At 50.3% G+C, this 57,671-nt stretch carries 55 protein-coding genes and 1 tRNA gene (2 of these 56 cut by a window edge); 37 read left to right on the top strand and 19 right to left on the bottom strand.

Annotated features, from left to right (window positions below; all coding sequences use genetic code 11):
* The 17 genes from P2G88_RS12835 to tldD all read left to right on the top strand — a co-directional run.
* A protein-coding gene (locus tag P2G88_RS12835) for a type II secretion system F family protein (RefSeq protein WP_275796584.1) crosses the window boundary here: on the top strand, positions 1–974 show its 3' portion. Its footprint begins 250 nt before the window's first position; the window shows 974 of its 1,224 coding nt (coding positions 251–1,224); the start codon falls outside the window, past its left edge; it ends in the stop codon at positions 972–974.
* Complete coding sequence (locus P2G88_RS12830) at positions 974–1,480, top strand: hypothetical protein (protein ID WP_275796582.1); 507 nt, start codon at positions 974–976, stop codon at positions 1,478–1,480. The genes P2G88_RS12835 and P2G88_RS12830 overlap by 1 nt, the downstream gene beginning before the upstream one ends.
* Before the next feature lie 9 nt (positions 1,481–1,489).
* The gene (locus P2G88_RS12825; RefSeq protein WP_275796580.1) at positions 1,490–2,074 is read left to right on the top strand and encodes a prepilin-type N-terminal cleavage/methylation domain-containing protein; all 585 of its coding nucleotides are present in this window, start codon (positions 1,490–1,492) and stop codon (positions 2,072–2,074) included.
* 71 nt (positions 2,075–2,145) lie between these two features.
* Entirely contained in the window at positions 2,146–2,667 is a 522-nt protein-coding gene (locus P2G88_RS12820; RefSeq protein ID WP_275796578.1) for a type II secretion system protein, read from the top strand.
* 56 nt (positions 2,668–2,723) lie between these two features.
* Positions 2,724–3,203 (top strand): prepilin-type N-terminal cleavage/methylation domain-containing protein, encoded by a 480-nt coding sequence (locus P2G88_RS12815; RefSeq protein ID WP_275796576.1) that lies wholly within the window; start codon positions 2,724–2,726, stop codon positions 3,201–3,203.
* Positions 3,193–3,783, top strand: a complete 591-nt coding sequence (locus tag P2G88_RS12810) for a prepilin-type N-terminal cleavage/methylation domain-containing protein (RefSeq protein WP_275796574.1) — start codon at positions 3,193–3,195, stop codon at positions 3,781–3,783. Before P2G88_RS12815 ends, P2G88_RS12810 begins: the two co-directional genes overlap by 11 nt.
* Positions 3,783–4,625, top strand: coding sequence for a type II secretion system protein (locus P2G88_RS12805; protein ID WP_275796572.1), 843 nt, complete (start codon positions 3,783–3,785; stop codon positions 4,623–4,625). Before P2G88_RS12810 ends, P2G88_RS12805 begins: the two co-directional genes overlap by 1 nt.
* Positions 4,615–5,025 (top strand): type II secretory pathway protein, encoded by a 411-nt coding sequence (locus tag P2G88_RS12800; protein WP_275796570.1) that lies wholly within the window; start codon positions 4,615–4,617, stop codon positions 5,023–5,025. The genes P2G88_RS12805 and P2G88_RS12800 overlap by 11 nt, the downstream gene beginning before the upstream one ends.
* Positions 5,025–7,643 carry a DUF6701 domain-containing protein gene (locus P2G88_RS12795; protein WP_275796568.1) on the top strand — a complete coding sequence of 873 codons (2,619 nt, stop codon included), beginning with the start codon at positions 5,025–5,027 and terminating at the stop codon, positions 7,641–7,643. The genes P2G88_RS12800 and P2G88_RS12795 overlap by 1 nt, the downstream gene beginning before the upstream one ends.
* A 226-nt stretch (positions 7,644–7,869) precedes the next feature.
* Positions 7,870–8,913, top strand: coding sequence for a rod shape-determining protein (locus P2G88_RS12790; protein WP_102794482.1), 1,044 nt, complete (start codon positions 7,870–7,872; stop codon positions 8,911–8,913).
* A gap of 30 nt (positions 8,914–8,943) precedes the next feature.
* Positions 8,944–9,810, top strand: coding sequence for a rod shape-determining protein MreC (mreC, locus tag P2G88_RS12785; protein WP_275796564.1), 867 nt, complete (start codon positions 8,944–8,946; stop codon positions 9,808–9,810).
* Positions 9,800–10,276, top strand: a complete 477-nt coding sequence (mreD, locus tag P2G88_RS12780) for a rod shape-determining protein MreD (protein WP_275796562.1) — start codon at positions 9,800–9,802, stop codon at positions 10,274–10,276. Before mreC ends, mreD begins: the two co-directional genes overlap by 11 nt.
* A gap of 1 nt (position 10,277) precedes the next feature.
* Positions 10,278–10,838, top strand: a complete 561-nt coding sequence (locus P2G88_RS12775) for a Maf family protein (protein WP_275796560.1) — start codon at positions 10,278–10,280, stop codon at positions 10,836–10,838.
* Positions 10,835–12,301: a ribonuclease G gene (gene rng, locus P2G88_RS12770; protein ID WP_275796558.1), complete on the top strand. Its 1,467-nt coding sequence runs from the start codon at positions 10,835–10,837 to the stop codon at positions 12,299–12,301. Before P2G88_RS12775 ends, rng begins: the two co-directional genes overlap by 4 nt.
* Complete coding sequence (locus P2G88_RS12765) at positions 12,298–16,116, top strand: YhdP family protein (RefSeq protein ID WP_275796556.1); 3,819 nt, start codon at positions 12,298–12,300, stop codon at positions 16,114–16,116. Before rng ends, P2G88_RS12765 begins: the two co-directional genes overlap by 4 nt.
* Positions 16,109–16,948, top strand: a complete 840-nt coding sequence (locus P2G88_RS12760; protein ID WP_275796554.1) for a carbon-nitrogen hydrolase family protein — start codon at positions 16,109–16,111, stop codon at positions 16,946–16,948. Before P2G88_RS12765 ends, P2G88_RS12760 begins: the two co-directional genes overlap by 8 nt.
* Positions 16,935–18,374: a metalloprotease TldD gene (tldD, locus tag P2G88_RS12755; protein WP_275796552.1), complete on the top strand. Its 1,440-nt coding sequence runs from the start codon at positions 16,935–16,937 to the stop codon at positions 18,372–18,374. Before P2G88_RS12760 ends, tldD begins: the two co-directional genes overlap by 14 nt.
* Positions 18,375–18,410: 36 nt before the next feature.
* Here the strand turns inward: tldD and yjgA are convergent, their stop codons facing one another.
* Positions 18,411–18,935 (bottom strand): ribosome biogenesis factor YjgA, encoded by a 525-nt coding sequence (yjgA, locus tag P2G88_RS12750; protein WP_275796550.1) that lies wholly within the window; start codon positions 18,933–18,935, stop codon positions 18,411–18,413.
* Positions 18,936–18,999: 64 nt separating this feature from the next.
* Between yjgA and pmbA the strand changes: the two genes are divergently transcribed.
* Positions 19,000–20,331: a metalloprotease PmbA gene (gene pmbA, locus P2G88_RS12745; protein WP_275796548.1), complete on the top strand. Its 1,332-nt coding sequence runs from the start codon at positions 19,000–19,002 to the stop codon at positions 20,329–20,331.
* A 46-nt stretch (positions 20,332–20,377) separates the two neighbouring features.
* Here pmbA and P2G88_RS12740 read toward each other — a convergent pair whose 3' ends face one another.
* The 4 genes from P2G88_RS12740 to P2G88_RS12725 all read right to left on the bottom strand — a co-directional run bounded on the left by P2G88_RS12740 (position 20,378) and on the right by P2G88_RS12725 (position 24,291).
* Positions 20,378–21,112 (bottom strand): transporter substrate-binding domain-containing protein, encoded by a 735-nt coding sequence (locus tag P2G88_RS12740; protein WP_275796545.1) that lies wholly within the window; start codon positions 21,110–21,112, stop codon positions 20,378–20,380.
* 120 nt (positions 21,113–21,232) lie between these two features.
* Positions 21,233–21,940, bottom strand: a complete 708-nt coding sequence (gene arcA / locus P2G88_RS12735) for a two-component system response regulator ArcA (RefSeq protein ID WP_275796543.1) — start codon at positions 21,938–21,940, stop codon at positions 21,233–21,235.
* A 162-nt stretch (positions 21,941–22,102) separates the two neighbouring features.
* Complete coding sequence (locus P2G88_RS12730) at positions 22,103–22,651, bottom strand: YfiR family protein (RefSeq protein WP_275796541.1); 549 nt, start codon at positions 22,649–22,651, stop codon at positions 22,103–22,105.
* Positions 22,648–24,291, bottom strand: a complete 1,644-nt coding sequence (locus P2G88_RS12725; RefSeq protein ID WP_275796539.1) for a sensor histidine kinase — start codon at positions 24,289–24,291, stop codon at positions 22,648–22,650. Before P2G88_RS12725 ends, P2G88_RS12730 begins: the two co-directional genes overlap by 4 nt.
* Positions 24,292–24,403: 112 nt before the next feature.
* Here P2G88_RS12725 and P2G88_RS12720 point away from each other — a divergent pair, with 112 nt between their 5' ends.
* Positions 24,404–24,826 carry a DUF3293 domain-containing protein gene (locus P2G88_RS12720; protein ID WP_275796537.1) on the top strand — a complete coding sequence of 141 codons (423 nt, stop codon included), beginning with the start codon at positions 24,404–24,406 and terminating at the stop codon, positions 24,824–24,826.
* On the opposite strand, the gene P2G88_RS12715 is transcribed toward P2G88_RS12720, so the two are convergent.
* The 6 genes from P2G88_RS12715 to P2G88_RS12690 all read right to left on the bottom strand — a co-directional run bounded on the left by P2G88_RS12715 (position 24,823) and on the right by P2G88_RS12690 (position 29,971).
* Positions 24,823–25,011: a hypothetical protein gene (locus P2G88_RS12715; protein ID WP_275796535.1), complete on the bottom strand. Its 189-nt coding sequence runs from the start codon at positions 25,009–25,011 to the stop codon at positions 24,823–24,825. The genes P2G88_RS12720 and P2G88_RS12715 overlap by 4 nt on opposite strands.
* Before the next feature lie 128 nt (positions 25,012–25,139).
* Positions 25,140–26,582, bottom strand: coding sequence for a glycogen synthase GlgA (gene glgA, locus P2G88_RS12710; protein WP_275796533.1), 1,443 nt, complete (start codon positions 26,580–26,582; stop codon positions 25,140–25,142).
* A 148-nt stretch (positions 26,583–26,730) separates the two neighbouring features.
* On the bottom strand, positions 26,731–26,964 hold the full coding sequence (locus P2G88_RS12705; protein ID WP_275796531.1) for a hypothetical protein: 234 nt from the start codon (positions 26,962–26,964) through the stop codon (positions 26,731–26,733).
* Positions 26,965–27,445: 481 nt separating this feature from the next.
* Positions 27,446–28,465 (bottom strand): methyltransferase, encoded by a 1,020-nt coding sequence (locus tag P2G88_RS12700; RefSeq protein ID WP_275796529.1) that lies wholly within the window; start codon positions 28,463–28,465, stop codon positions 27,446–27,448.
* Positions 28,466–28,467: 2 nt separating this feature from the next.
* Positions 28,468–29,184: a tRNA (guanosine(46)-N7)-methyltransferase TrmB gene (gene trmB / locus P2G88_RS12695; RefSeq protein ID WP_275796527.1), complete on the bottom strand. Its 717-nt coding sequence runs from the start codon at positions 29,182–29,184 to the stop codon at positions 28,468–28,470.
* A gap of 85 nt (positions 29,185–29,269) precedes the next feature.
* Complete coding sequence (locus P2G88_RS12690; protein ID WP_275796525.1) at positions 29,270–29,971, bottom strand: alpha/beta fold hydrolase; 702 nt, start codon at positions 29,969–29,971, stop codon at positions 29,270–29,272.
* 74 nt (positions 29,972–30,045) lie between these two features.
* On the opposite strand from P2G88_RS12690, the gene mutY reads away from it, so the two are divergent.
* The 12 genes from mutY to P2G88_RS12630 all read left to right on the top strand — a co-directional run bounded on the left by mutY (position 30,046) and on the right by P2G88_RS12630 (position 38,662).
* A complete protein-coding gene (gene mutY / locus P2G88_RS12685) occupies positions 30,046–31,104 on the top strand; it encodes an A/G-specific adenine glycosylase (RefSeq protein ID WP_275796523.1) in 1,059 nt (352 codons plus the stop codon).
* A gap of 71 nt (positions 31,105–31,175) precedes the next feature.
* A complete protein-coding gene (locus P2G88_RS12680) occupies positions 31,176–31,733 on the top strand; it encodes a hypothetical protein (RefSeq protein WP_275796522.1) in 558 nt (185 codons plus the stop codon).
* Positions 31,693–32,112, top strand: coding sequence for a hypothetical protein (locus P2G88_RS12675; RefSeq protein ID WP_275796521.1), 420 nt, complete (start codon positions 31,693–31,695; stop codon positions 32,110–32,112). The genes P2G88_RS12680 and P2G88_RS12675 overlap by 41 nt, the downstream gene beginning before the upstream one ends.
* A 51-nt stretch (positions 32,113–32,163) precedes the next feature.
* The gene (locus P2G88_RS12670) at positions 32,164–32,439 is read left to right on the top strand and encodes an oxidative damage protection protein (protein WP_275796519.1); all 276 of its coding nucleotides are present in this window, start codon (positions 32,164–32,166) and stop codon (positions 32,437–32,439) included.
* 138 nt (positions 32,440–32,577) lie between these two features.
* Positions 32,578–32,653 (top strand) — tRNA-Phe (locus P2G88_RS12665).
* 165 nt (positions 32,654–32,818) lie between these two features.
* Positions 32,819–34,051, top strand: a complete 1,233-nt coding sequence (locus P2G88_RS12660) for a tyrosine-type recombinase/integrase (RefSeq protein WP_275796517.1) — start codon at positions 32,819–32,821, stop codon at positions 34,049–34,051.
* Between the two features lie 5 nt (positions 34,052–34,056).
* Positions 34,057–34,713, top strand: a complete 657-nt coding sequence (locus P2G88_RS12655) for a hypothetical protein (RefSeq protein WP_275796515.1) — start codon at positions 34,057–34,059, stop codon at positions 34,711–34,713.
* Positions 34,714–34,844: 131 nt separating this feature from the next.
* Complete coding sequence (locus P2G88_RS12650) at positions 34,845–35,108, top strand: AlpA family phage regulatory protein (protein ID WP_275796513.1); 264 nt, start codon at positions 34,845–34,847, stop codon at positions 35,106–35,108.
* On the top strand, positions 35,108–35,356 hold the full coding sequence (locus tag P2G88_RS12645) for a hypothetical protein (protein ID WP_275796510.1): 249 nt from the start codon (positions 35,108–35,110) through the stop codon (positions 35,354–35,356). The genes P2G88_RS12650 and P2G88_RS12645 overlap by 1 nt, the downstream gene beginning before the upstream one ends.
* Positions 35,357–35,367: 11 nt before the next feature.
* Complete coding sequence (locus P2G88_RS12640) at positions 35,368–36,282, top strand: hypothetical protein (RefSeq protein ID WP_275796508.1); 915 nt, start codon at positions 35,368–35,370, stop codon at positions 36,280–36,282.
* Between the two features lie 416 nt (positions 36,283–36,698).
* Entirely contained in the window at positions 36,699–37,739 is a 1,041-nt protein-coding gene (locus P2G88_RS12635) for a DNA cytosine methyltransferase (RefSeq protein WP_275796506.1), read from the top strand.
* Complete coding sequence (locus P2G88_RS12630; protein WP_275796504.1) at positions 37,736–38,662, top strand: NgoMIV family type II restriction endonuclease; 927 nt, start codon at positions 37,736–37,738, stop codon at positions 38,660–38,662. Before P2G88_RS12635 ends, P2G88_RS12630 begins: the two co-directional genes overlap by 4 nt.
* Positions 38,663–39,043: 381 nt before the next feature.
* Here P2G88_RS12630 and P2G88_RS12625 read toward each other — a convergent pair whose 3' ends face one another.
* Positions 39,044–40,291, bottom strand: coding sequence for a DUF2235 domain-containing protein (locus tag P2G88_RS12625; protein WP_275796502.1), 1,248 nt, complete (start codon positions 40,289–40,291; stop codon positions 39,044–39,046).
* Between the two features lie 232 nt (positions 40,292–40,523).
* A complete protein-coding gene (locus tag P2G88_RS12620; protein ID WP_275796499.1) occupies positions 40,524–41,222 on the bottom strand; it encodes a hypothetical protein in 699 nt (232 codons plus the stop codon).
* Positions 41,223–41,679: 457 nt separating this feature from the next.
* Here P2G88_RS12620 and P2G88_RS12615 point away from each other — a divergent pair, with 457 nt between their 5' ends.
* Entirely contained in the window at positions 41,680–45,801 is a 4,122-nt protein-coding gene (locus P2G88_RS12615) for a thrombospondin type 3 repeat-containing protein (protein WP_275796497.1), read from the top strand.
* A gap of 37 nt (positions 45,802–45,838) precedes the next feature.
* Here P2G88_RS12615 and speB read toward each other — a convergent pair whose 3' ends face one another.
* Positions 45,839–46,666, bottom strand: a complete 828-nt coding sequence (gene speB, locus P2G88_RS12610) for an agmatinase (RefSeq protein ID WP_275796495.1) — start codon at positions 46,664–46,666, stop codon at positions 45,839–45,841.
* Positions 46,667–46,897: 231 nt separating this feature from the next.
* On the opposite strand from speB, the gene P2G88_RS12605 reads away from it, so the two are divergent.
* The 3 genes from P2G88_RS12605 (at position 46,898) to P2G88_RS12595 (ending at position 48,959) form a co-directional block, all read left to right on the top strand.
* Positions 46,898–47,779, top strand: coding sequence for an Ig-like domain-containing protein (locus tag P2G88_RS12605; RefSeq protein WP_275796493.1), 882 nt, complete (start codon positions 46,898–46,900; stop codon positions 47,777–47,779).
* Positions 47,760–48,371 carry a hypothetical protein gene (locus P2G88_RS12600; RefSeq protein WP_275796491.1) on the top strand — a complete coding sequence of 204 codons (612 nt, stop codon included), beginning with the start codon at positions 47,760–47,762 and terminating at the stop codon, positions 48,369–48,371. Before P2G88_RS12605 ends, P2G88_RS12600 begins: the two co-directional genes overlap by 20 nt.
* A gap of 165 nt (positions 48,372–48,536) precedes the next feature.
* Positions 48,537–48,959 carry a hypothetical protein gene (locus P2G88_RS12595; RefSeq protein ID WP_275796489.1) on the top strand — a complete coding sequence of 141 codons (423 nt, stop codon included), beginning with the start codon at positions 48,537–48,539 and terminating at the stop codon, positions 48,957–48,959.
* A gap of 21 nt (positions 48,960–48,980) precedes the next feature.
* On the opposite strand, the gene P2G88_RS12590 is transcribed toward P2G88_RS12595, so the two are convergent.
* Both P2G88_RS12590 and ilvC read right to left on the bottom strand, forming a co-directional pair.
* On the bottom strand, positions 48,981–49,799 hold the full coding sequence (locus tag P2G88_RS12590) for a class III extradiol ring-cleavage dioxygenase (protein WP_275796487.1): 819 nt from the start codon (positions 49,797–49,799) through the stop codon (positions 48,981–48,983).
* Positions 49,800–49,949: 150 nt separating this feature from the next.
* Positions 49,950–51,437: a ketol-acid reductoisomerase gene (ilvC, locus tag P2G88_RS12585; protein WP_275796485.1), complete on the bottom strand. Its 1,488-nt coding sequence runs from the start codon at positions 51,435–51,437 to the stop codon at positions 49,950–49,952.
* A gap of 149 nt (positions 51,438–51,586) precedes the next feature.
* Between ilvC and ilvY the strand changes: the two genes are divergently transcribed.
* Positions 51,587–52,444 carry an HTH-type transcriptional activator IlvY gene (gene ilvY, locus P2G88_RS12580; protein ID WP_275796483.1) on the top strand — a complete coding sequence of 286 codons (858 nt, stop codon included), beginning with the start codon at positions 51,587–51,589 and terminating at the stop codon, positions 52,442–52,444.
* Between the two features lie 33 nt (positions 52,445–52,477).
* Positions 52,478–53,362, top strand: a complete 885-nt coding sequence (locus tag P2G88_RS12575) for an EamA family transporter (RefSeq protein WP_275796481.1) — start codon at positions 52,478–52,480, stop codon at positions 53,360–53,362.
* Positions 53,363–53,403: 41 nt separating this feature from the next.
* Here P2G88_RS12575 and P2G88_RS12570 read toward each other — a convergent pair whose 3' ends face one another.
* The 3 genes from P2G88_RS12570 to P2G88_RS12560 form a co-directional block, all read right to left on the bottom strand.
* Positions 53,404–55,218: an SUMF1/EgtB/PvdO family nonheme iron enzyme gene (locus tag P2G88_RS12570; RefSeq protein WP_275796479.1), complete on the bottom strand. Its 1,815-nt coding sequence runs from the start codon at positions 55,216–55,218 to the stop codon at positions 53,404–53,406.
* A 313-nt stretch (positions 55,219–55,531) separates the two neighbouring features.
* The gene (locus tag P2G88_RS12565) at positions 55,532–57,046 is read right to left on the bottom strand and encodes a YifB family Mg chelatase-like AAA ATPase (RefSeq protein WP_275796477.1); all 1,515 of its coding nucleotides are present in this window, start codon (positions 57,044–57,046) and stop codon (positions 55,532–55,534) included.
* Positions 57,047–57,102: 56 nt separating this feature from the next.
* Positions 57,103–57,671, bottom strand: the 3' portion of a protein-coding gene (locus P2G88_RS12560; protein ID WP_275796475.1) for a trimeric intracellular cation channel family protein. The gene runs 49 nt beyond the window's last position; only the last 569 of its 618 coding nucleotides appear in the window; its start codon lies off the right edge, out of view — the gene reads right to left on this strand; it ends in the stop codon at positions 57,103–57,105.

Below are 57,671 nucleotides of genomic sequence, written 5' to 3'. Positions count from 1 at the left end.
TACTACGCGCTATTACCGGCCTGGCAGAGTCCACTGCCTCAAAGCGCATGGCCGCCACCCTGGAAGATGTTAACGAACAGCTGGAACGGGGCCGTAACCTTTCAAGCGCCATGCACCAACATCCCAAGGTATTTTCCCCCCTGTTTGTCAGTGTGGTGCATGTGGGTGAGAACACCGGTAAGCTGGACGATGCCTTTCGTCTGCTCTCCCAATATTTGGAGCGTGAGCAGGAAACTCGCCGCCAAATAAAAGCAGCTACCCGTTATCCGACCTTTGTGCTGATTGCCATTGTTATTGCCCTCATCATTATCAACCTGTATGTGATCCCGGCATTTTCCGGCATGTTCGCTAAACTCGGAGCCGAACTGCCACCAGTCACCCGCTTTTTGATCGCCATGTCGGATCTATTTCTTTATCAATGGCATTGGCTGTTGGCAGGGGTAATTGGTCTGGTGTGGGGAATGAAGCGCTATTTGAATTCGGAAACCGGGCGGCTTAATTGGGACAGAAGAAAGTTGAAGCTTTATGCTCTGGGTAGCATCTTTGAAAGAGCGTTGCTGTCGCGCTTCGCCAGAAGCTTTTCGATGATGATTACTGCCGGTGTACCGCTTACCCATGCGCTTAACCTGGTGGCAGATGCGGTCGATAACAGTTATGTGGCCAAACGTATCCTGGAAATGCGCCGCAATATCGAAAAAGGCGAAAGTCTGACCCGCGTATGTATCAGCAGCGGTCTGTTTACTCCACTGGTCTTACAGATGATTAATGTGGGCGAGGAAACGGGCCGGGTGGATGAACTCCTGACTGATGTGGCGGATTTTTATGAACGCGAAGTGGAGTATGACCTGCGCACCCTGACCGCCAAAATTGAACCTCTTTTGATCGCGGTGGTGGCAGTGATGGTCGCCGTACTGGCCCTGGGCATCTTTACGCCGATGTGGGGTCTGATGTCCGCGTACCGTGGAGGTGGATAATGAGTAGCCAGAGCGAAAAAGATAACAACCTCAACCGCTGGATCATGCAAATTAGCGTGGTGGTGGTATTCACTTCTCTAATGAGCTTCGCTATTTGGTATCTGCATGAAAGTGAGCCTGATTTAGCCGGCACCACTATGGAAATGCTGGCCGATCGCATGGCCAAAAATGTGGTGGGCGCTAAATGGCAATGGGAAGCGGAAGGGCGCCCTGCGCGCATCTTACAGGTTATCTATGACGAGCAAGGCAAAGAAGTGGACCGCCGCCCCATCGCCATGAGTCATCTGGGACTGCCCAGGGTCGAGCCTGACAAGAAGGGTTGTAACGAACTTTGGCGCGCCCTGCTCAATGTGCCAATGCAAGTTACTGAGTATAAAGTCTTTGCCGAATATTATTCGGGAGAGCAGTTGACAGGAAATGCCTTGGACAGTACCTGCCGCTTCAGGGTATCCATTGGGCCTTCTTTTGATTACAAGATTTATACCGGTCAGATTAAAAAGAACTAGGAAAATAAAATGAACAATAAAGGCTTTACATTAATAGAGCTGGTGATCGTGGTGGTGGTGCTGGGATTACTGGCCGCTGTAGCCCTGCCCCGGATGCTGGAAATTACCGAGGATGCCGAAAAGGCCACGGTGGAAGGCGTAGCCGGTGGTTTTTCTACCGGCGTTGGCTTGATCCGCGCCGAGTGGGAGCTGGAAGGCCGCCCGTCAGAGAACAACGGTACCAATTCCACCTTTGTGGTAGTTGGCGGCGTGCAAATTGCGGTGGATAAAGATACCGGTTATCCCACCGGCGAACAGGCCAATGACACCAGCACCGAGGATGTGGCCCTGGTGGATTTGGACTGTGTCAGTATCTTTAACCTGATTATGCAAAGTGCACCAACTATTACCTCAGACTGGGGCCAGAAGCCCTTTAATAATCACCGCTATTTCACCGCGGCCGGTCAGGGGATTGCGCCTGGTGGCAACGATGTCTGCTACTACTACCTGACGCAGACGATTAAAAACGATGTGAATCAGCCCACAGATAACAGTCGTGGCAATGGTTTTGTTTATGATCCCAGAATTGGTCAGGTGGTGGTTTTTAGTAACTAATTTTGGCATTGCCTAACACGAAATAAAAATCTGTTGCTTTAACGGACAATGGCAGCACAATAGTTCAAGGAATGTTTTCCCATTTAAGAGGCAAGTATATGAATCAACGTGGTTTTACCCTGATTGAACTGGTGATTGTAATAGTGATTTTAGGGATATTGGCCGTTACCGCCGCCCCCAAATTTTTGGATTTAACTGATGATGCTGAAGACGCTGTAGCATCTGGCGTATTGGGTGCCGTCAATTCTGCCGCACAGTCAGCCAGAGCGGCCTGGTTGGTTGCTGGTAGTACAGGCAACTCGGTAACTATCGACGGCGATACAGTCGCAGTAGAAAATGATAACGCCGATGCCGATGGCTACCCCACTGCTACAGCTGCAGGAATCGGTGCCGCCATCGTTGCGCCCAGCGGCTGGTCACAATTCACCTCCACAGCAGCAGGATATATTTTTGTTTCTACGGCAACTAAACCAGCGAACAACACTTCTGATGGAAAAGCCTGTGTAGCATACAATCTTAATGCCAGTGACAAGCCTGTAGCCGTAGCGGGCAGTTTTACTTTTGTTGACGGTGCAGCTGACACATGTGCTTAAGTTAGCTAGAGCCTGACACGGGTCATCCAATGACCCGTCCCTGCCTAGAGCAAAAAATGAAAACCGCCGGCTTTACCCTGGTTGAACAGATTATTGTGATCCTCATCCTGGGTATTCTGGCGGTTTCTGCTTATCCCCTGTTTCAGGGTAAACGGGGCATCAGTGAATATACCTATCAGGCCAGATTAATTTCGGCTCTGCGCCATATGCAAATGCGCGCCATGCAGGACACCCGTAGCAGTACCTGCCACTGGTTCTATTTGGATGCCGATGAATTCGCCCCTACTACCAGCCAGAATTGTGCCGCCCCGGGCACCGCTGATAACAATGCACCCGATTACTTAAAAGCCATTGGCGAAATGGCCAATGACAACGTGACCTTAAGCGGCTACAGCGGCACCCTGTATTTTGACAGTTGGGGCAGGCCGAGAAATGGCTCTGGGGCAATCTGCAGCGCCAGCTGCCGGATTATATTGACCGGCCAGGCTGCCCCTGCGGTGTGTATTGAATCCGAAGGCTATATTCATGGCTGTTAGGTCCAGCATTGGCAACCTGTCCGCTTTTACCTTGGTGGAATTGGTGGCAGGCCTGGCCCTGTTTGCCATTGTTATGACCATCATTCTCTCTACTTTGCTGCCGCAGGCCAGTCGCAGTGTTAATCCCATTATTCAGGTACGCACCGTAGAGCTTGCCCAGTCGCTGCTCGACGAAATGGCCGGCAAAGCCTTCGATGAACAGTCAGATCGCGGCGGCGGCCGCTATCGCTGTGATGAGGATGCCGATGGCAGTGGTGTACTTGAAGCTGATGAAATCTGCACAGTGAAAGCTAACCTGGGCTGTGATGCCGGTGAAACAAGCCGCGATCAGTTTGATGATGTGGATGATTACCGCTGTTTAGACGGATTGAATGCAGTGCAGGCACTGGATACCACCGAGCGTCCCATGAGCGCTGAAGACAAGGCTTTCTATCAGGGTTTTGTGTTGGGTATTAGTGTGGACTATGAAGGTGCCGGTGCGGCACCAACCGACCGCTCTGCCTACAAGCGCGTCCGCCTGACTGTCTCTCCACCAGGTGGGCAAACCATGGTGTTTGGCAGCATCAAAGGCAATTATTGATGAAATCCGTCAAGCCGGCGTTTTATCACTCTCCACCAAGCAATGGCATTGCCGCTGGCTTTACGCTCATCGAGCTGGTCGCGGTGATGGTGATCCTGGGCATTGTCTCCCTCGGCATATTTGGCTTTATCAGCATGGGGGCCAAAATCTACAGCGATGCCAGCGAGCGTGACCAACTGCTAAGCGAAGCCCGGTTTGTATTGGAAAGACTTAACCGTGAGCTACGCAATGCTGTGCCCAATAGTGTGCGCGTCACCTCTGATGGACGTTGCCTGGAGTTTTTACCGAATCAATGGACCACATTTTACAAAGATGTGCCGGTTTCCCCGGAGGTAGCCACCAGCCAAATACAGGTGGTTGAGCTCAAGGATATCGATGGCAACAGCTACAACGTCGTCAGTGGCGATCAGGTGCTGGTGTATCCGGTTTCTGCATCTGCTCTCTATGCCAACAGCAACAATCAGGTACGTAAGACCCTGACCGGCAGCAGTGGCACCGATATGATTACCCTGCAATTGGCAAATGCCACCACCTTTGCCGCCGACTCCCCGGCTTCGAGACTATACATAGCCAAACAGCCTGTCAGTTATTGCGTCTCAAGCGGCGACATATATCGACATAGCGGTTATGGCTACATTGAGACGCAGTCAAATAACCCGGCCAATCCGGTCTTAATGGGCCGCCATCTGGTCAATGATGTTAACGATATCAATGACCGCCCTTTTAATTTTCAGCCGGGCACGCTATCCCGCAGTGCGGCGGTATACTTACGACTGAGATTTAATTTAAACGACGAAAAAGTCGTGTTCAGTAGCGAGGTCCATCTGCCCAATGCGCCTTAAATCACGCACTCAACAAGGCAGTATGCTGATGATAAGCCTGGTGATCTTGGTGGTGATGAGTCTGCTGGCTGCGACTTTGCTGCGTTTGCTTAGCGCTTCTGCCGACACCCTGGTCTATGAAGCTTATGGCCTGCGCGCCCTGCAATCGGCCCGAGCCGGACTGGACAACCAGCTGGTAGCACTATTCCCCACCAGCGGCGCCTCCCAATGCCAAGTCATCGACACTAACCTCGGTACGCTTGACGGTTTTTCCGGCTGTCGCTTCACCAGCCGCTGTCAGCACAAAAGTTATGATGGCGGTGCCATTCAGTACTATCGCCTCACCAGCACCGGCTTATGCCAGGCAGAGGGCTTTGAGGTCAGTCGCACCTTATCGGTGGACGCCCGGGAGATTAATTGATGCGTGCCATGCAATTATTGCTACTGCTGCCGTTTTTCTTGTTTAGTGCTTTTTTGCAAGCTGCGACCTACAGCTTGCCGGCACAGACCAGTTCACTTCCAGGGAATTGCAGCTATGCGTCCGGCCAAATCAGTTGCAGCGGCAATCTGGTTTTCCGAAATAATGAGGTGGTAAACATCACCCAGGCGTTAACCATTGTTATCAGTGGCGATTTGAGTTTTGGCAATAATTTCCGTGTCAATACCAGTGGCAGCGCCAGTAACCTGCAAATTCGAATATCCGGAAACGTCAATCCCAGGAATGGTGCGATCATACGTGCCAACTTAACAGTGGGCGGCTCGTTTAACAGTGCTAATAACCTAGATATTCGCGGCAACCTGACTACTGGCGGCAACCTAAACCTTGGCAATAACTCGGTAGTTACCGGCAACATCACCACAAATAGCGCCAATATAAGCAATAACGCTATTATCAACGGCAACCTGGTAGCGACAAACGTCAGCCTCAGCAACAACAGTAGGGTAAACGGTAATGTCAATGCCACCGGAGCGTTTAACAGCTCCGGTACGGTTACAGGCTATGTGAATGCGCCATGCGGCAAAAACCAAGCCTGCGGTGGCGCTATTGCTGGCCTGCAGTGCGATGAGAACAACAACGTTGGTCCTTGTACCGGAGGTACCACGCCGATTAGCCACTACCGTATTTTGCACAACGCCCAGGGTTATCTCTGCGCTGCCAGCTCCGTTACCATCCAAGCCTGTTCAACCAATACCTGCAGCAGCCTAAGCACTACCCCTGCCACGCTGAACCTTTCCACCAACCTTGGCACCTTAAGCGACAGCAGCCTGAGCTTCACTGGGTCAACTACCATAACCTTGAAAGTGGATAGCATCAGCACAGAGGGCCAGCAAGCCACCTTGTCGGCCTCAGGTGCAAGTCCCAACGCGCCTGTAAGTTGCTGGTCAGGCGCGCAGGCCAGCAGCTGTAAGATCGCCTTTAACACAGTGGGATTGACCGTCAGCAGCGTACCCAATCAGATTGCACAGCAAGGTTTTTCCACTGCCATCAACGTGGGATTAGCCAGCGGCGGTACCTGTGAAACTAATCTGGACGGGCAAAATCTTGAAGTAGCGCTGCAGTGCGTCAACCCGGGCAGCTGCAGACAGGATATGTTTTTGCAAGGGAATCCGTTGTCATCTGCAGGTTCACCCTCCAACTATGTCACCACCACCCTGGAATTCAACAGCGCCGGGCAGGCCACCATTCCGGCAGGTTTCTTACGCTATGACGATGCCGGGCAGGTGCGTTTACTGGTCAGAAACGAAAACGGCGAATCCCTGGGACAAAGCAACCTGTTTGTGGTGCGACCGGCTCAATTGCAATTGCAAAGTACGCTGGGGGCGTCACCTGTTGCCGGTGCGCCCTTCGATTTGACCGTGCAAGCCCTGGGGGCGCTTGGCAATGCCACACCTAACTACCAAAGCAGCAACGCCCAAGTGCGACTGGTGAAAACCAACCCTGTGGCTGGCAGAGGCATTCAGGGAACCCTGACGCTAGGAAATCAAACGAATGTAACCCAGGACAGTGGCTCGGCCTCTTACCAGAATTTCAGCACCCAGCCGGTATTCAGTAGCGGCCAAGTGCAGCTCAATAGTCGCTATTCTGAAGTGGGTAATCTGGAAATAGCGTTTCGTGATGCTGACTATCTGCAAAGCGGCGCACTGACGTCCAACACGCTGGCGCTGGGGCGCTTTCGCCCGGCCTACTTCGATATCACCCACAATAGCCCAACCTTGGCCAACCAATGCTCGGTGTTTACTTATGTGGGCCAACCCTTTGGCTTTGCCACGCCGGTTGAAATCACTTTCAGGCCCCTGAATGCCCAGGGACAACAGATACAAAATTATATCGACAGTTTAAATCGACTGGCTTTTCCCGGCACCCTGCAAGCAGATGATATCGTGTTTGGTGATCTCTCCAGTTACCCGCAGATGCCCGATGTAGCGGAAGGTACACTGTCGCAGATCCAAACCGAGCCTCTGCCAATTTGGTCACTGCAGGGCAGCACTGTCACCTATAACAAAACCAATGTGGTGGCGACCCCATTCGATGCATTGGTTCGCCTGACGTTTGATGATCTCATTCTCAAAGATAGTGACGGTGTGTGTTACCAAACCAGCTACCCTGGTGCCTGTCAGGACTTTTCGGTTGATATGGGCGGCGCCAGAATGCGCTATGCCAGAGCCATGCTGCAAGACACCTATGGCCCGGAAACCGCGCCGCTGCCGCTACCCATGGAAATTCAATATCTGAATACCGGCGGCGAATGGGTACGCAATACTGACGATAACTGTACCCCTTACAATGCGACTAATTTAAGCCTGAGCGCCACCGGCAGTGGTACCGTCACCAGCGGCAAACCGCTATCACAAAACCTTGGCTTTATGCTCAATCCCACACCGAGCCAAGGACAAGTACCAGTAACCTGGACCGTGCCTCAATATTTGCGATTTGACTGGGATACCAGCAACGCCAGTTTGGAAAACCCACAGGCAACGGTCAGTTTTGGTTTGTATCGGGGCAATGATCGCATTATCAATTGGCGGGAAGTGCAATAATGACTCTGTCCCGAAAAAGAGATGTGAGTCAGATTAAATAATATAATTCCGGGCTTTTCGGACATTTTTGGCTTCTAAGGCGAAAAAAGCACATTTTTATACCTAAGCCCTGTCCCTTAACTTGCTGGATAGACCAGGCATTGGTAAAGTTAGCCCATTTCACCATTTGCCAATTTTTCGCGCCCCTTTCCCAAGCGTCGGCGCACTTTAAGGACCAGGTCAGTTCATGTTTAAAAAGCTTCGCGGGATGTTCTCCAATGACTTATCTATCGACCTCGGTACGGCCAACACCCTGATCTATGTAAAAAACCAGGGCATAGTGCTGAACGAGCCTTCGGTTGTTGCTATTCGCCAGGAAAGAGCCGGCGGCCCCAAGAGCGTCGCGGCCGTGGGTAGCGAAGCAAAACGCATGCTCGGTAGGACCCCAGGTAACATCAAAGCGATTCGTCCCATGAAGGACGGTGTGATTGCAGACTTCTACGTTACCGAGAAAATGCTGCAACACTTTATCAAACAAGTGCATGACAACAATTTCCTGCGCCCCAGCCCGCGCGTGCTGGTTTGCGTACCTTGCGGTTCGACCCAGGTTGAACGCCGCGCTATCCGGGAATCAGCGCTGGGTGCTGGTGCCCGTGAGGTGTTTCTGATTGACGAGCCCATGGCAGCTGCCATTGGCTCAGGATTGCCGGTTTCAGAAGCCACTGGTTCAATGGTGGTGGATATCGGTGGTGGTACCACGGAAGTGGCCATTATCTCCTTGAACGGTGTGGTCTATTCGTCCTCCGTACGTATCGGTGGTGACAAATTCGACGAAGCCATTATCAACTATATCCGTCGTAACTTTGGCTCATTGATTGGTGAAGCTACCGCTGAGCGCATCAAACACGAAATCGGCGCCGCCTATCCAGGTGAAGAAGTCCGCGAAATTGAAGTGCGTGGCCGTAACCTGGCAGAAGGTGTACCCAGAAGTTTCACCCTTAACTCCAATGAGATCCTTGAAGCCCTGCAAGAGCCGCTGACCGGTATTGTGTCTGCGGTAATGGTGGCACTTGAACAATCTCCACCTGAGCTGGCCTCCGATATCTCCGAGCGTGGCATGGTACTGACCGGCGGTGGTGCGCTGCTCAAAGACCTCGACCGTCTGCTGATGGAAGAAACCGGAATTCCAGTCGTTATTGCCGATGATCCACTCACCTGCGTAGCCCGGGGCGGCGGTAAGGCGCTGGAGATGATCGACATGCACGGCGGCGACCTGTTCAGCTACGAATAAGAAGGGGCGGCGTAAGCCGCCCAATTGTTTATGGATACCATTTTTACCAGAGGCCCGTCGTTAGTCAGCCGGTTAGTGCTGGCCAGTTTGACGTCGCTTCTGCTGATCCTGTTAGATCACAGGCTGGATAGTTTCAGTAAGGCACGGCTGTACCTGAATTCCCTGGTCAGCCCGTTGCAATACATGGCCAGTTTGCCCGGCGACATGCTCAATCAAGCTTCATCCGCGTTGACCACTCAATCGCAGTTGCTTGAGCGGAATGCCCGCCTGACGCACCAGAACATCTTGCTCAGCGAACAACTGCAACGCTTCGAGATGATAAAGCTGGAAAACGACAAACTACGCACCCTGCTAGGCTCCACCGTGCGACCAGGCGTACGCAAAATGGTGGCCGAGTTAATGGCAGTGGACAACAACCCTTACAGCCATCAAATTATGGTCGATAAGGGCAGTCTGCATGGCGTTTTTGAAGGTCAACCTGTGCTGGATGACAAAGGCGTCGTCGGTCAGGTGATGGAAGTAGGCACCACCACCAGCCGGGTGCTGCTGATCGCCGATCTTACCCACGGCATCCCGGTGCGCATTCTGCGCAACAACGTGCGCATGGTGGCCTCTGGCTCAGGGCAACTTAATCAGTTGATCCTTAACCATGTGCCGCATAGTACCGATGTTCAGGAAGGCGATATTCTGGTGTCATCCGGCCTTGGCGAGGTGTTTCCCGAAGGCTATCCGGTGGGCAAAGTGACCTCTGTACTGCGTGATGAATCCCGTCCCTTTGCCCAGGTCAAAGCCGAGCCTATCGCCCAACTGGATCGCCTTAAATATTTGTTACTGCTATGGCCGGCTGACGCGCCAAGCGAACCCCAATTGCAACAGGACGAAGCCGTTGAACCCTAGCAGCTATACTATCGCCATCAGTATCCTGGTTGCCCTGATGCTGCAAATTATGCCTATGCCAATTATGGTGGATGCCTTTCGGCCCGATTGGCTGTTGCTGGTTCTTGGTTATTGGACACTGGCACTGCCTCAACGGGTCAATGTGGGGGTCGCTTTCCTCAATGGTTTGGTGCTGGATCTGCTGGTAGGTACCACTTTGGGCGTACATAGCCTGGCGCTGAGCCTGGTGATCTTTATCCTGGCCGCCAATTATCAACGCTTACGTAACTATTCGGTATGGCAACAAGCGATGATGATTGGGCTGCTGGCTGCCCTTTACCATCTGGTGATCTTCTGGTTGCAACATCTGCTCACCGATATCTATTTCCTGTTCGACTATCTGTGGCCGGTACTGACGACAATGTTGTTCTGGCCCTGGTCTTTTCTTATCCTGCGTAAAGTACGCAGACAATTGAAGGTACGCTGACATGTTAGTGCTGGCATCACAATCCCCAAGACGGGCTGAACTCCTCCGGCAGTTGCAGATCCCCTTTTCCCAGTTAAGCACCAACGTAAACGAAGCAGTACGAGACGGCGAGATGCCGCAGGATTATGTGGTGCGGGTAGCCAGGGACAAAGCAGAAATGGGCTGGCGCCAGGCTGGCCATATTGACCCTGTTTTGGGTGCCGATACCGCGGTGGTCAGTCGTAACCATATCCTCGGTAAGCCGCAGGACCAAGCCGATTTCGAGCGCATGATGGGGCTCTTATCAGGCACCACTCATCAGGTGATGACGGCGGTGGCCCTGCGCAATGAGCGCGGTCTTAAGCACCGGCTGGTGATCACCGAAGTCAGCATGAAGGTGCTGAGCAAAGCAGAAATGGATTGGTACTGGCAATCCGGGGAGCCCACAGACAAAGCCGGCGGCTATGGTATTCAGGGCCTGGCCGGTCGTTTTGTAACCCGTATCGTTGGCAGCTACAGCGCCGTCGTAGGGCTGCCGTTGTATGAAACCGCTGAATTGCTGAGGGAACATAATCTGCTATGAGTGCAGAGCTACTGATTAACGTTACGCCCTCGGAATCCCGCGTTGCCCTGATTGAAAACGGTATCCTGCAGGAAATCCATGTAGAGCGGCATACCAAGCGCGGTTTGGTGGGCAATATTTATCGTGGCAAAGTCAGCCGGGTACTGCCGGGCATGCAAGCCGCCTTCGTCGATATTGGCCTTGAAAAAGCGGCGTTCCTGCATGCATCCGACATTGTTATCCATAACGAAGTGGTGGACGAAGTCTCTGAGAGTCATCTGCCAAAGCAGGATATCCGGGAATTAGTCCGTGACGGTCAGGACATTGTGGTGCAGGTGGTCAAAGATCCTCTGGGTACCAAAGGCGCCAGGCTGACCACAGATATTACTCTGCCCTCGCGCTATCTGGTGTTTATGCCAAGCGTTTCTCATGTCGGTGTATCCCAACGTATTGAAGACGAGCAGGAACGTGAGCGACTGAAACACCTGGTGCAAGACCTCTGCAATGAGGACGGCGGTTTTATCCTGCGTACCGCCGCCGAAGGCGTGGGGGAGAAGGAGCTATTACAAGACGCCGAATTCTTGCGCCGCCTGTGGACCAAGGTGCAGGCACGCATGAAAAATCGCAAGTCTCATGTGCTTTATGAGGACTTACCTCTGGCCAGACGTGTGTTGCGTGACTTTGTCGGAACTGAGCTGGACCGCATCCGTATCGACTCGAAACTGGCCTTTTCTGAGCTGCAGAATTTCACCGAAGAATATGCTCCTGAGCTACATACATTGCTTGAGTACTATCATGGGGATCGCCCCATATTCGACCTTTATGATGTAGAAAATGAAGTACAGCGTGCCCTGGAAAGACGGGTTGATCTGAAATCCGGCGGTTACCTGATCATCGATCAGACCGAAGCCATGACCACCATCGACATCAATACCGGTGCGTTTGTTGGCCACCGCAATCTAGAAGAGACCATTTTCAACACCAATATCGAGGCAACCCTGGCCATCGCCCGCCAACTGCGTCTGCGTAACCTCGGCGGCATCATTATCATCGATTTTATCGATATGACTGACGTGGATCACAAGCGTCGTGTGCTGCACAGCCTGGAGTTAGCGGTGGCCAAAGACCGCGCCAAAATTAACATCCACGGCTTTACCGCATTGGGTTTAATTGAAATGACCCGCAAACGTACCCGAGAAAGTTTGGAACATACCCTGTGTGGCGAGTGTCCAGTATGTAAGGGCAGGGGTTCCATCAAGACGGTGGAGACCGTTTGCTTTGAAATCATGCGGGAAATCGTCAGGGTCAATCGTGCATACGATGCTGATAAGTTTGTGGTCTATGCATCACCGGCGGTAGCCGAAGCCCTGATGGGAGAAGAGTCCCATATGCTGGCGGAGCTGGAAGTCTTTGTGTCTAGACAGATAAAAGTGCAAACAGAACAACTTTACAGCCAGGATAAGTACGATGTGGTGATGATGTGAAACCACTCACACCACTGCTGTCCTATGTGCTGAAGAAGCTGTGGATGCTGACCGCCGTGGTGTTAGTCAGCCTGGCTGTGCTGCTCAGTTTGTTGCGCTACAGCCTGCCGCATATGGACAGTAAGAAGCATTGGCTGGAAGACTATATCAGTCAGGAATATGGTGCCAAGCTTAAGATTGGTCGCATCAGTGCCGCTTGGCAGGGTTTAGGACCCGCCATTCTTCTTCAGGATGTCAGCCTCAACAATCAGGCTGATTCTCCCATCAAACTGAATATCCGTGAAACCCAGATTGAGCTGGATCTGCTCTCCAGCCTGCTGCATCGAAAAATCCAATCCCAACGCTTTAACCTGGTTGGCCTGACCCTGTCTCTGGATATCCACGAATTGCAATCCGGTGATGGTGACTACCCGGTAGTGGATGCACTGGAAGAACTGTTTCTCGAACAACTCCAACGCTTCTCGGTGCAGGAAAGCGATATCTTCGTAGCGACCGCTAATGAACGCCAACATATTCAAATTGAGCAATTAAGCTGGCTGAACAAAGGCGATCGGCACCAAGGTATCGGTCTGATGCAGGTAGCAGAATTAGCTAATAACTCAGCCAGTTTTATTCTCGATCTCTACGGTGGGGCAGATAATCTGCACGGCATGTTCTATGCCGATGCTGAAGATTTGGATATTTCCCCCTGGGTACAAGAATTCAATCCCAGCAACCGGCAGCTGACTGCGGCCCGCATCGACTTTACCCTGTGGGCTGAGTTCTCCACTTCCAGCACCGTCGCCGTTCAGGCAAGCCTCGGCAACAGCTTATTTAGCTGGCAAGGGGAAGCGCCCCTGGAGGTACGCATTGAAGGTGGCGAATTTGCTGCAAGACCCGATAGCCAAGGCTGGCGCTTCGCCCTATCCAAATTGCAGATGCAGCTCAACGACGAGGCGCCTTTTGAGATGGGCATGTTGGGCAGCCAACACCATGCAGAGGGGTTGGGGCTGCAAATCGACCCATTGAATCTGGAACAGCTGCTTCCACTGACGGCATTAGTGCTCGACGACGAGGGCATGGACAGTCTCAAGCAGATGAATCTGCGCACCAAGCTGGAAAATATAGCGCTTTGGTTCGGTACTGATGGAGCTGGACTGAATTTAGATTTTTATGATTTGGGCTATGAACAACATGGCTTGATCCCGGGTCTTCAGCAAGGCCGGGGAAATCTTTCCTGGCTGGGCAATAAAGGCAAGTTGCAGCTACAAGCCGAGCAAGGCGTATTACAGAGTCACAATCTGCTTGAGCACGACATGCCATTTGATGCCTTAGGTGCTGAGATATTTTTTGATACCAAGCCAAATGGTTTGCTGGTAACGGCGCCAGACATTTTTATCGACAGTGAGGATCTAAGCGCCCGCATCGCCATGGCTTTTAACACTGACGACAGTCACTTAAGCCTGGTCAGCCGCATCCAACCCATGCAAGTGGCCAACGCCAAACGCCTGTTTCCCCCCTCTTTAATGGGGAAAGGGACACAGGCGTACCTAAACCGTGCTTTGGTCACTGGTGACCTGCGCAATATCTCTCTGCTTTGGCATGGCAGTCTGACAGATTTCCCTTATACCCAGAACCAGGGCATTTTCCAGGCTGGGGTTAGCATAGAAAACGGCGAGTTTTCGTTCGACCAGGAGTGGCCCAGCCTCAGCGAGCTAAAACTGGACTTATTGTTCGAAAATGAAGCCCTGTGGATGTACAGCAATGAGGGCAGGCTGCGTGACCTGCGTATCGGCGAAGTGAAAGCGCTTATTCCGGTATTGAGTGATACCGCCACCTTAGTCATCGACATCCACGCCGATGCAGAAGGTGAAGCGGTTAGGGATCTGATGCTTAACAGCGCCTTGTCAGATTCGGTAGGTGCTGCCCTGGATGAGCTGCGCATTGACGATATGATGCATGCCCAGTTACGCCTGGATATTCCCTTAAGCGGTACCAATGTGGTTGCCACTGGCAAAGTCAGCCTTCCCGGTAACCAGACCAATGTTGTGAGTCTGGGTCTGCCTCTGGATGACCTTAAAGGGCAAATCCACTTCGTTAATGACAAGATTGAATCGAAAGACTTACGCGCCAGGCTGTGGGATCAACCTCTCTCTCTCTCCATGCAAGGCAAACAAGGAAAAGAAGCCTACGGTGCCAACGTAACCCTGCAAGGTAAGTGGGATCTGGACAAGCTGATTGCTGCATACAAACCCAGTATGCAACAGCAAATACAAGGAAAAAGTGGCTGGTCGGCAGACCTCAGTCTCAAATTCCCCAGCGAAGGCTACGAATATGAGTTTGATCTGCAATCCGATCTTAAGGATGCACGACTTAATATGCCCGTCCCGCTGAACAAAATCAGTGACACAGAAATGCCACTGCATCTCAATGTAACGGGTAACAGCCAGGTTTCGCAGGTCAGGGCACAACTTGGCAATCAGGTTAGATTTGAGGGCCTGCTTCCCCACCAGGAAATGCGTTTTTCCAGGGCCCATCTGGCCTTGGGCGATAGCAGCTTTGCCGGTTTGGGCATGGGGTTCAGTATCTCCGCTGACCTGACCGACGTGGTTTTTGGGCAGTGGCACGATACCGTGGAGAGCCTGCTTGCCGGCACAACCGACAGTGGCAATAACATTTTTCCCGTGCCGGATAGAATATTTATTAATGCTGACACCCTGAAAATCCTGGATGTACCGCTGAACAAGGTGCAGGCCAATATCAAGTACCGCGATCTCGCGTGGCTGGTCAGCCTGAATGCCGAAGAGACCCGAAGTGAACTGGAAATATCGCAGGACTGGCTTGGCAGAGGTCTGAAGATAAAGACGGATTATCTGAATATCCCCGAATTTGAGCATACAGATAACCAAGCGGAAGCTTCAACAACCGGCAATGCGCCGGATCTTAAAACCATGCCGCCGCTGGAGTTCGAGTGTAAACGCTGCACTTATGGAATATATGATTTAGGTAAAGTCAGTTTGAAAATGAGCCGACACCATCAGGGCATGTCCATAGACAGACTGGATATCAGCCGCGCCGGCCACAAACTAAGCGCCACCGGTAATTGGTATAACGGCGGAGACACCAGCACCCGTCTACTCGGCAAATTCAGCAGTGAAGATTTCGGCGCTCTGTTGAAAGACTTTGGACTGGATTCCGGTATACGCGACTCCGGCGCCGATATGGATTTTGATTTAAGCTGGCAGCAGGCACCCTATGATTTTAATTTTGCCAGTCTCAATGGCGATGTGAAATGGCAGCTCAGCGATGGTTATCTTAGTGAAGTCAGTGACAAAGGCGCACGATTGTTCAGTATCCTGAGCTTGGAATCATTGGTGCGTAAACTTACGTTGGACTTCAGAGATGTCTTTGCCAAAGGTTTTTTCTATGACGAAATGAGCGGCAGTTTCCAGATTGCCCAAGGCCGGGTACACACCAAAGATACCCAGATTGACGGTGCTGCCGGCAAGATGTCTTTAACCGGGTACACCGACCTGAACAGCAAAGCCCTGAATTACGATATTGCCTTTGTGCCCAAAGTCACTTCCAGTTTACCGGTGATTCTGGCGTGGATGGTCTCCCCTACCACGGCCATCGCCGCCTTTGCATTGGACGAAGTATTAACTTCTGCCAAGGTGATTTCCAATATCCGCTATTCTCTGACAGGAACCTTAGACGAACCTGTATTGGAAGAAAAAGGCCGCGATAGTCGCGATGTGGAATTGCCGGCCAAGGCAAAACCGAGTAATCCAAAAGACCAACAGAGCAAACCCGCTTCGGAGGGGATCAATGGCTAAATCTTCAGTAAACCTGGTTGCCCTGCAAATGGTATCCACGCCAGAGCCATCTGAGAATCTGACCTGGGTAGAACAACAGTTACAAGAGCTATCCCTCGATGTTCCAACCCTGGTAGTGTTGCCTGAATGCTTCGTTTGTTTCGGTGGAGGCGATAAGAGGTTACTGGACGTCGCCGAAGAGCCCGGTGAGGGCGATATCCAAAGCAACCTGGCAAAATTGGCCAGACAATATGGGGTGTACTTGGTCGCCGGAACTGTTCCCTTACTGGCCGCTCAAGCTGACAAATTTACCGCTTCCTGTTTGATGTATGGCCCCGACGGCAAACAACTGGCGCATTACCGTAAAATCCACCTGTTCGATGTGCAGGTAGAAGATAACACCCGTAGTTACCTTGAATCCCGCTACACTCAAGCAGGTAACAAAGTAGTGGTGGTGGATACCCCTTTTGGCCGGGTCGGGTTGGCGGTTTGTTATGATGTGCGTTTCCCCGGACTGTTTCAGGCGATGGGCGAGGTAGATATTATCACCCTGCCTGCGGCTTTTACCAAAGTCACTGGCAAAGCACACTGGCAATCTTTGTTGAGTGCCCGCGCTATCGAAAAACAATGCTACATTGTCGCCCCCAACCAGGGCGGCGTTCATGCCAATGGTCGTGAAACCTACGGACACAGTGCCATACTCTCTCCATGGGGGGAAACCCTGGCCCTGATTGAAGAGGGGCCAGGGATGATTATGGCCACCACAGAGCCGGGCGAGCTGGCGCGTATTCGTCAGAGTATGCCCGTTGCTCAGCATAACCAATTCAGGAGTCAACTGATTGAAGCAGGTTGAACAGAATCTATTAACCGCATCCGGTCTGGAGCTGGATGATTTACACCATGCTCTGGGCCTGATTTACGCCCATGACAACGATTTTGCCGATCTCTACTTCCAGTCCAGTCATCATGAGAGCTGGGTGCTGGAAGATGGCATCATCAAAGATGGTAGCTACAACATCGAACGTGGCGTAGGTGTGCGTGCCGTCAACGGCGAAAAAACCGGCTTTGCCTACTCGGATGAAATCTCCAAGGAAGCCCTGCTACAAGCCAGTACGGCGGCCCGCAGCATTGCCAGACAAGGCGGCAACCATCAGGTCAAAGCCTTCAGTCGCAGGGATCACAATGCACTCTACGCGCACAGCAATCCCATTATGCTGATGAAAGAGCAGGACAAAATTGATCTGCTGCGTAATGTGGATGCCTATGTGCGTGATCAGGAAGCCGATATTAGTCAGGTGATCGTGAGTCTAAGCGGTGTTTTCGAGGAAGTGCTGATCGCCGCCAGCGATGGCACCCTGTGCTCCGATATTCGCCCGTTGGTGCGCTTGAACTGTTCGGTGCTGATGGAACAAAACGGCCGCCGTGAGCGCGGCAGTGCCGGTATGGGTGGCCGCTATGGCTATGAAAAATTCCTCGAATTGCACGATGGCAGGCTGGCTTATCAGCGACTGGCCGATGAAGCATTGCATATGGCCCGTATCAATATGCAGGCTATCGACGCCCCTGCCGGCCAAATGCCAGTGGTTCTCGGCAGCGGCTGGCCGGGTGTTTTACTGCATGAAGCAGTGGGTCATGGATTGGAAGGTGATTTTAATCGCAAGGGCTCATCCACCTTCAGCGGCCGTATTGGCCAGCGGGTAGCCGCGAAAGGCGTGACCGTGGTGGATGACGGTACTCTGGCGCACCGCCGTGGCTCCCTGTCGGTAGATGACGAAGGTACACCCAGCGCCTACAACGTGCTGATTGAAGACGGTATTCTTAAAGGCTATATGCAGGATAAGCTCAATGCGCGATTAATGGGCGTACCGGTAACCGGTAACGGCCGGCGTGAGTCCTATGCCCATTTGCCCATGCCGCGTATGACCAATACCTACATGCTGGCCGGACAGCACGATCCACAAGAGCTGATCGCCAGCATCAAAAAAGGCATCTACGCGCCTAATTTTGGCGGCGGTCAGGTGGATATCACTTCGGGTAAATTCGTATTTTCCACCTCAGAAGCCTATCTGATTGAAAACGGCAAGATCACCACTCCAGTCAAAGGCGCCACCCTAATCGGTAATGGTCCGGATGTGATGCAGCGTATTTCCATGATTGGTAATGATTTGGCCCTGGATAAGGGCGTAGGTGTTTGTGGCAAAGACGGTCAGAGTGTCCCTGTGGGCGTTGGGCAACCCAGCCTTAAAATTGACTTGCTTACCGTAGGAGGCACTGCCTGATAGCAGTGCCTTGCGCCTGAGCTGGCTGTAATCAGATTAATCCACCAACATCTCTTTCAGATACTGAAAAATCTCTCTGGATGCTTTAGGTGGCTTATTGTGGCTGGCTTCACGCTGAGCCTGTAAGGCCAGCTGACGTAGCTTCTGACGTTCCAACTGTGGATTTTCCTGTAACGCCGCCTCAATGGCACTGTCGCCTTTGGCGACAATATCGTCACGCATGCGCTCCAATCGGTGTAATTTGACCGTGGCCTGCTGGTGACGGTTTTCAATTAAATCCAATGCCTGGCGAATAGGCGTGGTGTCTCGGTTACGCATCAGCTTGCCAATAAACTGCAGCTGACGCCGAAACCCGTCCTTCTTGCGGTTGATACGTCTGGCCAGTTTCACGGCCTCAGCCAACTCAGTGTCCATGGGTACTTTGGCCAAAGCGGCTTGCCCAAGATCCACCAGCTTTTGCCCCAGCTGCTGCAACTCATGCATTTCATTTTTTAGCTGGGTCTTACTTTTTAACTCAACATCTTGGTCGTCTTCTGGGAGTTGGTCTGTGATATCCGTCATCATGTTGTCTTTAGTGTTACACTGCTGCTAATTGTAACCTCTTGCCCAACCGCAATACCAATTTATGAATGCAAGACAAACACTGGAAGATATTCAACAGGTCGTAGATGACACCCTGAAACTGGCCAAAAAGCTCGGCGCCACCCAGGCAGAAGCCAGTATGAGCAAGGTACAGGGCATTGCGGTGTCATCCCGGATGCAACAAATTGAAACCCTGGAATTCACCAACGACGGTGGATTGGGGATCAGTGTCTATGTGGGCAAACGTAAAGGCAGCGCTTCCACTGCAGATTTAAGTCCACAAGCATTAAAGATGACCGTTGAGAAAGCCATTGAGATTGCCCGCTACACCAGCGAAGACCCCTTCAACGGTCTGGTCGAAGAGGATTTGATCGCCAGGGACTTTCCTGACCTGGATCTCTACCATCCTATTGAGCTGGATGCTGAGGCAGGCATCAAATTGGCCATTGAGGCGGAAAAGGTCGCTTTCGAGCAGGACGAGCGCATCACTAACTCCGATGGCGCCTCTTACAATGCCAATCTGGGCGTCAAAGTCTACGGCAATACCCATGGTATTAATGCCGGTTATCCCAGCAGCCGCTATAGCCTCAGTTGCGTAGTTATCGCCCAGCAAGGGGATGACATGCAGCGGGATTACGCCTATAGCGTCAATCGTGAAGCCCATCTGCTTAATTCTGCCGAGCAAGTGGGCAAAGAAGCAGCGCAGGCCACCTTAAGTCGACTCGGTGGCAGAACGCTGAAAACCACCAAGGCACCGGTGATGTTTCACCGGGAGATAGCGTCAGGCTTATTTGGGCATCTGGTGTCTGCCATCAGCGGTGGCAGCCTGTATCGCAAATCTTCCTTTTTGCTGGATCATCTGGATAAACAAGTTCTGCCCTCATGGATGACCATCAAAGAGCGTCCACATATCAAAAAGGGCTTAGCCAGCTCCATTTTTGATCACGAGGGGGCACGCACAGAGGATCTGGATATCATCGAAAACGGCATCCTGCGCCACTATCTTCTGACCAGCTATTCAGCACGAAAATTGGGTATGCGTAGCAACGGCCATGCGGGTGGGATCCACAACTGGCTGATACAAGACAGCGGCCAGGACTTTGATCAGTTACTCAAAGAGATGGGCAGCGGTCTATTGGTTACTGAACTCATGGGTCAAGGCGTCAATATCGTCAATGGCGACTATTCCAGAGGGGCAGCCGGTTTTTGGGTGGAAGATGGTGAGATTGCCTACCCCGTGCACGAAATTACCATCGCCGGCAATCTTAAGGATATGCTCAAGAATATTCGTGCTATCGGCACTGATACCGAAACTCGCGGCGCGGTGCAGACCGGCTCAATCCTGATTGGCAATATGCAGATAGCAGGGGACTGAGGAGGCTATTTCCTCCTCCCCTGTGTGTTAACTAGCATTCCCAGCATCAATTTATCTGGTATTTCGCTTTCAACTCGGCAATCAGGTCCTGTTTTAACAATAACCAGGCATTAAACTGCTCAATGATGTCTTGATGCTTGATTGTGGAAAGGCTAATTTCACTTACTCCTGTGGGTAGTCCCTCTGCAAATACCAGCAGCTGTGGGTTACCCATGACTTCCCTCATGTAGTATTTAGTCACATCAACGTTCGCAAAACCACCGTCCACACGATCGCTTTCCACCATTTTTATCAGCCCATCGAGAGTATTAGTCTCGCTTAACTTGATGGTGCCTTTGGCAATATCATCCATAAAGGGAAAAGGGGTAAAACCCCGGAGGGTAACAAGGCCGCTGAGTTTGTCATAATCAAGGCTGACATTGGCGGGTTTGACCATAACCCCATCCACATAGGTGGCTACAGGGGTAGAGTAATAAATATCGTGCCCTTGGCGCATGCTGCCCGCCCAGAATTTATTATCCGGAATTTTAAAATCTACTTTACCTGCCAGAAAGTCCTGCATCAGACGCTTAACAGGGAGGGGCTTGTAAGTGAATTTATGCCCGTTATCTGCAGCAAACTTGTCCAATACCTCTTTGAAGTAACCGCTAAATTTACCATCTTCAACCGCAGAGAAAGGCTTGTAGTCCAGGTTCTCCACACCAATAGAAAACTCGGCCGCCTTCAATGCAGTGCTAGCGAGGACAAAACCAGAAAGCAAAAGTAAGTTAACGTGGCGCATAGTCATCTCCCGATTTTCCACTAAGTGTAGGAGGACTTTGCAAAGATATGCTTGAACAGATTGAATTTTTTAGCTTTTTGAAAGGATAGGAGTGAGGATATAGCCTCACTCCTGATAGCTTTAGGCGTCTACAGATCCGCAGAATCGGTAACCCTCACCGTGCACGGTAACGATCAACTCTTCTGAATTGGGCTCAGACTCGAAGTGCTTACGAATTCGGCGAATGGTCACATCTACCGTGCGGTCGTTAGGACGTAACTCTCGGCCGGTCATTTCCATAATCAACTGTTCGCGGGTCAGGATCTTACCAGGATGACGCAAGAACAGGTGCAAGGCCCTGAACTCACTGCGTGGTAATCTGAATTCCTGACCTTTAGGAGAAATCAGACTGCGGCTATCACCGTCTAATACCCAGCCATTGAAGCTGACTTTGCTTGGCAGATCATCGTCTTCATTGCTGTTCAGGGTACGGGCCAGTAAGTTTCTGGCACGGATGGTCAGCTCTCGTGGATTAAATGGCTTGGTCAGGTAATCATCGGCACCGATTTCAAGACCCAAGATACGGTCTACATCGTTGTCGCGACCCGTCAGGAATATCAAGCCCACATTTTTGCGGTCTCTGACCTCCCTCGCCAGGATCAGGCCATTTTTACCCGGCAGGTTAATGTCCATGATGACCAAGTTTATATTGTTGGAAGCGAAGACCTGGTGCATCTGATCACCATTTTCCGCTTCAAAAACCTGATAGCCCTCAGCCTCAAAAAGGCTCTTTAAAGTGGTTCTGGTAACCACTTCATCTTCTACAATCAGAATGTTCGGTGTCTGCATTTTTCGCTAACCATACTTGCCGGGATTTTTAAGCCGTCTGTGAAATTGGCATTCACCAGATTTACAGACTTGCTACTAGTCTATCAGAATCTTCAAACATGACGACAATATAAGTCCCTGAATCGCGTGCTCATATTGCCGTTGCCAGGTTTGACTGCCGCATTAGCGAAAGTTCACACGCTTTAACAGTGCCGAACTGAATTTAAGTTCGGTAGACTGGAATGCCTCGCGACTGAAGAAGATGCGCATTCTCGATTGCATGGGCATGATCGACATCATGCCGCCCTGCTCAATAAAGTTGAGGGATTCACCAATAGAAACCGTTTTGTCCTTAAGGCTTACTAAGGACTTGAATAGCTCCTCATTCTCATATTGCTGGCTGACAAAAAGCACATGGCAAGGCTGTTGATTGATAGCTTCTATACTATCCATCTCCACCAACAGAATTTGCCGTTGCCTGACATCTTTGGCAGGCGAGCCCCTGAAAGCATCAGCTTGCGGGTGATTTTCTCCCTCAAGGAAGCAAAAATACACCGGAGCCCCGGACACATCATCGTCCGGAAATTGCGTGAAATGAGCAATATGCAGCAAAAAGGGTGCACGCAACTGGGCCGGCGTAAAGCTTTGGTCAGCCCTGACCAAAGAGGCAAAGCAAAGGGAAAGGGCAATCAGCCCCGCAGGCAACTTGGAAAAGTAGCGCTTAGCCATCATGAGCTTTTCGCCACCTTAGAGGGTTCCACCCGCCTGACAGGGAAGATTATCAGGAATTCCACGCCCTTACCTTCCTCACTACTGACCGTAATGGAGCCGTTAAGCGCCTGGGTTACCAGGTTAAAGACCAAATGCATGCCCAAACCACTGCCACCCTGGCCACGCTTAGTAGTCACAAAGGGATCGAAGATGCGCTTACATAAGTGTTCAGGAATACCACGGCCGTTGTCACAGTAGCGAATGCACAACTTGGTGTCGCCCTGCATTTCCACATAAATATCGATGGTGCCCTTTTCCATAAACTCAAAGCCATGGATCACCGAGTTCATAATCAGGTTGATCATGATCTGATTGATAGGCCCGGCCTTACTTTCCAGGGTTAGATCGGGATCACAATGCAACTTTATCTCATGGGGCAGCTTTTTGAGCCTTGGGCGCATTGACAGCAGAATTTCATCCATCAGTTGCGAGAAGCCAAATACGCGGGTGCTCTCGCTGGTCTGGTCCACTGCCACCTGCTTAAAGCTGGAGATAAGCTCTGCCGCACGGTTCAGGTTACGGTAGATAATATTCAGGTTTTCTTCGCCTTCGGCGATAAACTTAGCCAATGAACTGGCCTTAAGATTCTTCTTCTCGAAGTCTTGTTGCAGCTGCTTCAGGCGGTCCAACATCATGGTCGATGCGGTCACACCCAAACCGATGGGCGTATTAACCTCATGGGCCACACCCGCCACCATATCTCCAAGGGAGGCCATTTTCTCGTTTTGCACCATCTGCCGCTGGAACTGATGCAATTTCTCCAGCGTCTGAATCAACTCTTTATTGGCTTCCTTAAGCGCGGTGGTGCGCTGATTAACCTTCTCCTCCAGGCTCAAATTCAGGCGCCGATATTCATCCTCAGCTTCCTGCTGGCGTTTGTTATGTTGCTCTATCTTATCCAGCATCTCATTGAAGGCTTCGGCCAGAATATCCAGCTCTTTGAGGTTGGATGACTTAGCCCTGATGGAGTATTCCTTGCGTTGGGAGACATCCTGCACCAGATGCACCAGCGCCTCTATCGGCCGGGTGATGCGTTGTTGCATTCGCAGCGTCATGACCAGTGACAACAGCAGGGCTAATAGCAGGACGGCAAGAGTGATGTAGATAGTGCTGTAGGTAAGCTCATTCAGCGTCTCCACCGACGCCTGCAAATAAATATATCCAACTAAATTGTTTTCCACGTGAATCGGACGCATCAGCTCCAACACATCATTAGAAAACTTGGGTTCTACCAGTTCTTCGGTGCGATTGACCATCACCGGGATTTTGGCTTGCCCCATTTTGTTGTAGCTGGCAAAAAACTCCAGTTGTCCTGCAGGGTTAACTTTGTAGATATGCACATGGGTGACAATGTCTGCGGCACTCAGGCTTTCCAGGTTTTTGTCCTCGGAAAGTGAGTCATTAAAAGCAATACCACCGGCCGCATAGCCTGCTATTAGCTTGGCGTAGATCTGCACTTCCTCGACCATTTCTTCCTTGTACTTGCTGATCTGCACATACAAAGAAATGGCTGATGCCAAAATCAACACCACAGCAGTAATAGACATCACCACCCAGATAAACAGGTTCTTGATGGATGATATGGGCGTGTTTTCTGTCATCTAGTGATTGCCAGCCTGACTAAAATCTAATGAAGCGGAGTCTCTCCGTAACACCATATTGATACAATCTTTTGAAAAAAGAAAACTTTTCACCCAATTGCAAATGGAATTTATGAGCACCAAACATGCAATACCAGCGGCGTTATGGCAACAATATCAGACTGTTCAGTTTTTGTGTGCACAAAAACCCGTCTTTTCCAGCCAGTTTGCGATCATCACCGCCTGCAATCCAGCTGGCGAAGTCTTGGTCGAGAAGCGCAATAGCGCACTTCACAACACCTTTGAAAAGCGCCTGCAAGGATTAGAGTTACCCTACGTTGAAATGACCGGCGCCAGCCTGGATTTACGCCATCAGGAGCCGGGTTTTGCGATATCTTGCCGCTTCGATCAGGCGATGCAACTGGCCGTTGAATACCACCAAAATGCCTTTTACTGGGTAGAGGATGATCAACTTTGGTTGATGCCTTGCCTGGCTGCCGGGCGTTCTGAAGTCAATCTTGGGCCATTTGCCCCCTATATCAGGGTAGCCACCTAATATTGCACTAACTCAAGCAACTGGTTCGGCGTCATTTGCATTTGCTCCGACAGTTGGCGCAGTGCCATCTGCTGCCTGACCCGCTCTACCTCATTTTTCGGTACCTTCAGCAAGGCATCGAAGTCAGTCAGGCAAACACAAACAAGCGGCTCGTCCTGTTTGGTTGCCTGCAATGATCTAGGCATCTTTTTATAAATAAGGTGTGGACAAGGCTCTGTGCGGGTGGGCAATTGAATACATTGCTCGGGCATAGCCACCGTGCACATGCTAACGGTCATCAATAGCAAAGTTATCCATCGATACAACAACAGCCCTATCCTCCGAATTTGCGTCCGCAATCCTGATACAACGCCTGGTAATTTAGCGCCGCATCATGCCAGGTAAAGCGGGTTTTCATACCGCGCTTTTGCATCTGTACAAATCCTTTGGGGTACTCATGATAAAACAACAGTGCACGCCGTAAGCAATTGAGCAACGCGTTACTTTCCGGGGCATCAAAAACAAAACCGGTGGCACGCTCAGGCAAATGTTGAAGGTCCAGCACCGTATCCTTCAACCCCCCCACTGCACGCACAATAGGAACGGTACCAAAAGCCAGGCTATACATCTGATTGAGACCGCAAGGCTCAAATAAAGAGGGCATCAGGAAAAAGTCGCTGCCGGCTTCCAACAAATGGGCCATGCGAGTACTGAAATCATTGCGAAAAACAAACTTATCCGGATGCTGCTCGGCCGTGTATTTGAGCACATCACTGATCACCGGATCGCCCGTACCTATCACCAACAACTGCACATTATGCTGTAACAGTTGGTTAAGTATGGGCAGCAGGTAGCCAAAGCCTTTTTGTTCGGTCAATCGGCAAAGCATACCGATCAACGGCACGCGTTCATTGACCGGCAGCCCCACTTCGGTTTGCAAGGCCGCTTTGCACTGCTGTTTGCCTTGCAGGGAATCAGCATTGTAATTCGCTGGCAACCAAGGATCGGTGGAGGGATCCCATTGCTGGTAGTCACAGCCGTTGAGTATGCCACTGACATCCTCTGCACGGCTGTGAAACTCGTGATACAGATGATGAGAGCCAAGAGGTGTTAACAACTCCGCCCCATAATTGGGACTGACCGCATTGATTTTGTCGGCGTAAAGAATGCCCATGCGCAAAAAATTCAATTGCCCGTGGCCATCTATTTGCGCAGCGAGCTCGTGGTAGGGCTTGAGTGCCGGAATATCGGCAAATCGATAATGCCCCTGGAACGCGCCATTATGTACCGTAAGCAGAGATTTGGTATGGGCAAAAAAGCCGGAGTTGTCCTGCTTGAGCAAAAAGCAGCAAAGCGAAGTATGCCAATCATTGCAATGCACAATATCCGGTTGAAAATCTAGGGCTTTAGCGGCCTGCAATGCAGCTAAAGAGAAGAAAGAGAAACGCTCTGCGTTGTCTCCGAAAGGCTGATAGCCATCTGAATAAAGGCCTGCCCGATAAAAATAGTCTGGATAATCGATGCAATAAACCGGCACAGTTTCCAATTCAAGGCGTTTGATATTGAATCTATATTCTTTGTCACCCTGAACAAGGTGTTGCTCGTCAGTGATATTGGGCAACTTGAATTTGTCGGCCATTTCCTTGTAATAAGGTTTAACGATCCGTACATCATGCCCCAAGGCACGTAAAGCGATGGGCAAGGATTTCGCCACATCAGCCAGACCACCGGTTTTGGCCAGATCTTCCACTTCAGAGACGACAAATAGCACTTTCATAGCAAACTCATCTTCGAACTGCCGGTCACCTCGTAGTGCACGCCATAAACCGGCTTTACTAATTCGTGCAGACGAGCATAGCGCATAGGGACCGGCTCAAACCAGTCCTTATACCAAGTCTTGTTCTGTTATTGCTGGAAACGGAAGATTATTGCGGTAATCGCACCTGGAATTCGAACTTTGAGAGCCTGAAATTTTGCTCAAACACCTGGCGCAGCAGCCAATCTCGCTCTAATTCATGCTGATATTTGAATTCAGGCTCTTCCCTGATCAATTCATTGCACAGGGCGATACGCGCCTTCAGATCACAAATATTTTGTTCAATAGCCGCCATGGCAGGGTGGCAGCCAAAATTTACCGGATTGTGCATTAGGTCTGACATGGGATCTTCCTCCAATCTTGCCTTTGCCTGAACAGAACCGCGATTCCCATCTGTGTTACTCAATTTAAGTGCCAATTTCTACTCATCCATGAGACGCCCAGTTGGGCTGTGCGTTTGTCGGGCGCAAAGTTAATACCAAGTCTCCTAATGATGTGCTCAGCTCAGAGCAGGCCAGAAAGGCTTAGATCAAGGCACAGCTTCAAAGGCATAGTGGGGTCTATGTCAAGAAGCTGTAACACCGAGACAAGCCTTTCTGGCCGCTCCCTGCGGGCGAGGTCAAAATGCACTCTGGCTTTGTTTGGCCCCTTTGATTTAGGCCCGCTAAACCTGCAGGACCCCGCCTTGCCAGTGAACATTTTGTCTCTCGCTGAGAGACCGCATCATTAGGAGACTTGGTATACAAGGACGTCATGACAGATTCATTAACCCATCATGACATTGCTGTGATCTGGAGCAAAAGTGCACTAAAAAGTGGCAGAGACTAACGCAGACGATGACAGCGATAAACCCGAAACTTGGTACCGTCGAGCAAGATCTCCACAGCGCCCAGACTTTGTTCGAGCAGGGGTTGGTATCGCAAGAAGCTATTGGCGACCATGTAAAGCGGCCCATTAGGACGCAATAAGGGTCTGATTTGCTTGCAGAAATCTGCGGTAACCTGGTAATCGGTGTTCAACCCGGTATGAAAAGGCGGGTTAGTGTAGACACCGGCAAAACTGCCTTTGACTTCGCTAAGGCCATTGGAAGGCAACGCCTCCGCCTCCAGGCCATTGGCCTTGGCGCTTTGGCTGGCGCTGAAAATGGCCAGAGCACTGACATCCACCATCAGCGGTTTGGCCTTGGGATTCATCAGTCCTAAATAACAACCAATAATGCCGGCGCCGCATCCGAAGTCCAGCACCGGGCCATTAGGTACCTCCTTGATCTGCTCCAGCAATAGTTTGGTACCCAGATCCAAACTGCCATGACTAAACACCCCTGGCAGTGAACACAAAGTGATATCCACACCAGCCACCTGCAATTTGAATTGCTTAATCCAGCTTTCAAGCTTGAAGGCTTTGGCCGCTTTATCCGGAATGGCGCCGTATAAGGCACAGTGCCTGGCCGAATCCACTTTGTTGCAGTGCTCGGCATAAGGCGCCATCAATTTAGGCGAACTTTTAACCCCGCCTTTGTTGTCGCCGACCAACAAGATCTGCCCGCCTGGCAGCAAACAATGCACCAGGTTGGCCAGTAACATCTCGGCCTGCTCTTTGGCTTTGGGCATATAGATGCAGATGCCGTCAAATTTCTCGCTCTGTGGGTACTCGGCACCGAAATGGTGATGCTTTGCTTTTATACGACTGGCTTGCTGATAGATATCGAAATATTGATGGTAACCATAGAGATCACCGGATAAGGCGCTAAATACGGCGCTATCCTGAGGATTGACCAACAACCAGCGGCCTTCGGAAAAACGTTCCTGATTGCGAACCAGTAACTGACTGGCAGGACTGAGCATGCTTATTCCACCCTCTCAAACATCAGATCCCACACCCCATGCCCCAACCTATGTCCACGTTGCTCAAACTTGGTCAGGGGCCTGAACTCAGGACGTGGCACATAAGTACCATCCGCAGACAGATTCTTGTAACCAGGCGCCTGGTTCATCACTTCCAGCATATGTTCAGCATAGTTTTCCCAATCGGTCGCCATATGCCAGACACCGCCGATGGCCAGCTTTTGCCTGACTTTCTGGGCAAAATCCGCTTGTACTATACGACGTTTGTGGTGACGTTTTTTATGCCAGGGATCGGGAAAATACAGCTGCATTCTGGCCAGGCTACCGTCTGGAATACACTGCGCCAGCACCTCTACAGCATCATGCTCAAACACGCGTAGGTTAGTCAGCCCAATTTCCTCGGCATCGCCAAGACAAGCACCAATGCCTGGACGATGCACTTCGATACCAATAAAGTCTTTATCCGGCTCATTGGCGGCCATTTCCACCAGTGACTTGCCCATACCGAAGCCGATTTCCAGCACCACAGGGGCGGCGCGCCCAAACACCTCGGTAAAATCGAGCCCCCCCTGCTCAACACTCAGCCCCATGGTTGGCCAATTGGCTTCGATGGCCCTAGCCTGTCCCTTGGTCAGCCGGCCCTCACGCTTCACAAAACTGCGTATTTTGCGGATGTAAACGCCTTTGTCCTGCTCTTGCTGGGGGGTGGTATCGCTCATAGTCACTCGTCTAAAAGTTAGGCAAAAATAAAAAACGGCGTATTATGCCGTTCCCCACAGCCAATACAAGGCTGAAGGCAAGCTATTAACTACAAAGTAGGCCGCTTAGACACGCTGCCAATGCGGCGGGCTGCTCTAACGGCAGCATATGTCCGGCGCCAGCAAAAAGATGAAAGCGACTGCCAGATATCTGTTGATGCATTGCTTGCAGCTTCTTAAGCGGGGCAACCTTATCTAACTCAGCGGCGAGTATATTGATAACAAGACCACTTTCCGCCAGGGCTTGGGTGAGGTCCGGGCGCTCAGAAGCCGCTTTGAGATGGTATTTTAGCACCGAACCGCCAAGGTCCTCTTCCATGGCACGCACCACTTGCCTGGCCGCTCCGGCGTCTATGCCACCAGGCTCAACCATCTGTGCCAGACGCTCTTCTGACATAGGACGGAACTGACCTTTCTCCAAGGCGTTGATAATCAGCCTTCTGGCCTGGATTTCCTGAGGATCCAAACCGGCGGAAGAAAAGCCAATCAAAGTGAGAGAGGCGATCTGCTGCGGATGTGCCAATGCAAAAAGGGTCGCAATATACCCACCCATGGAAAACCCCACCAGGTGCACTTTGTCACCATCAACGGCATGCTCGGTGAGGCTTTGCATTTGCTCCAGTGTCTCTGCCCATTGCAAAGGAACATAGCGCCGGTCAGGTACAGACATCATGCGCCAAAGGGGCATCCACATGCGCTCGTCACATTGGGTGCCAGGTAAGAACACCACGGGAAGGTCATTACTCATTGGATGGACTTTTTTCAGTTGCAGCTTTTGTTATCATAACAGCCCTCGCCTAAAGCAGTAATCCAGGACATCTTTTGCCTTCATCCAGCGTGTTTTCGCAGCGTATTCTGAACTGGTTTGATAAATCCGGTCGCAAGGACCTGCCCTGGCAGCAGAATAAAACCCCGTATTCGGTGTGGGTATCGGAGATCATGTTGCAGCAAACCCAGGTGACGACAGTGATCCCCTACTACCAGCGCTTTATGGCGCGCTTTCCCGATGCCGTCAGTCTGGCAGATGCTGCCGAAGATGAAGTGCTGCATCACTGGACAGGGTTAGGCTACTACGCCAGGGCGCGCAACCTGCAAAAGGCTGCCAGGCAAATCAGAGATAACCATCAAGGCCAGTTTCCTACAGAGATGGAACAAGTGATGGCCCTGCCAGGCATTGGCCGCTCCACCGCCGGTGCCATCCTGTCCCTTTCACTGGGGCAAGTGCATCCTATTTTGGATGGCAATGTAAAACGGGTTCTCAGCCGCTATGCGGCTATTGCGGGCTGGCCAGGTGAGAAAGCGGTGGAAAGCGTCCTATGGACATTGGCAGAAGATCTTACCCCGGAGCACCGAATAGCCGACTACAACCAGGCAATGATGGATATGGGCGCCACCTTATGTACACGCAGCAGACCCAAATGTCAGTTGTGCCCGGTACAGGCGGAGTGTCAGGCACTTGCACTGAATCAAGTAGCGGATTTCCCGGGCAAAAAAGCCAAAAAGGCCTTACCCGTCAGGCGAACCATCATGCTAATGCCGCAATGGCAGAGCCAGATCCTGATTTATAAGCGTCCACCGGCAGGCCTTTGGGGTGGCTTGTGGGGCTTTTATGAAATAGCAGACAAAGCAGAATTACCGAAGCTAAGTGAGTCTTTAGGTCTGCAGGACTACCAGATCACTGAATTGGAAGAGTTTCGTCATACCTTCAGCCATTTCCATTTGGATATTCAGCCACTACTGCTAACGCTGACAAGGGCACCACAGGCCAAGAAGGTGCAGGAAAACCAGCAACTATGGTATGACCTGCAGACTCCCCCCAGCATCGGCCTGGCTGCACCCACCAAAACACTCCTGCACAGTCTGACCAAAATTAACGGATGATGCGGTGGTCGCTGCACCGTTAAGCTACTTTTAAAACTAGCGTTGGCGCTACCAGCCGGGAGTATTCGACAATGCGCACCTCTGTTGTCCTCATACTATGTCTGCTTACTTTGCCAAGTGATTCAGTTAGCGCTGAGCCGGTAGAATCTTTTTTTGACTTTAACCATATCAAGCAAAGCCTTGCCTATCTTAAGCAGCCCTCAGCAGAAAAATTACAGAGGATTAGCGCAACAGCCGCCGCCATGCACCTAAAAAATCATGCAGATCATACTGGCTATTTCCCCAAATCCAGCTCGCCTTTACAGATAACTGAGCAAATCGTGGGTAGAGCAGAGAAGTCGGCCGCCGAGATTGTGGCGATTGAGAAATTAGCGGTGCAGATAGAATCAGATCTTGCAGGGCAACAAGGCTGTGTAGAAGAGGTGAGTAAGTATCTTCCTGAGGATTTTAGCTTTGAAGGTAACCTGTTCTTTACCTTTGGCTATGATATCGGCGTTGCCATGGGCAAGGACGCGTCCCTGAATCTTGCCCATCCGCATTTTCTAAAGCTGCCGGAAGAGGTTTGGTATTACTTTCAAGAACTGCACCATGTGGGCTTTCAATCCATTTTTAGATTTAGCCTTGGTTAAATCCGGCGAACAGCTTGCAGAACTGGTGCGCTATCTGACCTTTATGGAGGGCGCGGCAGTGTATGCCGCCTATGCAGCCAGACAAAAAAATCATCATCTGAGTGAACATGACTTCCAGGCACTTAAAGATGACGAGTTAATGCAAAATCTTGAGGAAGAATACTTTGCCATTTATCGTCAGGTACAGAACATTGGCCAGAGGCCACTAACCCCGCAAGACTGGGATCTGCTGGATCCGCTCTCCGACGGCAAGCGACTTTGGTATCGGGTGGGGGCAAAGATGTGTGAGGAACTGGACAGCAAATTGGGAAGAGACGCCTTCTTGCAGCTTATCCGCCAGGGACCAGATGCCTTTTTTACCGCCTACCATAGTTTGTAAAGTCTCCCATTGCCCTTACAATGTGCTCAAAGTGAATGACACAAAAGCATTATGAGCCGCACAATTTACTGCCAGTATTTGAAAAAAGACGCCGATGGCCTGGATTTCCAGCTGTATCCCGGCGAGTTGGGCAAACGTATCTTCGACAACATCAGCAAAGAAGCCTGGGCGCTGTGGCAGAAAAAGCAGACTATGCTGATTAACGAGAAGAAACTGAATATGATGAATGCAGAACACCGCACCTTTCTGGAACAGGAAATGAAAGCCTTCTTATTTGAAGGAAAAGACGTAGAAATCGAAGGTTATGTGCCGCCGAGCAAGTCTTAAGCATTAAAAACCGCTCAAAGCTTGTGCAATCGAACAAGTGCAGTAAAAAAGCTATTGACTTGCACTCTCAGAATCCGTTTAATACGCACCCACGACGGCGCAGCCTCCAAAAGGAAGCCAGCCAGTCAACCGAATATTGCCCAGATAGCTCAGTCGGTAGAGCAGGGGATTGAAAATCCCCGTGTCGGTGGTTCGATTCCGCCTCTGGGCACCATATAGAAGGCCAAGATAGTCCAAAGACGTCTTGGCCTTTTTCTTTTCCTCACTAAAACCAAGAGATGCCAGTGTTTTTTGGTTTAAGGAAGTCCGAGGGAATCCACCGACTAAAGTAACACTTTGTGTAACACTGCTCTAAGCAAGCCCAAAGGAATGTTACTAAATGCCCAGATCAGTCAAGCCTCTAAATGCTACCCAAGTAGACAAAGCGAAACCAAAAGACAAAGAGTACAACCTGTCAGATGGTCAAGGCTTAGCACTCAGAATAAAGCCAAATGGAACCAAGGTTTGGCTCTTCAATTACACACACCCTTTTTCGAAGAAGAGGAAGAATCTCAGTTTTGGCCAGTATCCTATCGTTTCATTAGTAGACGCTAGAAGGCTTCGATTAGAGAACTTAGAGCTTCTCGCAAAGAACATTGACCCGAAAGAACACCGAGATCAAATACTCCTAACAAGAATGAATGCGGCTAAGAACACCTTTGAAGCCGTAGCTAATCAATGGCTAGAGCTTCACAAAACCAAGGTGAAAAAGAACACCGCTGAAGCAATCTTGCGCTCATTAGAGAACGATGTATTTGGCGCTGTGGGTGCCATGCCGATTGATCAAGTGAGTTTTTCCATCATCAAGCGCTTAGTAATTGCAAAGCTCGTTGATAGAGGCTCGCTCGAAATTGCGAGGAAGGTAGCCAGGCGGATCAATCAAATCATGTCGTTTGCAGTCCTCAATGAGTACATCCCTCTTAATCCGCTGACAGAAATTGGAAAACTAATTCCCGCTTCGAAAGCGCAAAACTTAGCGGCTTTGAAGGCTAATGAACTGCCGGAACTAATGTCAAAGGTGAATCTGTCAGACATGAAGAGGCAAACCAGGTGCTTACTGGAGTTACAGCTACACACAATGACGAGACCGGGAGAAGCGGCAACCATCAAATGGAGCGAGGTCGATTTTGCTGAGCAGGTCTGGGTGATACCAGCAGAAAAAATGAAGATGGGGAAAGAACATCGAGTACCACTTACTAAGCAAACGCTGGCAATCCTGAACTACATGAAGTCGATTAGTGGCCACAGAGAGTATGTATTCCCCTCGGTTAAGAACCCTAGAGGCCATGCAAACAGGGAAACCGTAAATAAGGCACTAGGAAGAATCGGGTTTAAAGGGCGGACGGTAGCTCATGGCTTCCGCTCTTTAGCTAGTACCACTTTGAACGAAAGCGGCTTTGAGCCAGACGTTATTGAGGCAGCTTTGGCACACCTAGACCCAAACAAAGTAAGGGCAGCTTACAATCGGGCAGATTATTTTGAAAAAAGAAAGGTAATGATGTGTTGGTGGTCAAACTTCATTGAAAGTGCGGCCCAAGGAAATTTATCAGCAGTAGCGAGTGAAGCAGCATGAATAGGATGCCTATCGAATTGGATGAGGACTTCGAGGATGAGATTGATGGGTATTTGGACAGATACAATAAGCTGTTGGATGCCGGTATTTTTTGGGAAGGAGAGGAAGCTTTGAGGGCAGCAACAGAGCAAGCGGTTAGAGATTATTTTGACAAAAATTGCATGGGAAATGTTGAGGACTTCGTGCAAGAAGTAAAAACACTTGTTGCCGAATACAAGCCCAACATACTGACCTATGACATTGAGCAGCAACCGTCACAAACCGCAAAAGATTTAAAGAAGATATTCAAGAAACAGCAATCCCTGATAGAGGATATTCTAGCTTTAGAAGCTAATGCGGTAAGACTTATCGAGCAAGCTAGGTCTTCAATCGGGGGACCTGTGGCTAAGGGGTCACTGATGGATGACATGGCTAACTTGCTTGCGACCATTGAAGTATCAAAAAACCTCAACAAGAAGATGAAGCGAAAACAGCACCATCTTCTGATGGCCGAAGATGCAATGAGGCTTTGGGCGAAATATGGTGGAGGATTCTCAAATAGCAGAGGGCCTTGGTACGACTTTCCCAAGCTGCTGGTGGAAGAAGCTGGAAAACTTCTGTCCGACCCTTTCAACGAATACAAGAAGATGAAGGATCTCCTGATGAAAGAGGTCACCTCCTAATTACTCTACAGTGGGAAAGTTTGGTCAAATTTATCCATTTTTCCCACGCTGACAAGCCCGAACAACACTGAAAGAATTCACCTCGTACCAAGATGTTCTTGGTTGACCCCCCCAAATATACGAGGAAAAAAATGAGTAATTTCAGATTCTTAAGACAGAAAGAAGCTTCAGATAAGTTCGGTCTCTCTAAGTCAACGTTCTATCAACGCATCAAAGAAGGCTTATTGCCTCCACCAGTACAACTTGGCGGACGCGCAGTGGGATGGTTAGAACATGAACTAGCAGAAGTGGCCAAAGTCATAGCATTTGGATCCACTGCCAGGGAGCTGAAGCTTGCAGTTGAGACTATCGTTGCTCACCGCATAAGTGCCCAAAAAAACTCGGAGGCTGCATAATGATTAAGCTATTCAATATGTCAGCAGCCGATGCAGCCATTTACCTAAGCCGCAATCTAGGCCCTAAAAAGTCTTGGCTATACGCATTGCAGGAAAACAGATTGGGAAGAGGCTTTTTTGATGTGGGCCGCATCCCATTCAAAGTCGTTAAAAACAAAGTCTTCTATGACCTGTCGGACATGAAGTTGCTTGTTGCAGCATTACTTGCCGCAACAAAAGCAAAGTCCCGACCAGCAAGAGTTTTTTAGTTGGTCTGGTTATGTCTAAAAATGGAAAAAATTTGAAACAAGGTAGGGCCTCCAATGGCCCTACCCTCTGGGGTCAGAGCCGCATTGCTGCGGCTTTGGAGAAAACAGCGACAACTCTATCTGATGGCTATCTAGTACCTTATTATAATCATTACTATGAGAACTATCATTCCCACAAATTACCTACCTTAACCAGAGTAAAGGACATTCATAAGACTCACTGTGTAGATGCAAGAAAAAGACATTATGTGAACTATGCACTTCGAGCTTGTGTATTAAGCATGAAAAAGGAGATAGACGAGAACCCTAACGCTAAAAAGCGTCTAGCAATGATTACAGTAAACTTTAGTCATAAATATAGTCAGAAACTAAGAAGCTTGGAGTTTCCAACGTCACACTACGGCACAGCGGTCATGAGGAGATTAGCTTCTGTCGGAGTGGACAAATTTTTTATTGTTTTTGAAGCGGGTAAAGCGAATAAAGCGATCCCAGAACTAATCAGTCTGCATGCTCATATTGTGCTGACAATAGATCCCTTTGAATCAGAAGAGGTCAGAGCATGCTTGCGGAATGAGTTTGAGTTGAAGAGGGACATTCGAGGCAGCATTGCTTCCAGTTCAGTAATGATACAGTTCCAATACACTCCCCGCTTGTATACATGTTCACCTTTGCAGTCAGCTCTTGCGACGCTAGAACAACAGCTCCTCGGCGAGCAAAGCCAATGGGTCGTTGATGAGAGGGCTGTATTCTCTGGGCGCATTCGAAGCCTTAAAAGTAGAGACCCAATCGAGTTGAACATTGGTATTGCTGACTACCTATCCAAAGAGTTACCCAACTCAATTTTTTCGAAGGGACGGAACTACTATATCAGCCGCCCGTTAAACGCTGAGATAAAAGTGACAGCATCAGAGCGCATAAACGTATAGAACAGTTTAACTTTTGAACTAAAGCCCTAGAAGAAAGCTAGCGTTTTGATAGCTAGTGTCATGAAAAAAATCCCGCTCCTGTAAAGAAACCTTATACATGGTTTCGAATCGCATTGGACACAAAAGAGCCACTAAAAGTAGCTCTTGGCAAAAATTGTCTCAAAAAAGGGCAGATTTTTATTGGTTCCAGACTCTTATGACTGCCAATGGATATCCAGCGGCAGCCCCCCTCTAAACACCATTCAAGTTCTAAATCTCTCGATTCAAGCAATGCCCACACTGGCGGTGAGAAGACTACTGTTTGCAGGTAAAATATCGACCCATTTAAATGGGCTAAAGCATAGAGTTAGAGCACTAACTAAGGTACGATTCGAGCCAAATACCGATGATCAGAAACAGCAGAAAACACTAGCAGAATGGCAACGACAATAGAGATGTGTGCGGGAGCAGGAGGCCAAGCACTCGGGCTTCACAGAGCAGGTTTTGAACATAATCTTCTAATTGAGATTGATAGTCATGCTTGCGAAACGCTGCGCAGAAACAATACCAGCTTGCAGCTTGGTTGGCAGAACATCATAGAGGGCGATCTGCGGGAATTCGTCAATGAGTCTAGGCAGTATCAAAACCGCATTGACTTGGTAGCGGGTGGAGTTCCATGCCCACCTTTTAGCAAAGCTGGATTGCAGCTAGGGCGAGATGATGAGCGAGACCTATTTCCTACAGCTCTAGATATTGTCAGTCGTGTACAACCACATGCAGTGATGTTGGAAAACGTACAAGGGTTGTTAGAAAGTAGGTTTGATGACTACAGGCGGGAAATATCGCAGAGACTCTCTAAATTGGGATATGTGACTGATTGGAAGTTACTTCAAGCCAGCGATTTTGGCGTCCCACAGCTTCGTCCCAGAGTTATATTGGTAGCGATGAGAGAACCAGCTTTCATGCATTTCACTTGGCCGAATCCGGTTCCAAGGAAAGTAACTGTTGGAGAGGCTCTTCTCGACTTAATGGAATCGAATGGGTGGGAAGGAGCTCTCGAGTGGGCGGAAAGAGCAAACGATATTGCTCCGACTCTTGTTGGTGGCTCAAAAAAACATGGAGGACCGGATCTCGGTCCTACAAGAGCAAAACAGCAGTGGAAACAACTAGGTGTTAATGCCCATAGAGTTGGTAATGATGATGAATTGCCAGATGCTGATTTTAGAGGGGTTTTGTTGAAAAACGGTAAGATTCGAGAGGGATTTGAAGGCATGCCGCTTCTAACAACAAGAATGGCTGCGAGAATCCAAGGATTCCCAGATGAGTGGCAGTTCTACGGCTCAAAAACGCATGCGTATAGACAAGTTGGCAATGCGTTTCCACCACCTGTAGCCGAGGCTGTGGGTATTCAAATACACCTTGCTCTTGCTGAAGCAGGCCTAGTTGAACGTCAAGTAGAAGAAGGAGCTGCCGCTTGATAGAAGGGTTGTTCACAAAAGAGAGAAATAATTTCCACCTTAAGCTAATCAATGATCAAACTTTGAATTGGTCTCATTTGAACGCTAAGGATGCCCGCAGGTCGGGTACAAAAATAGCTCCCAGTAATGCAGATGGTTCACAGAACTTCAGCATTCATGTTGCCTCTCGCATGCTCACAATGGTGGAACAAAGTGTCCATAAACAAGCAAGAGTCATTGATTCTAAGATTGCCGGGCAAACCATAGGGAACCAGTTTGAGATGGCCTGTGAGAGCTTTCTAGAGGCTACATTCAAGAAGCTAAATCATCTCAGACCAGGCCTTTGGACAGTACGCCAGGTTAGTTCCCGTAAAGAGAATGAAATCGCCTCTTATGAACAGTACAGCCATTTGAATGAATTGGCCCGTATTGCTAACAATAATCCTGAATTGAAGGCATTCTTAGGCGAAGGATACACAATCGCTCCAGACGTTGTTGTAACCAGAAAACCTGAAACAGATGAACGAATCAATGAGAGTGATGGGCCGGTTGTTGATGACAATTCATGCAGAGCATCAGGTCTTCGTATGTCGAATTTGAAAGACATTTACACAGAGATACTTCATGCAAGCATCTCCTGTAAGTTTACGATGCGCTCTGATCGAGCTCAGAATACTAGAACCGAAGCATTAAACCTTCTGAGGTCGAGAAAAGGTAGGGCGCCGCACATTGTATCAATTACTGCGGAACCTACTCCTAGCAGAATTGCCTCTCTGGCGATGGGCACTGGTGACCTGGATTGCGTTTACCACTTCGCATTGTATGAGCTGATGAAGTCAGTGGAGATGCTGGACAAAAGCGACTCTTATGATTTGCTAAAGAATATGGTGGACGGAAAAAGATTGAAGGATATTAGCGACTTACCTTTAGATCTTGCTATGTAAACAAGCCGTTAGTAACACTAAACGTAACATCTGCCAACAGGCAAAAATGACAAGTGCATTAATATCAATAACTTAGCCAGTAAAGCAGACTCTGCCTCTGGCACCATATAAAAGAAAAGGCCCTGTCATCTGACAGGGCCTTTTCTTTTATATCGCCCAAGCGGGCCGGATGAGAACCACCGCTTGGTTCGACCAACTTGCCCGGAGCAAGTTGGGACGTCCCGGTGCCAACACCAAGCACCTCGGCCACATAACAATCCGAAGTCTAAGAAATTCTCAAAACCAACAGTCTACCTCTGAGGGACGGGCCGAAGGCCGAGCCCCAGGGAAGGGGCGAGCATTCCGCCTCTAAAGGCCACCTTAGAACATTCCAAGATTCACCTAACCCCCAATGTCCTCCAGCACCCTATCAAGCCGCTCCCTCACAGTATCCACATCCGAAAAGGCCAATCTGCGGTATTTGTCATGCTCAATCTGCCGCAGCGCATCTGCAATTAACTCATCTGGCGTGATATTGCGAAAATGAAACCACTTGAGCAATTCTTCCGGCCGATAGGGGATGTCAGCCAACTTGTCCTTATCAGCAAAAGGGGTCTTGCTGTTCACCAGCCTCAGCAATACGCTGTAATCAATCTCAGATGTGCCTGCCTTTAAGTTATTGAACATCAACCTGGTGCGCTGACGACCACGCAGCTTGTCGGCAAAACGCCAAATGCTCTTGTCGGAGTTATAAAGTACATCGCCGGCATATGGCTTGAAGTATCCAAGGTAATCCTCGTCAAAACCCAAACCGTACTGTTTGGCCATGGCAATCATCCAATCCAGCGCACAATTGGCCAGTCCATCATCCGGGTAGCCGCCACCGACATTAGAATGCACGCCAGCAAACCAGCGTTGCAGCAGCGTCTGCTCCTTGGTGCAGCTCGTCCAAATCTCCGGTTGGAAGTCGGCTCTACACTCGTCGATGGCCAGAGCATGAATAGCATTTTCAACGATTCTGGGAAGCAACGGGCTATTAAAATATTCAAATCCGGTTTTGCTTCTGACTCTGCTGCCCTTGGAGAGCACCGTGTCAAAGACCCCCAGCATTTTGACCGTGAATTGATGTACCTGGGTTTTAATTCCGGCTTTCACATGCCGGTTAATGCTGTCCTCAAAGGGCATTTCACCTTTAGAGTCAAAAAAGTCACGGATCACAAACGGCAGGAAGTAAGCATCCCGCTTGGCGAACACACCGCCCATCCAATCCAGCAATCGGCAGACCGCCCTTGCGGTGGCGGAGCCCCGGCTAAAACCAAACAGGAACACATCGTCGCCATACTGGTAGTTATTGGAGAGAAAGGTCAGGGCATCTTCAATATTGGTTTCCATCCCTGCACCAAAAGCCCCCCCCAGAAAGTTATCTGCCCAACCCAACAACTTGTTGTCCCATCCGGCATAGCTGCTGATGGAACCAACGCCGCTGTCGTAATAAACAATCTGGTCTTCTGTGTCATGCGTTGGAAGGATTGCTCTGGCCAGCTTCAGCACGTTGGTAGGCTTAACAATGGTACGACCGTCCTGCTTTCGCTCATCGTTAAAGGTGGAGTTCCAAGTGCCGTCCAGACAAACAATTAGTCGTCTTGCCATGATTCCATTCGCCCTGATTAATTTATATCCAGTGTAGACCAGAAGAAGCCGCATTCACCGAATGCCCGCAAGATTAGAGAACGGCAATAACTGAAATTGTTATGCGGCAAAGAACAGCTTGAGGTTTCAGCAGCATGTATGGAAATGGAGTTAGCCCCTAAAAGACCAATCCACCTTCATAGGTTTGCGGGATAATTACTGCACTTGTGACATTTGATCATCTTGCGGCAACCTAGATCCAAATCTCAGGCCCAAATGAAGCCAAACAATCTTCGTTCATTTTGGGCTGGGTCACTTTTTTCAGCTGGCGCAAAGTGTCAGCAAGCTGTTCGCTCATCTGCCGGTGGTGAGGTGCTATATAGTGATAAACATCCGTCTTAGTATTGGCTATTGGATACAGTTTATAACCTTGTTCGGTTAGGCACGGCTCAGCAATATGCGGTGACCACTGCATCATATAAATGTCGGCCAATCCGCTCTGAATAGCCTTTAGTGCGCTCTCCGGATTGGAGACAGGTACACAGGTCAATGCCAACTTTTTACAATACTGGCTGGCAAATATGGCTTCCTTAACTATCACCACTCTTGAGTACGCATTAACAGTGCATTGTTCAAGGCATGCTGCAACCAAACTTACCTGCGTAAGAGGCTCCGGGATCCTAATCAGATTGGATTTTGGGGGATACTGGGTAGCAGAATGGTAGGCAATGGCATCCAGTTGCTGATCTTCAATCATCAATTGCATACGGGTAAAGGGTAAGTAGGCGAAACTCACTTTAACGCCGATACCAGAATACAGCGCTTTATAACTTTGCTCGAACTGTTGTTGTTCCTGTGAGTTGTGCACATATTCGGGCAGACCAATAGTAAAAGCCTTGGTCTTGGCGACGAAAAGAACACAAAGAACTAACAGGAAACGCTCAAACTGCACTGGTCTAACCTCTATTGAATGGCGCGCAATTATCGCGATCTAAAAGAGAACAACAAGGCTTGGCAGATGGCAAAAGCAGGGCAAATACCCAAAGGTATCAGAGGACATACAGAAAGCTATGCCAGGTATTTATTCCTAACACATTGTTGTACATAGCTTAAATATTATCCGGCAGGGGGACGGGAAAAGTTCTAAAGCCGCCAAACCGCTTTTTTAATCAAAAAATGACATAACTATTTTTAGGGCCTGCCTGTCAGCCGCTGAGTCGATCAGCCTGTCAACGTATCCAATTAGGCACATTAGCGTTCTCTAAAAGTCGGAATCGCGTAATTTACCTGCCTGGCCCCCTTGTTGCTTTTTCAACCCACTGGTATAAAGCGCAGGCAAATAGGTTAAAAACAAGGACGTTATGCGTACTCTTATCACCTCCGGGCTATTTTCAGTCCTTCTGCTCTCAATGCCCTTGAAGGCAAATGTGTTGACGCCCTGGCAGCAAGACAGCAAAACCTCAGCCAATTACACAGCTACATCTGGCAAGCCTTTGGCTGCTGGGCAGCCACTCAAAGCCGCCTACCATGCCGACAGTTTATTCGATATCAAGAATAATCAGTTGCAGGTCAAAACCGGCTTAAGCTTTGGCATGATTACCGAAAAGCCGCTTCAGGCGCTGATGGTACGCTATTACCAGCGCGAGGATAATAAGTTGGTGTGGCTTGGTAAGATTCAGGGAGAGCCCGGCAGCAGCGTCAATCTTATTGCCAGCCAAACCCAGCTAACCGGCAATATCCGAACTAAGGGTAAGCTATACCAACTTCGCACTCAGGCCGATGGCGCGGTAGTAATTACCGAATTTGTGCCACCTGCACAGGCACAAAACGATGTGCAGGCTGCCCCTGTCAATACACCACGCGCAGCCAGTTCAAAAACCTTCAATTCAGCATTACCCCTGCATACTACTTCTAGTGCCAGCGGATTTGCCCAGGAGGCTGACGTAAAGGTGCTGGTGTACTACAGCAGACAAGCCCTGGAGCAAACTCCAGACCTGCTGGACGTGATTGATCTAGAGTTTATTGACACCAATCAGGCATTTGCCAATAGCAATATTGATGCTTCTGTTGCTGTGGTGGAAAAGATACAAGTAGACGAATTAACCCTTGGTAATGACCCTTTTACGGATTTTTCCAGCAAACGGGGCACCTTTGCCAATGTGGAGCAAGTGCGGGAAAAGTATCAGGCGGACCTGGTGCATTTTTATCCCAGCTATCTGCGCGGTGCCTGCGGTCTGGCCTTCTATTCCGTATTTCCCAATGGTGGCACTGCCAAATATTGGGGCTATGGTGCGACCGCTGCCTGGTGTACTGGAAACTTCATTACCGCCCATGAGCTGGGCCATAATTTTGGTGCCGCACACGACCGCCATGTGGAAAACGGCGGAGATGAGAACAGTAACTACGGTTACGTGGATGTGGAAAACCGCTTTAAGACCGTAATGGCCTATCCCAATAAATGTTCCGATCAGGGTGAGTACTGCGAGACCATAGCGCATTTTTCCAATCCAGAAGTGCTTTATAACGACGTTCCCACCGGCATTGCCGTTAACGAGCCAGAGGCAGCTGACAATGCCGCCATGCTCAATTTTTCAGCCCTGAGTATTGCCAATTACCAGGGTGTCGGCGCACCTGTCATCACTCAGATTACACAGGGAGACAACCAGGCTATCGAGCTTCAGTGGCAAGCGGTAGAAGGGGCGACAGGCTATCGTGTTCATCGCCGCGAGGCTGATACAGCAGGTATTCAAGGTCCCATCTGTAGCTACCCCGTTTATGGTGATGAATTTGACGTCGAACAAAACCACTTTGTAGATGCGCAGGCGCAACCGCAGACAACCTATTGCTATAGTGTCACGGCATTAAATAGCAATCTTCTGGACAATCTCTCCAGCCCCTCCAGCTTGGTAAGAAGTGGTTATGCCACAAACGCCATTCAGCTGCCTTATATCGAAGACATTGTCATCACCGAGCCGACTTCTGAAATCACCCACACCCTTGCACTGCCTCAAGGAAATTGGGATTACCGGGTGGAACTGGTTGAACACAGTGATGAATATCACGCCTCGGTATCCCTCACAGGCCCAGAACTGACCATTTCCGACTTTAGCGCCAAAAACCAAACCCTGATGATCGCCTTGTTTGCCAAAGACAATGCCAGCAGTCAGCAAGCCGTGCAGCTTTTCAACGTGCAAATTGCCGCCTTTGATAATCAACCGGCCCAATTACAGGTTGAAACCAACCAGAGCATGAACCAGCAGACGGTGCTGACCATTCCCTTTACCTTGAGTGACGACCAGGCCATCCAGAGGGATGCCGTATACGCCTACTCCACCAACGAAAAACTGATAAGTAAGAAAGACGTATCGGTGAGTATGGATAATCAAGGCAATCTGAGTCTGAGCATTGAGCATAAAAACTTAAATGCAGGCGATGTAGATATTGTGATTGGCTATTCGGACGGCGAATACAATGCAACGAGCACCGTCAAACTCAAGGTAGTCAGGACTATTTTTAATCCTGCTCAGGTGCAAGACGTAACTTGGTACGTTGAACAAGGTATGAGCGTCACCCGTTTACTGCCACTTTTTGATATCGATACCGGTGAGCAACAACAAATCGAAATCGTTTCCGCCCCATCACAAGGCAGTTTGGCGTGGCCATTGCCGGACAAGGCGACCTATACCGCGAATGCAGACTTCACTGAAGACAGTTTCAGTTTTCAGGTGATTGGTGAAGACGGAGAACGCTCAGCGACAGCCACCGTGACTATAAAGCCAATGGTGCAGCAACGTATTGCAGCGAAGCAGAAACTGGTTTCAACCTATAGTACGGCCGCGTTTCTTAGCCATACAGGCAGCCTTTATACCTGGGGGGCGAATGCCAGTGGGCAGAGCGGCCTGGGCGCGGCATTTCGCTCACAAAACACTATTGCCGAACCCCATAAGGTGCCTGGCAATGACTGGGCCGATGTGGCTGTCCAGGACCATCTCCTGGTAGCAATAAAGAAAGACGGCACTTTATGGCGTGTTGGCTACGATTTCTTCAGCCGTCAGCAATACGATGAGCTAACCCAATTCGGTAGCGCCAACGATTGGCGTTCAGTGCACGCCAATAACACCACACTGGTGTTGACCAAATCCGACGGTAGCGTATGGGGCCGGGGATATAATGGTAGCAATGAACTCTCAGAACGTTCTGAGCTGACTGGTGATATCGAGAGCCTGCAGCAAATCATCTCGTTATACGGGGTGACACAACTTTCGCATACTCAGGAGGCCGGCTTTGCGCTGACCACAGATAACCAGGTCTATTCCTGGGGCTCTAATCGACTGGATGTAATGGGTAGGGAGAACGGCAGTGGCTACCTGGCCCCAATCCACAGCGGTGAAAATGTCCATAATTTACAGGCGCATTCTTTCCGTGGCACCTTCTTGGACGGCAATCGTCTCTATGTCTGGGGGGGTGGCTCATTGGCCATGATGCTTGGCTACGCAGAAGACTTACCAACGCCAACGCTTATCAGCAATGACAACTGGGTAAGAATCAGCCTGGGTGGTGGTCATTTTGCTGGCATTATGCCCGATAACAGCTTGTGGACTTGGGGTGGCTATACCAATCGGGATACCGGCCTGTCAGACAGTCCTCAGCTTGCGCGTGGTCAAGATGCACGAAGCGAAATTGCCCAAGTGGGCGACAGAACCGAATGGCTGGAAGCCTGGGCTTCAGACGCATTAACTTATACTCTTGATATGCAAGGAAATATTTGGGTGTCAGGGGGAGATGCTAGTTTAAATAATCGCTTCCCTTTTGGCTTAGTAACTGAAGATTCAGCTATTTATTCTCTGACAAAGATTGATGCTATTCCGGCAAGTGAAACTGGCGTAACAGACAATGACAGTGACGGTCTGCGCGACTATATGGATACCGATGATGATAATGATGGGACTGAAGATCAGAACGACGCCTTCCCCCTGGATGCCACAGAATGGTTAGACACCGACGGTGACGGCATCGGCAACAACGCCGATACGGACGACGACAATGACGGCGTGCCAGATACACAGGATGCCTTCCCACTGGATGCTACTGAATCGGCAGATACCGACGGTGACGGCATCGGCAACAACGCCGATCCGGACGATGACAATGACGGCGTGCCAGATACACAGGATGCCTTCCCACTGGATGCTACTGAATCGGTTGATACCGACGGCGACGGTATTGGCAACAACGCCGATACGGATGATGACAATGACGGCGTGCCAGACGCACAGGATGCCTTCCCACTGGATGCTACTGAATCGGTAGATACCGATGGCGACGGCATCGGCAACAACGCCGATACGGACGATGACAACGACGGCGTGCCAGATGCACAGGATGCCTATCCGCTGGATCCAAGCCGCTCGACGGTACCCACGCCAACTCCCCCGAGTCAGCCAGATACACAAAGTAGCGGTGGTGGTAGCCTGGGGGGATGGGCATTACTCCTACTGTTAACGCTGATCCGCAACCGGCGCCTGCCCTGACTAATACGCCCCGGGAGACCGGGGCTTTTTTTGTTGCCTAGAGCATCCGCCCAGCAATTTCCTTCAATAACTTCACCGCCACATAAGCGGTCATTTCCTCGATATCCCGGCGTGGATTAAATTCCACAATATCGGCCCCCACAATCAGTCCTTGGAGGCTGTGAATTATCTCGATCACCTCGCGCACACTGAATCCCCCGGGTTCACGGTGCGACACGCCGGGAGCAAATGCTGGGTCCAGCACATCCATATCCAGCGAAATATAAAGGGGCCCATTGAAATGCAGATCTGGCAGATTGCCGTCTTTCATTTCGTACATCTCCACCCCATACAGCCTGGCTTGTGCTCTTAACATTGGACTGGCGGTGCGTATGCCTACCTGAACCAGTCTGTTAACCAAGCCCTCTTCCATAATTCGGGCAAAAGGACATGCATTGGAATAGCGACTGCCATTGAATTCAGGATACAAATCAGGATGGGCATCAAAATGCATAATATTCAGGCCCGGCCATTTTTCGGCCATTGCCTTGATCACCGGATACGTAATGGAATGGTCGCCACCGAGGATCATTGGCCTGGCACCTTTTTCAAGCACCTGCCTCACTAAATTACTGATAGCGAGATACTGATGGTCATTGCTTACATCAATATCACCCAGGTCTTTAAAATGACTAGCCGTGCGAAAGTCCACTGCCAATTCGGAAAACTTGTTTTGTGAGCCTTGAAAAAAGGCTTCCCGGATCTTTCCCGGAGCCTCAGCAGGTCCGCTTGCGTAAGAGGCATTGTAGTCACAGCAAAGCCCCAGTAACGCCACATCACCAGCCTGAAGATTTTCATAAGTCGCTGCGGGTGCAGACCACTTCATAATGGTGTTACCTCCATTGGCTTACAGCACTGAGACCGGCCTAAAGCAACTTGCCGCAACTGATTACAATTTGTTCTGTTTTGATTACGCATATCGCCTAGATTGCCCTCAATGCTCAAATTATCATCTCGCCCGCTTTAGCAGCCGTTCACTTTTTAATCTTCCCAGCAAGATTCAGTGCATCCACTGCTTAATCACATGACTCAGATAACAGTGTAGAGAGATCCTTAAATGAAAAATGTAATCATGGTGCTTTTGCTGGCGATGGGACTCGCTGCATGTGGTAGTGGAGAAGGTGAGGCTCCCGCTCCTGAGCCTACCTCAACAATCTTCAGCGTTGAAGTTACCCCCGTGGATATCAGCCTGCTCATCGGCGAAAGCAAACAACTCACCGCTACCGTTAGGGACAGCAATGGCACTGTTGTTACCGGTAAAGCAGTCACTTGGCAAAGCACAGACAGTCAGAAGGCAACAGTATCCGCAAATGGTTTAGTCACAGCAATGGCCAACGGAGAAGTAAAGATTACTGCCAGCCTGGAAGGTAAGAACGCAAAATCAAAGGTAAAGGTCAGTGCACCGCCAAGTCAGCCGGTGGTGGCATCCGTGGTTATTAACACTGACTTTGAGTATTTAGAGGAAGGAGATTCCTTGCAGCTTGAAGCAAAAGTATTTGATCAGGATGGCAATCAGCTTATGGATCGCGCCATTAGTTGGGTATCGACCGATCCCAATACCATCTCAGTATCCGCAAGCGGCTATGTCACCAGCTTAAAACTCGGCCAAGCTAAAATATTTGCCAGCAGCGAGGAGGTGCAAAGCGCCTGCACCATAGAAACTTATGCCGAGTACGCATACGAACTTATCTACGGCCGCCAAGACGTTGCTCAACCAGCGGAATTGTACTCACTGGATATCAATAGCTCGCTGGCCACGCCACAACAGCTGTTCGCACCTGGCAGACAAGCCAGTCATGGCAGTGCCTCACCCGATGGTCAAAAAGTGGCGTTTGTGGTCTACCCAACCAATGTGTTCTGGGAAAGCCGCATTATGATTGCCGACCGCCATGCACAGCATGGGTACGATTTTGGTCTCGATGACGGCACGCAGTACTGAACCGGCCTGGTCTCCCGATGGCAAGTACATCGTTTTTACCAGTCAGGTTTTCGGCGAACCAGCCCATATCTGGCGCATTAACGCAGATGGCTCTGATCTGGTCAACCTTACCGAAGGGCAACAGGGCACATTTAAGTCACCAGCCTGGTCCCCGATCTCCGGACAAGGGATGCGTATTGCCTATAGCCAGAGTAAAGACGGCTATGGCTATATCTGGACGATGCAGGCTGATGGTAGTGACAAGCGGCAGATCACCAGCGACCCCAATTTCTACGATGATCAACCGGATTGGTCACCTGATGGTAATACCTTGGTATTTCAGCGCAGCGGCAGTGCCGTGTTCGGCGACATCTACAAGGTATCGGCACAAGGCGGTTCGGGTACTCCCTTGGTAGCAGGAACACCCCTGGCGTTAACCCAATCATCGCCAAAGTGGTCTCCGGATGGGCGCCTGATAGCCTTTTTATCCAAGCATCAAGGCGGTGAACGGGAACAGATATGGACAATACGTGCTGACGGAACCGGACTGGTGCAACGTACCAATGAAACCCTGTTCCTGAGCGACCCAAACTGGATAGTTACCGCTCAGTAACATCATAAAAACACGTGAAGCCCGGCATTTACCGGGCTTTTTGCGCAGCTGGTCGGATACCGGCAACAAGGAGCATTGTGTGACAATCAATGAGGGCTTATAGTGATTTTTGGCGGCCCTGCACTGACTGGCACAAAGGTATGCCTTAAAAAGGAGAAATTATTTTTGTCCAAAGCGGAATATTTTATTCAGCGTATCGGTGATGTGCTGTATGTGAAACTGCAGGGAGAGTGGGATTTAGCCACCGACATTGCCTACCTTACCAAGCTTTGTGAGGAGATCAGTAAAATACAGGCCAGGAAACGCCCCTGGGGCATGCTTGTGGATATGCAGGCCTGGCAAATGGACAACTTCCATAACAAATTGCAACCACAAACCGCCAATATCCCGTTGGACAGACGCAATCAACGTTGTGAATGCTGGTTGGTCAATGATGACAACCAAGCCCTTGATTTAGAAAAGTTTATCCGCAGCAAAAGAACCATAAACTTCGGCCGTCACCTGCAATTGGAACCAGCACTGGACTGGCTCGAAAAATTTGGCCTAAATCTGCAACGCTCACGCTGGCGCAGGTTGGCCAACAGCTGAGCCTGATGTTCTTGCCCGCCCCTACCAAATAAAATGGCTGGCACGCTTACCCATCACTTCAAAACTCAAAACTTCACGGCACGGCCTCTGCGCAGCACCATAGCAAACATGCAATGGCAACAAATGCTCAGCGCGGGGGTGACTGAATCTGGCATAAGGCGCTGATTGCCACTGCACCAGCTTTTGCCGACGTTGCTCTTCTGACAAATTGCTATCCAGACAAACTTGCTGCAACCACTCTTCAAAGGCCATATTCTGTGCCAGAGCCTGTTTATCTGCCGGATTAAAAAAGGCCGGCAAATTATGAAACGTAAAGCCGGAGCCGAGGATCAGGGTCGTCTCATCCAGCCAGGACAATGCCTCACCTAGCTGAATATGAAAATCCGCTTGCAGGTGGTGCGACAATGAGAGTTGAATACAGGGAATATCCGCTTGTGGAAACATGATCTTAAGCGGTACAAAAAGGCCATGATCAAATCCGTGTGCGGGGTCGAGCACAGTTGCAATCCCACTTTCGTTCAACCTGGCCGCAACAGCAGCACTGAATTCAGGCGCCCCTGGAACCGGATACTGAACCTGATAGGCTTCTTGAGGAAAGCCTGAATAATCGTATAGCAAGCCAGGCGCTCGTCCTGCAGTCAGGCTAATTCGCTGCGCTTCCCAGTGAGCACTCACTACGATAATTTTTTCTGGTTTTGGAATGCGTTGGGCCAAGGTCTGCAGGCTCTCCACCATCTCCTTATGGCTCGCATCTCCGGGAAGGGGCAAAGGCCCACCACCATGGGATACACATACCACCTTTGGACCCGGCACCTTGGTCTTTTCTGAATGGGAAGACATCTGAATCAGCCCTTATTAAACGGATTTGCAGCGTAGCTTCCAATTCGGTTGATTAAAATGGCATTTTTTATGACTTATTTTGCGATTTTATTGAATCTTTTTTTGATTAAAAAAAGCCCGGACAAGCCGGGCAGCGGGAGTACAACTCAATTAGGCTTCGGCGGCCACAATGGCCTTCATATCGGTCATATAACCACGCAGGGTTTCACCCACGCGCTCTACCTGATGCTGGCGAATAGCCTGGTTCACTTCCACCAGACGTTTGTTATCCACGCTGTGGGACTTCAATGACAAGCCTTTGCCGATCAATGACAGGTCCAGCTTGGGCATCAGGGTGTCACGCAGCAACGGAATAGCGGCATTGGCAAACAGGTAGTTACCGTATTCAGCGGTATCGGAAATCACCACATTCATCTCATATAAACGCTTACGGGCGATGGTATTGGCAATCAGCGGCGTTTCATGCAGCGACTCATAATAGGCCGACTCAGGCAACATGCCGGATGCCACCATCACATCAAAAGCCAACTCCACACCGGCTTTGATCATGGCCACCAGGAAAATACCCTTGTCGAAGAATTCCTGCTCATCGATCTTGCCTTCATAGACAGGTGCCTTTTCAAAACCGGTCTGCCCGGTTTCTTCGCGCCATCTCAGCAAGTTGGCATCGCCATTGGCCCAGTCTTGCATCATGGTCTTAGAGAAATGACCACTTAGAATGTCGTCCTGATGCTTCTCAAACAGCGGACGCAAGGTGTCTTTAAGCTCTTCGCTCAACTGATGGGCTTTGATCTTGGCCGGGTTAGACAGCCTGTCCATCATATTGGTCACGCCGCCAATCTTCAGCGCCTCAGTAATGGCCTGCAATCCAAACTGGATAAAGGCAGCGCAGTACGCAGGATCCATCCCTTCGGCAACCATCTTGTCAAAGGCCAGCAGCGCAGCGCTTTGCTGCATACCGCAGAGAATGGTTTGCTCACCCATCAAATCGGATTTCACTTCGGCCACGAAAGAAGAATGCAACACACCCGCTCGGTCGCCACCGGTGGCGCTGGCCAATGCCTTGGCAATTTCCAGACCCTGACCCTGCGGATCGTTTTCAGGATGTACGGCGATCAGGGTGGGCACACCAAAACCACGCTTATATTCTTCACGCACTTCGGTACCCGGACATTTAGGTGCGCACATCACCACCGTAATATCGGAACGAATTTGCTGACCTTCTTCAACGATATTAAAGCCATGGGAATAAGCCAGCGCAGAGCCCTGTTTCATCAGGGGCATCACCGCTTCCACCACACTGGCGTGCTGCTTGTCCGGGGTCAGGTTATAAACCAAATCGGCACCAGGGATCAGCTGTTGATAGCTACCTACCTTAAAACCATTACCGGTAGCACGACGATAAGAATCACGCTGTTCATCGATGGCGGACTGACGCAGGGCATAAGATACATCCAAGCCGGAATCACGCATATTCAGGCCCTGATTAAGACCTTGTGCACCGCAACCGACAATGACAATCTTCTTGCCCTTCAGAAAATCACAACCCTGGTTGAATTCATTACGCTGCATAAAGCGGCATTGTCCCAGCTGTTCCAGCTGCTGACGCAGATTCAGGGAATTAAAATAATTAGCCATCGTTATCTCCAATGCCCTATCGGGCGAATTCGCTTCTTCATACCTTGCAAGTAAAGTGACGTACTCGCTTGATGATTGGAGCATAGTGCATGGCCTTCGTTGTTTAAAATGATATATTTACAACACAATATTTCATTTTTTGAAACATGATGGATATACGTACCCTGCAACTCTTTCAGCATCTTGCCGACAGTCTGCATTTCGCCAAGACCGCAGAGGCCATGCATGTCAGCCCACCAACCCTGAGCCGGGCTATCCAGCGACTGGAAGAGGACTGCGGTGCGGCGCTATTTGTGCGAGACAACCGCAGCGTAAAACTAACCGCGGCCGGCGCTAAGTTACTGGCATTCAGCGCGCAGACTTTGGAAGACTGGCAGCGCCTGAAAAGCGAACTCAAGCAAGACAGTCAGCTGTTAAAAGGCGAGCTCAGTCTGTTTTGTTCGGTGACCGCCAGCTATAGCCATCTGCCAGCCTTATTAGAGCGCTTTCGACAGGCTTATCCGCAAGTGGAAATCCGTTTGACCACCGGAGATCCGGCCCTGGCCACCAGTAAAGTCATTAACCAGGAAGCAGACTTAGCCATTGCCGCAGGTACCCCGGATTTCCCCACAGAATTATCTTTTCATCAGTTGGATGTGCTGCCTTTTGTGCTGATTTGTCCGGCCGGCTACCGATTAAGTCAGTGGCAGCAATTGGATTGGCGCACGGTGCCAATGGTGTTGCCGGAGTCAGGCCCTTCAAAGCGCATTGTGCACCACTGGTTAACCGAGCACGGTATTCGTCCTAAAGTGTATGCCTCGGTTACCGGGCATGAAGCTATTGTCAGCATGGTAGCATTGGGCTGTGGCGTAGGGATTGTGCCTAAAGCCGTGGTGGAGCATTCCATCGTCGCCAACCGCATCACCATGCTTCCCCTGGAAGGAATAGAGTCTTTTAAACTGGGGCTGTGCTGTCTCAAAGGCCGTAGTAACGAACCTCTTGTCCGCGCCTTGCTGGATCAAGTCTGATACCATCAGCGCTTTAACGCTCTGGCGATATCAATGCTTTGGATCCCCTTCACGCTGATGGCGGCCTTTATGCAGGCCTGGCGCAATGCTTTTCAAAAACAACTCAGTCGTGACGTTTCCACAGCGGGTGTGACCCTGGCGCGATTCCTGTATGCCGGCCCAATGGTCATACTGTATCTGATTGCCCTTTATCATGGGCGTCCGACACAAGTTCCGCAGTTCTCTGCCGACTTTCTGATCTTGACGTTCTCGGCTGCACTCATGCAGATCCTGGCGACTGCGTTGATGGTCAAGTTATTCAAACTACGTAACTATGCAATCGGCGTAGGTCTGGCTAAAAGTGAAGCCATTTTGGCTGCCATACTAGGGGTGATGTTCTTTACCACTTCCCTGGATTGGCTGGGATGGTTAGGCGTCGCTCTGGGGGCGATGGCCGTGTTTTTATTGAGCGGCATCCGGCAGGTAAGGAATTGGTCGTTTATGACCCTGTTGCTTGGGCTTGGCAGCGGTCTGGCCTTTGCGCTGACATCTTTATGGGTCAGAGAAGCCAGCCTGGTCCTGGACGTCCCCTTCCCACATGGAGCGGCTTGGGTGCTACTGTTTGTGATCCTGATCCAGACCCTGACATTGGTGAGTTGGCTACTGCTTCGTGATCCGGCCACTTTAAAGGCACTGCTGTTGCGCCCTAAACTGGTATTGGCAATCAGCGTCACCAGCTGCTTAGGCTCCATAGGTTGGTTCACTGCCATGAGTCTGGAGAGCGTCGCCTTAGTGAAAACCCTGGGGCAGGTAGAAGTGTTGTTCAGCTTGCTGATTTCCGCTTACTGGTTTCGTGAAAAGCTGGCCCGTACCGATAAACAAGGGTTAGCATTGATTGTGATAGCAGCGATCTGTGTGGTGTGGGCCCCAGTTTTATGAGGCCCTAAAAAACAAAACCGGCTTTCGCCGGTTTATCTTGCTTATCTTTCTCGGACGACCCGAAAACCGATGTAATTGGCCCGGAAATTGGGGTCGAGTTCCATACGCGTGGATACCCGGGACAGACGCGGTGCAAAGTTCCAGGCGCCACCACGCACTACAGAGCCACTTTTAGAAGCACTGCTTACGGTCCATTCCCAAACGTTGCCAGCGGTATCAAACAGGCCATAGCTGTTACGGTCAAAAGAGGCCACCGGCGCGGCGCTGATATTGGACCACTGGCTGCCACACCAACCACAGTTGGCATTACCAGAGCCGACACTGTCGCCCCACCAATAATCGGTTTCTTTGCCGCCACGGGCCGCATATTCCCACTCTTCTTCACTGGGCAGGCGATACTTATTACCGCTGGTGCGGCTTAACCAATTTACATAAGCCAAAGCATCCTGCTGGCTAATACACACCACAGGGTGATTGGCGGTATTGGCATAACCCGGTGTACGCCAGTTGAGTTGCTCCTGCCAAACCGGCGAGCCCTGCTCATAGTAGGCACATCCTTTGTCTTTCTCGGCGTCGGTAACGTAGCTGGTTTCATCTACAAAGCGACGAAACTCGGCAACAGTGATTTCTGTTTCGCTGATGCCAAAAGAATTGGCAATGGTTTTACTTTGCACGGGGCGTTCATTTTCAAGACCGGTGCCATTGATATCACCCATACGGTAAGCGCCCGAGGGAACCACTACCAGCTGCGGCCCGGGCACATCACCAAACAGGATGTCCTGCACCTTTTCACCCTTGTTAAAGGCAAATTGGGCGCGTCTTAATTCCACTTTTAAGGTGGTACTTTCTTTCAGGTTCAGACGTTGCTTGTAGGTTTCATAACCGCGCTTGACCACTTCAAGATCATGAGTACCTGCGGGTAACATCACCTGTAACTTGGTGGAGCCGTAGCTGACACCATTGATAAAGACTTCATCGTCAAACACATTGGAGCGCAGGGTCAGCTCATGCATCACCGAGTCATCGGCCATATTCAGATTGCTGTCCATCCCCGAAACCTGCACCACGCTGCTGCTTTCCGGCGCACTGGTACGGCGATCTTCAACACAGTAACGACGATCAAGCCCCAGCAATTTACAAGCGTCTGAGCGCTTCAGGTTACCTTTCACTTCCACGTTCAACTGAACGTTATAGTTAGCGGCACCACTGAAACCTTCCTGCACCACATCACTGCGCTGCAACAGTACATAACCTTCAGAATTGGGACGTTGCTGTTTGGCCGCTTCGGACTCGGTCAGACTGTCATACAGCTGATCCAAGAAACGCTTGGACGCCTTTTGCTTGGCCAGGAACTTACCTCTGTCGGTACATTTAGCGATGGTTTCGTCGCGGTCACAGGCCACTTCCTGACTGACGGACACCATTTCCTGACGATTAAACTCACGGAACAGACGGTCAATACGGGCGTTATTCAACTGCTCCTTAAGACTCTCAATTTTGTTCAATAAGCTGTGCTTAGACACACGCATCTGTTCTACATCCGCCAGCTTTTTCTGCCAGTCGTTGTATTTGCTGGAAATAGCGTCTTTGTTGTTTTTGTGGGCACGTACAGCAGCCAGATAGGCTTCGCGGGCCGGGGTAATGTCGATACTGGGATCTTCAATAATGCGCTCATACTGCACATTCATTTCGGCCAATTTGGTTTGCCGACTTGTTTCCAGTTCTTTGCCTTTGGCACGCAAGGCGGCCAGTTCCTTTTCCATGGAAGCAGCGAGAGCAATTTCACTATCAAGATTGCGCTGGAAGCTGTCGTAGTCGCTTTGGTTGGCCAGGATCTGCTGCTGGATTTCAGTCACAGATAACTTTTCTGCTGCGATCACTCCCGTCGAACATACGAGAGCCATCGACAGAGCAAGGTGTGCTATTCGCTTCATTATTCCATTCCAAACGGGTCGCCAGCCGGCAAACTGCTGTTGTTCTTCTGGTTTTTCAACGGCGTTATTGTTCTTATTTATATAACACCCAGTTGGGTATTTGATGCCACATCAATGCCCTATGCTATTGAGTTGTCTAGTAAAGCGCAAGTCTCTAGTAGGTTTACGCAGCAAACCAGAGGCAATGTCCTTACAAGCGCGGATTTTATCGCGCTTTTTAGTTAGCACTTTGAACCTACAATGGCCGCGCGAATTGGCTCAATAGGCGATCAAAAGCCCTATACTGCAAGGCTTCTGCGAGCGCGTTTCGGTCAACACGGGTCTGCTTGTCTAAATCGGCAATAGTGCGCGCCACTTTAAGAATTCGGTGGTAGCTACGCATGGATAACCCCAGTTTTTCGCAAGCCTGTTGCAGGAAAAGCCTGTCTTCATTATCCAATGGACAGTGTTTATCCACTTCGGAACCGGCCAATTGGGCATTGGTTTTTTGTTGCCGCTGTAACTGCCGGTCTCTGGCCAACAGCACCCGCTTACGCACTGTGTTACTGGACTCTGAAGGCTGCGCAGCATCAGAATGATGGGTGATCGATTGTCTGGGCACTTCCACCTGAAGATCGATTCTGTCCAAAAAGGGGCCGGACAGTCGATTAAGATATTTGAGGATCTGCTCACAGGTACTGCGGCCATCATCAATGCTGCCGGTGGGGCTGGGATTCATTGCCGCCACTAACTGAAAAGCAGCGGGGAAAAGGGCTTGATGGGCGGCCCGGGAAATAGATACGGAGCCGGACTCCAATGGCTCTCGGAGTACATCCAATACCCGTCTGTCGAACTCGGGCAGTTCATCCAAAAACAACACGCCATTATGCGCCAAAGAGACTTCTCCCGGCTTGGGCGGACTGCCACCACCCACCAGGGCAATGGCAGAGGCTGTGTGGTGTGGATGGCGAAATGGCCGACAGCGCCAATGTTGCGGTTCCAGTCCGTGACCGGCGATGGAGTGTAAGGACGCAGTCTGCAAGGATTCTTCTTCGCTCATGGGCGGCAAGATCCCGGCTAAACGACTGGCCAGCATGGTTTTACCGGTACCGGGAGGTCCGGCAAATAGGATGTGATGTCCGCCTGCAGCGGCAATTTCCAGCGCCCGCTTCGCGGTTTGCTGACCAGTCACGTCTTTCAGATCCGGCTGCTCTGGGGAGGGCTCCGGGGGTTTTTCTGCAGTAAATAACGGCAGTGTTTGCTGACCATTTAAGTGCTGAAACACCTCCAGTAAGCGGGTGGCAGCATAAAGCTTTAATCCGCCAATAAGTGCTGCTTCTTCAGCATTTTGCAGCGGCAATATCAAGGTTCGCCCGTCTTTATAGCAGGCATGGGCAAAAGGCAGCGCACCGCGAATAGGTCGAAGTTCGCCCGATAGGGCCAGTTCACCGGTGAGCTCAACATCCTCCAGCCAATCGGCTTTGATTTGACCGGCAGCAGCGACAATACCGATGGCAATGGCCAAATCGAAACGGCCACCTTCTTTGGGCAGATCCGCTGGCGCCAAGTTAACGGTGATGCGCCGGGCAGGAAACTCAAAACCAGAATTGATCAATGCGCTACGTACCCGGTCACGTGCCTCACGCACCGAGGCTTCGGGCAGTCCGACGATATGAAAGGCCGGCAGACCAGGCGAAAGATGCACCTCAACCTGAATAGCCGGCGTGTCGATGCCAAGGCTGGCACGGGTATGTACCACTGACAGAGCCATGCTTGCTTCCATTGCAGTTGCATTGGATTAAGCCTAGCCAAGGGTGTGGGTTTCGGCTAATCCGGGTGCGGCCCAAAAACCGGTAGCTGCCAGTGCCAGCGAATGGCGCCCAGGCGCACCAGTAAGGTCGCCACCATCCCCAATAACATAGCCGTCAGCAAATTCATCCCAAGCTCAATGGCCAATACATACAACACACCACCGATAATGCAGGTGGTGGCGTAAAGCTCTCCCTTCAGTACTAACGGGATTTCCCGGCAGATCACATCACGGATAAGGCCGCCAAAGACCCCAGTCATCACTCCCATCACTATCGCAATAAAAGGACCGGCACCATAATTCAGGGCCTTTTGCAGACCCATTACATTAAAAAAGGCCAAACCAAAGGCGTCGGCCACCAGCAGCACTTGAAGAGGAAAGGTTTCCCGGGCCCGTAACCATAAAATAGTCGCCAGGGCAGCAGCCATAATGGCATACAAAAAATCCGGTTCTTGCACCCAGAACACCGGTAAGTCGAGGATCATATCGCGCAGAGTACCGCCGCCGATGGCCGTTACAGAGGCCAACACCACCACACCGAAGCCGTCCATATGTTTGCGATAGGCCATTAACGTCCCGGACACCG

This window comes from Aliiglaciecola sp. CAU 1673 (assembly GCF_029223185.1).
GTDB lineage: Bacteria > Pseudomonadota > Gammaproteobacteria > Enterobacterales > Alteromonadaceae > Bowmanella.
This window is presented reverse-complemented; position numbering and strand designations above follow the sequence as displayed.

Coding starts and splice junctions, on each gene's coding strand:
- arcA (WP_275796543.1), bottom strand. CDS start 21,940: ATGCAGACACCGAACATTCTGATTGTAGAAGATGAAGTGGTTACCAGA.
- P2G88_RS12635 (WP_275796506.1), top strand. CDS start 36,699: ATGGCAACGACAATAGAGATGTGTGCGGGAGCAGGAGGCCAAGCACTC.
- P2G88_RS12810 (WP_275796574.1), top strand. CDS start 3,193: ATGGCTGTTAGGTCCAGCATTGGCAACCTGTCCGCTTTTACCTTGGTG.
- P2G88_RS12800 (WP_275796570.1), top strand. CDS start 4,615: ATGCGCCTTAAATCACGCACTCAACAAGGCAGTATGCTGATGATAAGC.
- ilvY (WP_275796483.1), top strand. CDS start 51,587: ATGGATATACGTACCCTGCAACTCTTTCAGCATCTTGCCGACAGTCTG.
- P2G88_RS12730 (WP_275796541.1), bottom strand. CDS start 22,651: ATGATGGCTAAGCGCTACTTTTCCAAGTTGCCTGCGGGGCTGATTGCC.
- P2G88_RS12830 (WP_275796582.1), top strand. CDS start 974: ATGAGTAGCCAGAGCGAAAAAGATAACAACCTCAACCGCTGGATCATG.
- speB (WP_275796495.1), bottom strand. CDS start 46,666: ATGAAGTGGTCTGCACCCGCAGCGACTTATGAAAATCTTCAGGCTGGT.
- P2G88_RS12775 (WP_275796560.1), top strand. CDS start 10,278: ATGTTAGTGCTGGCATCACAATCCCCAAGACGGGCTGAACTCCTCCGG.
- P2G88_RS12720 (WP_275796537.1), top strand. CDS start 24,404: ATGAGCACCAAACATGCAATACCAGCGGCGTTATGGCAACAATATCAG.
- P2G88_RS12805 (WP_275796572.1), top strand. CDS start 3,783: ATGAAATCCGTCAAGCCGGCGTTTTATCACTCTCCACCAAGCAATGGC.
- P2G88_RS12660 (WP_275796517.1), top strand. CDS start 32,819: ATGCCCAGATCAGTCAAGCCTCTAAATGCTACCCAAGTAGACAAAGCG.
- mreC (WP_275796564.1), top strand. CDS start 8,944: ATGGATACCATTTTTACCAGAGGCCCGTCGTTAGTCAGCCGGTTAGTG.
- P2G88_RS12795 (WP_275796568.1), top strand. CDS start 5,025: ATGCGTGCCATGCAATTATTGCTACTGCTGCCGTTTTTCTTGTTTAGT.
- P2G88_RS12655 (WP_275796515.1), top strand. CDS start 34,057: ATGCCTATCGAATTGGATGAGGACTTCGAGGATGAGATTGATGGGTAT.
- P2G88_RS12820 (WP_275796578.1), top strand. CDS start 2,146: ATGTTTTCCCATTTAAGAGGCAAGTATATGAATCAACGTGGTTTTACC.
- yjgA (WP_275796550.1), bottom strand. CDS start 18,935: ATGACGGATATCACAGACCAACTCCCAGAAGACGACCAAGATGTTGAG.
- P2G88_RS12740 (WP_275796545.1), bottom strand. CDS start 21,112: ATGCGCCACGTTAACTTACTTTTGCTTTCTGGTTTTGTCCTCGCTAGC.
- P2G88_RS12675 (WP_275796521.1), top strand. CDS start 31,693: ATGTGGGCTTTCAATCCATTTTTAGATTTAGCCTTGGTTAAATCCGGC.
- P2G88_RS12640 (WP_275796508.1), top strand. CDS start 35,368: ATGTCTAAAAATGGAAAAAATTTGAAACAAGGTAGGGCCTCCAATGGC.
- P2G88_RS12590 (WP_275796487.1), bottom strand. CDS start 49,799: ATGTCTTCCCATTCAGAAAAGACCAAGGTGCCGGGTCCAAAGGTGGTA.
- P2G88_RS12725 (WP_275796539.1), bottom strand. CDS start 24,291: ATGACAGAAAACACGCCCATATCATCCATCAAGAACCTGTTTATCTGG.
- P2G88_RS12680 (WP_275796522.1), top strand. CDS start 31,176: ATGCGCACCTCTGTTGTCCTCATACTATGTCTGCTTACTTTGCCAAGT.
- pmbA (WP_275796548.1), top strand. CDS start 19,000: ATGAATGCAAGACAAACACTGGAAGATATTCAACAGGTCGTAGATGAC.
- P2G88_RS12700 (WP_275796529.1), bottom strand. CDS start 28,465: ATGCTCAGTCCTGCCAGTCAGTTACTGGTTCGCAATCAGGAACGTTTT.
- ilvC (WP_275796485.1), bottom strand. CDS start 51,437: ATGGCTAATTATTTTAATTCCCTGAATCTGCGTCAGCAGCTGGAACAG.
- P2G88_RS12825 (WP_275796580.1), top strand. CDS start 1,490: ATGAACAATAAAGGCTTTACATTAATAGAGCTGGTGATCGTGGTGGTG.
- trmB (WP_275796527.1), bottom strand. CDS start 29,184: ATGAGCGATACCACCCCCCAGCAAGAGCAGGACAAAGGCGTTTACATC.
- P2G88_RS12645 (WP_275796510.1), top strand. CDS start 35,108: ATGATTAAGCTATTCAATATGTCAGCAGCCGATGCAGCCATTTACCTA.
- P2G88_RS12760 (WP_275796554.1), top strand. CDS start 16,109: ATGGCTAAATCTTCAGTAAACCTGGTTGCCCTGCAAATGGTATCCACG.
- P2G88_RS12690 (WP_275796525.1), bottom strand. CDS start 29,971: ATGAGTAATGACCTTCCCGTGGTGTTCTTACCTGGCACCCAATGTGAC.
- P2G88_RS12650 (WP_275796513.1), top strand. CDS start 34,845: ATGAGTAATTTCAGATTCTTAAGACAGAAAGAAGCTTCAGATAAGTTC.
- P2G88_RS12615 (WP_275796497.1), top strand. CDS start 41,680: ATGCCCTTGAAGGCAAATGTGTTGACGCCCTGGCAGCAAGACAGCAAA.
- P2G88_RS12715 (WP_275796535.1), bottom strand. CDS start 25,011: ATGCCTAGATCATTGCAGGCAACCAAACAGGACGAGCCGCTTGTTTGT.
- rng (WP_275796558.1), top strand. CDS start 10,835: ATGAGTGCAGAGCTACTGATTAACGTTACGCCCTCGGAATCCCGCGTT.
- P2G88_RS12575 (WP_275796481.1), top strand. CDS start 52,478: ATGCTTTGGATCCCCTTCACGCTGATGGCGGCCTTTATGCAGGCCTGG.
- P2G88_RS12815 (WP_275796576.1), top strand. CDS start 2,724: ATGAAAACCGCCGGCTTTACCCTGGTTGAACAGATTATTGTGATCCTC.
- P2G88_RS12625 (WP_275796502.1), bottom strand. CDS start 40,291: ATGGCAAGACGACTAATTGTTTGTCTGGACGGCACTTGGAACTCCACC.
- P2G88_RS12600 (WP_275796491.1), top strand. CDS start 47,760: ATGACGGCACGCAGTACTGAACCGGCCTGGTCTCCCGATGGCAAGTAC.
- P2G88_RS12790 (WP_102794482.1), top strand. CDS start 7,870: ATGTTTAAAAAGCTTCGCGGGATGTTCTCCAATGACTTATCTATCGAC.
- glgA (WP_275796533.1), bottom strand. CDS start 26,582: ATGAAAGTGCTATTTGTCGTCTCTGAAGTGGAAGATCTGGCCAAAACC.
- P2G88_RS12565 (WP_275796477.1), bottom strand. CDS start 57,046: ATGGCTCTGTCAGTGGTACATACCCGTGCCAGCCTTGGCATCGACACG.
- P2G88_RS12670 (WP_275796519.1), top strand. CDS start 32,164: ATGAGCCGCACAATTTACTGCCAGTATTTGAAAAAAGACGCCGATGGC.
- P2G88_RS12705 (WP_275796531.1), bottom strand. CDS start 26,964: ATGTCAGACCTAATGCACAATCCGGTAAATTTTGGCTGCCACCCTGCC.
- P2G88_RS12605 (WP_275796493.1), top strand. CDS start 46,898: ATGAAAAATGTAATCATGGTGCTTTTGCTGGCGATGGGACTCGCTGCA.